The sequence below is a fragment of the Pelomonas candidula genome, assembly GCF_043555985.1.
In the GTDB taxonomy this organism is placed as follows: Bacteria; Pseudomonadota; Gammaproteobacteria; order Burkholderiales; family Burkholderiaceae_C; genus Pelomonas; species Pelomonas candidula.
In genome coordinates, this window is record NZ_JBIGIC010000006.1 from 225525 (window position 1) to 280063 (window position 54539).

At 66.9% G+C, this 54539-nt stretch carries 55 protein-coding genes and 1 tRNA gene (2 of these 56 cut by a window edge); 16 read left to right on the forward strand and 40 right to left on the reverse strand.

All coding sequences use genetic code 11. From position 1 onward, the window contains the following. Positions 1-512 carry the final stretch of an O-acetylhomoserine aminocarboxypropyltransferase gene (locus ACG04R_RS14210; RefSeq protein WP_394411488.1) on the forward strand. 793 nt of this gene lie to the left of the window's left edge, so 512 of the gene's 1305 nt are visible here — the last part of the coding sequence; the start codon falls outside the window, past its left edge; its stop codon occupies positions 510-512. Then, positions 509-1306 (forward strand): alpha/beta fold hydrolase, encoded by a 798-nt coding sequence (locus tag ACG04R_RS14215; RefSeq protein WP_394411491.1) that lies wholly within the window; start codon positions 509-511, stop codon positions 1304-1306. Before ACG04R_RS14210 ends, ACG04R_RS14215 begins: the two co-directional genes overlap by 4 nt. On the opposite strand, the gene ACG04R_RS14220 is transcribed toward ACG04R_RS14215, so the two are convergent. Then, positions 1291-2751 (reverse strand): flavin-containing monooxygenase, encoded by a 1461-nt coding sequence (locus ACG04R_RS14220; RefSeq protein ID WP_394411494.1) that lies wholly within the window; start codon positions 2749-2751, stop codon positions 1291-1293. The genes ACG04R_RS14215 and ACG04R_RS14220 overlap by 16 nt on opposite strands. A 63-nt stretch (positions 2752-2814) precedes the next feature. Between ACG04R_RS14220 and ACG04R_RS14225 the strand changes: the two genes are divergently transcribed. Next, a complete protein-coding gene (locus tag ACG04R_RS14225; RefSeq protein ID WP_394411497.1) occupies positions 2815-3123 on the forward strand; it encodes an Mpo1-like protein in 309 nt (102 codons plus the stop codon). On the opposite strand, the gene ACG04R_RS14230 is transcribed toward ACG04R_RS14225, so the two are convergent. Genes ACG04R_RS14230 through kbl form a run of 3 tightly spaced genes read right to left on the reverse strand, consistent with a single transcriptional unit; the run spans position 3120 to position 6116 of the window. Then, positions 3120-3938: a MipA/OmpV family protein gene (locus ACG04R_RS14230; protein ID WP_394411500.1), complete on the reverse strand. Its 819-nt coding sequence runs from the start codon at positions 3936-3938 to the stop codon at positions 3120-3122. The genes ACG04R_RS14225 and ACG04R_RS14230 overlap by 4 nt on opposite strands. 37 nt (positions 3939-3975) lie before the next feature. After that, entirely contained in the window at positions 3976-4923 is a 948-nt protein-coding gene (locus ACG04R_RS14235; protein ID WP_394411503.1) for an NAD-dependent epimerase/dehydratase family protein, read from the reverse strand. Further along, positions 4920-6116 carry a glycine C-acetyltransferase gene (gene kbl, locus ACG04R_RS14240; protein ID WP_394411506.1) on the reverse strand — a complete coding sequence of 399 codons (1197 nt, stop codon included), beginning with the start codon at positions 6114-6116 and terminating at the stop codon, positions 4920-4922. Before kbl ends, ACG04R_RS14235 begins: the two co-directional genes overlap by 4 nt. Before the next feature lie 93 nt (positions 6117-6209). Here kbl and ACG04R_RS14245 point away from each other — a divergent pair, with 93 nt between their 5' ends. Beyond that, on the forward strand, positions 6210-6776 hold the full coding sequence (locus ACG04R_RS14245) for a helix-turn-helix domain-containing protein (protein ID WP_394411509.1): 567 nt from the start codon (positions 6210-6212) through the stop codon (positions 6774-6776). A 28-nt stretch (positions 6777-6804) separates the two neighbouring features. Further along, a complete protein-coding gene (locus ACG04R_RS14250) occupies positions 6805-7761 on the forward strand; it encodes a Bug family tripartite tricarboxylate transporter substrate binding protein (RefSeq protein WP_394411512.1) in 957 nt (318 codons plus the stop codon). Here the strand turns inward: ACG04R_RS14250 and ACG04R_RS14255 are convergent. Further along, positions 7733-9019, reverse strand: a complete 1287-nt coding sequence (locus ACG04R_RS14255) for a YihY family inner membrane protein (protein ID WP_394411515.1) — start codon at positions 9017-9019, stop codon at positions 7733-7735. The genes ACG04R_RS14250 and ACG04R_RS14255 overlap by 29 nt on opposite strands. A 21-nt stretch (positions 9020-9040) precedes the next feature. On the opposite strand from ACG04R_RS14255, the gene ACG04R_RS14260 reads away from it, so the two are divergent. After that, a complete protein-coding gene (locus ACG04R_RS14260) occupies positions 9041-9433 on the forward strand; it encodes a DUF2069 domain-containing protein (protein ID WP_394411518.1) in 393 nt (130 codons plus the stop codon). Next, entirely contained in the window at positions 9430-10833 is a 1404-nt protein-coding gene (locus ACG04R_RS14265; protein WP_394411521.1) for an FAD-binding oxidoreductase, read from the forward strand. Before ACG04R_RS14260 ends, ACG04R_RS14265 begins: the two co-directional genes overlap by 4 nt. A 4-nt stretch (positions 10834-10837) precedes the next feature. Here the strand turns inward: ACG04R_RS14265 and ACG04R_RS14270 are convergent, their stop codons facing one another. The 24 genes from ACG04R_RS14270 to rpsO form a co-directional block, all read right to left on the reverse strand. Next, complete coding sequence (locus ACG04R_RS14270; RefSeq protein WP_394411524.1) at positions 10838-14062, reverse strand: efflux RND transporter permease subunit; 3225 nt, start codon at positions 14060-14062, stop codon at positions 10838-10840. 1 nt (position 14063) lies between these two features. Next, the gene (locus ACG04R_RS14275; protein ID WP_394411527.1) at positions 14064-15221 is read right to left on the reverse strand and encodes an efflux RND transporter periplasmic adaptor subunit; all 1158 of its coding nucleotides are present in this window, start codon (positions 15219-15221) and stop codon (positions 14064-14066) included. Between the two features lie 253 nt (positions 15222-15474). Beyond that, positions 15475-16056: an NUDIX domain-containing protein gene (locus tag ACG04R_RS14280; RefSeq protein WP_394411530.1), complete on the reverse strand. Its 582-nt coding sequence runs from the start codon at positions 16054-16056 to the stop codon at positions 15475-15477. Further along, positions 16043-16345 (reverse strand): DUF2818 family protein, encoded by a 303-nt coding sequence (locus ACG04R_RS14285; protein WP_394411533.1) that lies wholly within the window; start codon positions 16343-16345, stop codon positions 16043-16045. Before ACG04R_RS14285 ends, ACG04R_RS14280 begins: the two co-directional genes overlap by 14 nt. 13 nt (positions 16346-16358) lie before the next feature. Then, entirely contained in the window at positions 16359-17840 is a 1482-nt protein-coding gene (nuoN, locus tag ACG04R_RS14290; protein WP_394411536.1) for an NADH-quinone oxidoreductase subunit NuoN, read from the reverse strand. Positions 17841-17860: 20 nt separating this feature from the next. Continuing rightward, positions 17861-19336 (reverse strand): NADH-quinone oxidoreductase subunit M, encoded by a 1476-nt coding sequence (locus ACG04R_RS14295; protein WP_394411539.1) that lies wholly within the window; start codon positions 19334-19336, stop codon positions 17861-17863. Positions 19337-19355: 19 nt separating this feature from the next. Further along, positions 19356-21398: an NADH-quinone oxidoreductase subunit L gene (gene nuoL / locus ACG04R_RS14300; RefSeq protein ID WP_394411542.1), complete on the reverse strand. Its 2043-nt coding sequence runs from the start codon at positions 21396-21398 to the stop codon at positions 19356-19358. 24 nt (positions 21399-21422) lie between these two features. Then, positions 21423-21743, reverse strand: coding sequence for an NADH-quinone oxidoreductase subunit NuoK (gene nuoK / locus ACG04R_RS14305; protein ID WP_088481271.1), 321 nt, complete (start codon positions 21741-21743; stop codon positions 21423-21425). Continuing rightward, complete coding sequence (locus tag ACG04R_RS14310; RefSeq protein ID WP_394411546.1) at positions 21740-22381, reverse strand: NADH-quinone oxidoreductase subunit J; 642 nt, start codon at positions 22379-22381, stop codon at positions 21740-21742. Before ACG04R_RS14310 ends, nuoK begins: the two co-directional genes overlap by 4 nt. Positions 22382-22435: 54 nt before the next feature. Further along, complete coding sequence (gene nuoI, locus ACG04R_RS14315) at positions 22436-22924, reverse strand: NADH-quinone oxidoreductase subunit NuoI (protein ID WP_394411549.1); 489 nt, start codon at positions 22922-22924, stop codon at positions 22436-22438. A gap of 6 nt (positions 22925-22930) precedes the next feature. Continuing rightward, positions 22931-24028 (reverse strand): NADH-quinone oxidoreductase subunit NuoH, encoded by a 1098-nt coding sequence (gene nuoH, locus ACG04R_RS14320; RefSeq protein ID WP_394411552.1) that lies wholly within the window; start codon positions 24026-24028, stop codon positions 22931-22933. A gap of 14 nt (positions 24029-24042) precedes the next feature. Next, entirely contained in the window at positions 24043-26349 is a 2307-nt protein-coding gene (gene nuoG, locus ACG04R_RS14325; protein WP_394411555.1) for an NADH-quinone oxidoreductase subunit NuoG, read from the reverse strand. 20 nt (positions 26350-26369) lie between these two features. Next, a complete protein-coding gene (gene nuoF, locus ACG04R_RS14330) occupies positions 26370-27710 on the reverse strand; it encodes an NADH-quinone oxidoreductase subunit NuoF (protein ID WP_394411558.1) in 1341 nt (446 codons plus the stop codon). A gap of 8 nt (positions 27711-27718) precedes the next feature. Continuing rightward, positions 27719-28243 carry an NADH-quinone oxidoreductase subunit NuoE family protein gene (locus tag ACG04R_RS14335; protein ID WP_394411561.1) on the reverse strand — a complete coding sequence of 175 codons (525 nt, stop codon included), beginning with the start codon at positions 28241-28243 and terminating at the stop codon, positions 27719-27721. Between the two features lie 13 nt (positions 28244-28256). Then, the gene (locus tag ACG04R_RS14340) at positions 28257-29510 is read right to left on the reverse strand and encodes an NADH-quinone oxidoreductase subunit D (protein WP_394411565.1); all 1254 of its coding nucleotides are present in this window, start codon (positions 29508-29510) and stop codon (positions 28257-28259) included. A gap of 86 nt (positions 29511-29596) precedes the next feature. Continuing rightward, positions 29597-30193, reverse strand: coding sequence for an NADH-quinone oxidoreductase subunit C (locus tag ACG04R_RS14345; RefSeq protein WP_394411568.1), 597 nt, complete (start codon positions 30191-30193; stop codon positions 29597-29599). Positions 30194-30203: 10 nt separating this feature from the next. Next, positions 30204-30680 (reverse strand): NuoB/complex I 20 kDa subunit family protein, encoded by a 477-nt coding sequence (locus ACG04R_RS14350; protein ID WP_046113908.1) that lies wholly within the window; start codon positions 30678-30680, stop codon positions 30204-30206. A gap of 33 nt (positions 30681-30713) precedes the next feature. Further along, complete coding sequence (locus ACG04R_RS14355; RefSeq protein ID WP_394411571.1) at positions 30714-31073, reverse strand: NADH-quinone oxidoreductase subunit A; 360 nt, start codon at positions 31071-31073, stop codon at positions 30714-30716. A 232-nt stretch (positions 31074-31305) separates the two neighbouring features. Further along, positions 31306-31390: transfer RNA gene (locus tag ACG04R_RS14360), tRNA-Leu, on the reverse strand. A 112-nt stretch (positions 31391-31502) separates the two neighbouring features. After that, on the reverse strand, positions 31503-31892 hold the full coding sequence (gene secG / locus ACG04R_RS14365) for a preprotein translocase subunit SecG (protein ID WP_394411574.1): 390 nt from the start codon (positions 31890-31892) through the stop codon (positions 31503-31505). Positions 31893-31953: 61 nt separating this feature from the next. Further along, the gene (gene tpiA, locus ACG04R_RS14370) at positions 31954-32697 is read right to left on the reverse strand and encodes a triose-phosphate isomerase (RefSeq protein ID WP_394411577.1); all 744 of its coding nucleotides are present in this window, start codon (positions 32695-32697) and stop codon (positions 31954-31956) included. Between the two features lie 13 nt (positions 32698-32710). Then, positions 32711-33697, reverse strand: a complete 987-nt coding sequence (locus ACG04R_RS14375) for an NAD(P)H-quinone oxidoreductase (protein WP_394411580.1) — start codon at positions 33695-33697, stop codon at positions 32711-32713. An 11-nt stretch (positions 33698-33708) separates the two neighbouring features. Next, positions 33709-35856, reverse strand: a complete 2148-nt coding sequence (gene pnp / locus ACG04R_RS14380; protein WP_394411583.1) for a polyribonucleotide nucleotidyltransferase — start codon at positions 35854-35856, stop codon at positions 33709-33711. A gap of 208 nt (positions 35857-36064) precedes the next feature. Next, positions 36065-36331: a 30S ribosomal protein S15 gene (gene rpsO / locus ACG04R_RS14385; RefSeq protein ID WP_394411586.1), complete on the reverse strand. Its 267-nt coding sequence runs from the start codon at positions 36329-36331 to the stop codon at positions 36065-36067. 405 nt (positions 36332-36736) lie between these two features. Between rpsO and ACG04R_RS14390 the strand changes: the two genes are divergently transcribed. Beyond that, on the forward strand, positions 36737-37129 hold the full coding sequence (locus ACG04R_RS14390) for an Hsp20/alpha crystallin family protein (RefSeq protein ID WP_394411589.1): 393 nt from the start codon (positions 36737-36739) through the stop codon (positions 37127-37129). Here the strand turns inward: ACG04R_RS14390 and tsaD are convergent. The 9 genes from tsaD to uvrB form a co-directional block, all read right to left on the reverse strand. Further along, positions 37126-38169, reverse strand: a complete 1044-nt coding sequence (gene tsaD, locus ACG04R_RS14395; RefSeq protein ID WP_394411592.1) for a tRNA (adenosine(37)-N6)-threonylcarbamoyltransferase complex transferase subunit TsaD — start codon at positions 38167-38169, stop codon at positions 37126-37128. The two genes, ACG04R_RS14390 and tsaD, sit on opposite strands and share 4 nt — an antisense overlap. Next, positions 38166-38504: an ISC system 2Fe-2S type ferredoxin gene (gene fdx / locus ACG04R_RS14400; RefSeq protein ID WP_394411595.1), complete on the reverse strand. Its 339-nt coding sequence runs from the start codon at positions 38502-38504 to the stop codon at positions 38166-38168. Before fdx ends, tsaD begins: the two co-directional genes overlap by 4 nt. Positions 38505-38512: 8 nt before the next feature. Continuing rightward, positions 38513-40357: a Fe-S protein assembly chaperone HscA gene (hscA, locus tag ACG04R_RS14405; protein WP_394411599.1), complete on the reverse strand. Its 1845-nt coding sequence runs from the start codon at positions 40355-40357 to the stop codon at positions 38513-38515. 5 nt (positions 40358-40362) lie between these two features. Continuing rightward, a complete protein-coding gene (gene hscB / locus ACG04R_RS14410) occupies positions 40363-40881 on the reverse strand; it encodes a Fe-S protein assembly co-chaperone HscB (protein ID WP_394411602.1) in 519 nt (172 codons plus the stop codon). A 59-nt stretch (positions 40882-40940) separates the two neighbouring features. Beyond that, entirely contained in the window at positions 40941-41264 is a 324-nt protein-coding gene (iscA, locus tag ACG04R_RS14415) for an iron-sulfur cluster assembly protein IscA (RefSeq protein ID WP_394411605.1), read from the reverse strand. Position 41265: 1 nt separating this feature from the next. Continuing rightward, positions 41266-41655 (reverse strand): Fe-S cluster assembly scaffold IscU, encoded by a 390-nt coding sequence (iscU, locus tag ACG04R_RS14420; protein WP_394411607.1) that lies wholly within the window; start codon positions 41653-41655, stop codon positions 41266-41268. 19 nt (positions 41656-41674) lie between these two features. Then, complete coding sequence (locus ACG04R_RS14425; RefSeq protein ID WP_394411610.1) at positions 41675-42895, reverse strand: IscS subfamily cysteine desulfurase; 1221 nt, start codon at positions 42893-42895, stop codon at positions 41675-41677. Positions 42896-42931: 36 nt separating this feature from the next. Beyond that, positions 42932-43465, reverse strand: a complete 534-nt coding sequence (gene iscR, locus ACG04R_RS14430; RefSeq protein WP_394411613.1) for a Fe-S cluster assembly transcriptional regulator IscR — start codon at positions 43463-43465, stop codon at positions 42932-42934. A gap of 187 nt (positions 43466-43652) precedes the next feature. Next, positions 43653-45779, reverse strand: coding sequence for an excinuclease ABC subunit UvrB (gene uvrB, locus ACG04R_RS14435; RefSeq protein WP_394411616.1), 2127 nt, complete (start codon positions 45777-45779; stop codon positions 43653-43655). A 104-nt stretch (positions 45780-45883) separates the two neighbouring features. Between uvrB and ACG04R_RS14440 the strand changes: the two genes are divergently transcribed. From ACG04R_RS14440 to ACG04R_RS14465, 6 genes are all read left to right on the forward strand, one after another. Further along, the gene (locus ACG04R_RS14440; protein WP_394411619.1) at positions 45884-47071 is read left to right on the forward strand and encodes an amino acid aminotransferase; all 1188 of its coding nucleotides are present in this window, start codon (positions 45884-45886) and stop codon (positions 47069-47071) included. A gap of 117 nt (positions 47072-47188) precedes the next feature. Beyond that, a complete protein-coding gene (locus ACG04R_RS14445) occupies positions 47189-48520 on the forward strand; it encodes a polyhydroxyalkanoate depolymerase (protein WP_394411622.1) in 1332 nt (443 codons plus the stop codon). Next, positions 48517-49161 carry an electron transport complex subunit RsxB gene (gene rsxB / locus ACG04R_RS14450; protein WP_394411625.1) on the forward strand — a complete coding sequence of 215 codons (645 nt, stop codon included), beginning with the start codon at positions 48517-48519 and terminating at the stop codon, positions 49159-49161. Before ACG04R_RS14445 ends, rsxB begins: the two co-directional genes overlap by 4 nt. 21 nt (positions 49162-49182) lie before the next feature. Then, complete coding sequence (gene nth, locus ACG04R_RS14455; protein ID WP_394411628.1) at positions 49183-49827, forward strand: endonuclease III; 645 nt, start codon at positions 49183-49185, stop codon at positions 49825-49827. 13 nt (positions 49828-49840) lie between these two features. Next, entirely contained in the window at positions 49841-50053 is a 213-nt protein-coding gene (locus ACG04R_RS14460) for a DUF904 domain-containing protein (protein ID WP_394411631.1), read from the forward strand. Then, positions 50050-50352: a cell division protein ZapA gene (locus tag ACG04R_RS14465; RefSeq protein ID WP_394411634.1), complete on the forward strand. Its 303-nt coding sequence runs from the start codon at positions 50050-50052 to the stop codon at positions 50350-50352. The genes ACG04R_RS14460 and ACG04R_RS14465 overlap by 4 nt, the downstream gene beginning before the upstream one ends. Here the strand turns inward: ACG04R_RS14465 and ACG04R_RS14470 are convergent. After that, positions 50349-52211, reverse strand: coding sequence for a M48 family metalloprotease (locus ACG04R_RS14470; RefSeq protein WP_394411637.1), 1863 nt, complete (start codon positions 52209-52211; stop codon positions 50349-50351). The two genes, ACG04R_RS14465 and ACG04R_RS14470, sit on opposite strands and share 4 nt — an antisense overlap. Before the next feature lie 312 nt (positions 52212-52523). On the opposite strand from ACG04R_RS14470, the gene ACG04R_RS14475 reads away from it, so the two are divergent. Further along, entirely contained in the window at positions 52524-52982 is a 459-nt protein-coding gene (locus ACG04R_RS14475) for an EVE domain-containing protein (RefSeq protein ID WP_394411640.1), read from the forward strand. A gap of 1 nt (position 52983) precedes the next feature. Here the strand turns inward: ACG04R_RS14475 and ACG04R_RS14480 are convergent, their stop codons facing one another. Continuing rightward, positions 52984-53991, reverse strand: coding sequence for a GGDEF domain-containing protein (locus ACG04R_RS14480; protein ID WP_394411643.1), 1008 nt, complete (start codon positions 53989-53991; stop codon positions 52984-52986). Between the two features lie 213 nt (positions 53992-54204). Between ACG04R_RS14480 and ACG04R_RS14485 the strand changes: the two genes are divergently transcribed. Continuing rightward, positions 54205-54539, forward strand: the 5' portion of a protein-coding gene (locus tag ACG04R_RS14485; RefSeq protein ID WP_394411646.1) for a BaiN/RdsA family NAD(P)/FAD-dependent oxidoreductase. It continues 886 nt past the right edge of the window; only the first 335 of its 1221 coding nucleotides appear in the window; its start codon is at positions 54205-54207; its stop codon lies off the right edge, out of view.

Sequence of the window (54539 nt, forward strand, 5' to 3'; positions counted from 1 at the left end):
GCCGGGAAGGCTTGCGCGACTTCGGCGCCTGCATGAGCCCGCACACCGCCTGGCTGATGCTGCAGGGGCTGGAGACGCTACCGCTGCGCATGGCGCGGCACGTGGCCAACGCGCAGGCCGTGGCCGAGTTCCTCGCGGCTCAGCCGCTGGTCGAGAAGGTCGGCTACCCCGGCCTCGCCTCACACCCGGACCACGCGCTCGCGCAACGGTTGCTGCCGCGCGGCGCCGGCGCCGTGTTCTCGTTCGACCTCAAGGGAACGCGGGAACAAGGCCGCGCCTTCATCGAGGCGCTGAAGGTCTTCTCGCACCTGGCCAACGTCGGCGACGCGAAGTCGCTGGTCATCCACCCGGCCAGCACGACGCACTTCCGCATGGACGATGCTGCACTGCGCAATGCCGGCATCGGTCCCGGCACGATCCGCCTGTCCGTTGGCCTGGAAGACCCGGCCGACCTCATCGACGACCTGAAGCGGGCGCTCAAAGTGGCGGGGAAGTTGGGAGGCGGGGCATGACGTTCACCGTCGATGGCCATGAGGCCTACGTCTACACCGGCGGCAAGCCGTTCGACGCCGCCCTGCCCTGCGTCGTCTTCATTCACGGCGCGCTCAACGACCACAGCGTCTGGACGCTGCTCGCGCGCTGGTGCGCCCACCACGGCTTTGGCGTGCTGGCCGTCGACCTGCCCGGCCACGGCCGCAGCGGCGGCGAACCCTTGCAGAGCGTCGAGGACATCGCCGCGTGGCTGCACCGGCTGCTGGATGCCGCCGGCGTGGCCAAGGCCGCGCTCGTGGGCCACAGCATGGGCTCGCTGATCGCACTGGAGGCCGCCGGACGCGCGTTCACCCTCGTCATGGTCGGCACGGCCTACCCGATGAAGGTGTCGGATGCGCTGCTGACGACGGCCCGCGACCAGCCCGAGGCGGCGATGGCCATGGTCAACGCCTTCTCGCATTCGCTGGCCAGCGCCAAGCCCGGCTACCCCGGTCCGGGCGCCTGGCTGCGCGGCGGCTCGATGGCGTTGATGCGCCGGCTGCAGTCACGCCAGACGGCGGTGAACCTGTTCGAGAACGACTTCCAGGTCTGCGACCGCTACGCCGGTGGCGAAGCCGCCGCGGCGCGCGTGGCCTGCCCGGTGCACTTCATCCTCGGCGCGCTGGACCAGATGACGTCACCCCGGCAGAACGCCGTGCTGGGTGCGCTGCTGAAGCCGCGCATCCACACCGTGCCCGCGGGCCATGCGCTGATGGCCGAGGCGCCGGACGCCGTGCTGGCCGCGCTGCGCGTGGCGCTTCAGCCCAGCGCGTAGGCGGCCGGGTCGGGCCGGCGCACGGCCTTCACGTACTCGGGCGTGAAGCCCGGCCAGATGGCGACGATGCGGCCGTTGTCCGCGCGGTACCAGGAGCGGCACTGGCTCCACACCGACGTGGCCAGCCGCCGCTGCTGCGCCGTGTCATGCGCGGCGGCCACCTCTGGCTTCACCGTGATCCAGCGCCGCCCTTCGCGCCGCACGCGCTGCATGCAGGCGATGGCGTGCTGCACCTGCGGCTCGATGTACAGCAGCGTGGACGTGTGGCCGGTGGCGGTGTTCGGCCCCAGCATCAGGAAGAAGTTCGGCAAGCCGGCAACCGACACGCCCAGGTAGGCCTGCGCGCCGTCGCGCCAGGCGTCGGCCAGCAGCCGGCCGCCCAGCCCCTCGATGCGTACGCCGGCCAGCGGGCGGATGGTGTCGAAGCCCGTGGCGCACACCAGCGCGTCCAGCACATGCTCGCGGCCGTCGTCGGTCAGCACGCCGCGTGGCGTGACACGCGTGATGGCGGCCGTCACCAGCTCGGTCTGCGGCCGGGCCAGCGCCGGGTAGTAATCGTTGGAATAGATGATGCGTTTGCAGCCCAGCGGGTAGTGGGGCGTCAACCGCTCGCGCAGCGCCGCGTCGGGCACGCCGCGGCGAAGGTGCGATGCGGCGGCGGCCATGATCAGCCGGCGCGCCAGCGTGCCTTCGTCGAAACCACGCCGGCCCCACTCCAGCACCTGCACCCACGCGCGGCGCGTCAGCGGCGCATAGCCCGGCACGCGGTGCAGCCAGCGGTCCAGCCGACCGTAGCGCCGGTCCACGCGCGGCATGACCCAGTTGGCCGTGCGCTGGAACACCGTCAGCTTCGCGACCTCGGGCGCCAGCGCCGGCACGAGCTGCGCCGCGGTCGAGCCGGTGCCGATGACACCCACGCGCTGCTCGCACAGGTCAGCGCCGTGCGGCCAGCGCGCGCTGTGCAGCAGCCGGCCACGGAAGTCCGCCAGGCCGGGAATGTCGGGCCAGCGGCCAACGCTCAGCGCACCGGTGCTGCAGGCGAAGAAGCGCGCGCTGATCCGCTCGCCGTTGTCCAGCAGTAACTGCCAGCGGCCGGCCTCGGCGTCGAACTTCGCCTCGGTGATGGCCACGCCCAGCCGCATGCGTGCCGGCAGGCCATGCTGCTCGGCCAGGCGCTGCTGGTAGTGCTGGATCTCGGCCGCGTCGGCGAAGCGATGCGTCCAGTCGGGGTTGGGCGCGAAGCTGAAGCTGTAGGCCGGCGCAGGCACATCCACCTGGGCGCCGGGGTAGCGGTTGTCCCACCAGGTGCCGCCCAGGCCAGCGGACTTCTCCAGCATGACGAAGTCGGTGATGCCTGCTCGCTGGAGCTGAATGGCCATGCACAGGCCCGACATGCCGGCGCCAAGGATGGCGACTTCGAAATCTGTCACGGATGCGACGGTCATCGATCAATTATTGCCAGGGCAAGCCCGATTGCAGCTCCGGCTCGACCCGCGTTGAATCGCGTCATGGCCACCGACCGTTTCGACCGTTTCGCCGACTTCTACCCCTTCTACCTGCGCGAGCACGCCGACCGCCGCAACCGCCGGCTGCACTTCATCGGCTCGACGCTGGTGCTGGCCTGCGTGTGGCAGATCTTCGCGACGGGCCAGTTCGTGTGGGTGCTGAACGGCCTGCTGTGCGGCTACGGCTTCGCGTGGGTGGGGCACTTCTTCTTCGAGAAGAACCGACCCGCCACCTTCAAGCACCCCATCTACAGCTTCATCGGCGACTGGGCCATGTACGCCGACATCTGGCGTGGGCGCATCAAGCTCTAGTTCCGCCAGGCCACGCCGACCGAGGCACCGTAGCCGCCGCGCTTCTCCACCAGCGGGCTGTCCGCCGCCGGGCCCTGCAGCTGGCTTGCGCCGGCGCTGCCGAACACGAACCAGTGCTGGTCGAGCGCGTGCTTGACGCCGACGCCGATGTGCACATCGCGCAGGCCGGCGCCAGGCTCGTAGGCCGGCTTGCCGCTGGCGGCCGCGGCAGAGGCCGGCACGCCGAAGTAGCTGCGCATGTTCTGCGCATTGGCGGCGGACAGGCCGATGCCTGACGTCCACTCTGTCGACTCGCTGCGGTAGAAGCGCCAGCCCAGGTCCAGCCCCGCCGTCAGGCCGCCGCCGCGACCCAGCATGTCTTGAGACAGCGAGCCGCTGATGTTCCAGTCCGGCGTGAGGGTGTAGGTCGCCGAAAACTTCGCGCGCAGCGTGCGCTTCACGTCGGGCAGGCCCTGCGTCGTGCGGGCATCGCCGCTGTTGCGGCCGCTGTCGAAGCGCAACGACACGCCGACGCGCCATTTGGCGCTCTCGACGAGCTGGGTGCTGGCGCCGGCGCCGACGTTCTCGCGGCCGAACCCCAGCAGCGCGCTGCCGCCCGACGTGGCGATGCGGATGCGACCGAAGCGGACGGCCCACAGCGGCCGGACCTTGAACTTCAGCCGGCTCGCGCCGTCGTACTCCGGCGCGGCGGACAGCGACGCGCCTAGCAAGTAGCGGATGTCTTCGTCCTTGTCCTTGGCGGCGTCGGGCCCCGCCTGAGCGGGCACGGCAGTCATCAAGGCGGTGGCGGTCAGGAGGAGCGAGGCGGTGCGCATGCGCGCCAGCCTAACAGCGCCACGCTGCTGCGGTCGGTCAGCCGAGCTTCAACTCGCGTGTCAGATTCGACAGCATGTCGTCCACCATGGCGTCCAGGTCGTACTTCAGCGCCCAGCCCCAGTCGGACTGCGCCTCGCGGTCGTCGATGCGCTGCGGCCAGCTGGCGGCGATGGCCTGGCGGAAGTCGGGCTGGCAGTCCATCGTGAAGTTCGGCAGCTGGCGGCGGATGCTGGCGGCGATGCCCTCGGGCGTGAAGCTGACACCGGCGAGGTTGTAGCTGCCGCGCTGCTTCACCGCGTCGGCCGGCGCGTTCATCAGCTCGATGGTCGCGCGCAGCGCATCGGGCATGTACATCATCGGCAAGGCTTGGCGCGCCTCGAGGAAGCAGGTGTAGCGGCCGTCCTTCAGCGCCGAATGGAAGATCTCGACGGCGTAGTCCGTCGTGCCGCCGCCGGGCGGCGTCTTCCAGCTGATGAGGCCGGGGTAGCGCAGGCTGCGCACGTCCACGCCATGCTTGGCGTGGTACCAGGCACACCAGCGCTCGCCGGCCAGCTTGGAGATGCCATAGACGGTCATCGGGTCCATGACCGTCGTCTGCGGCGTGTCGACGGCCGGCGTGCTGGGGCCGAACGCGGCGATGGAGCTGGGCCAGAAGATGCGGTCCAGCTTCTCGTGCCGGGCCAGTTCCAGCACGTTGAGCAGGCCCTTCATGTTCAGGTCCCAGGCCCACATCGGGTGCTTCTCGCCGTTGGCAGACAGCGCGGCGGCGAGGTGGTAGATCTGCGTGATCTTGTGGCGCTTGACGATGGTGGTCAGCGCGCCGGCATCGGTCACGTCCAGCATCTCGTGCTTGAGCGTGGGCACGCGGCCTTGCGGACTGAGGTCGCTGGTGACGACGGCGTCATTGCCGTGCAGCGTGGCCAGCTCGGTGGCCAGCTCGGTGCCGATCTGGCCGTTGGCGCCGATGATGAGGATGCGCGTCATTTCACGATCCCCAGCTCACGGCCCGCCTGCTTGAACGCGGCGACGGCCTTCTCCAGATGCTCGCGCTCATGCACGGCCGACACCTGCACGCGGATGCGTGCCTGGCCCTTGGGCACGACGGGGAAGAAGAAGCCCACCGCGTAGATGCCCAGCTCCAGGATGCGCTGGCTCAAGCGCTGCGCCTTCACCGCGTCATAGACCATGATGGGCACGATGGGATGGGTGCCGGGCTTGATCTCGAAGCCGGCCGCCTGGATGGCCTCGCGGAAATACGCGGTGTTGGCTTCGAGCTTGTCGCGCAGTGCGGTCGAGCCTTCCAGCAGGTCCAGCACGGCCAGCGAGGCGCCGGCGATGCTGGGGGCCAGCGTGTTGCTGAACAGATAGGGCCGCGAGCGTTGGCGCAGCAGCTCGACGACTTCCTTGCGCGCGGCCGTGAAGCCGCCCGACGCACCACCCAGCGCCTTGCCGAAGGTGCCCGTGATGATGTCGATCTTGCCGAACACGCCGCGGTGCTCGGCCGTGCCGCGGCCGGTCTTGCCCATGAAACCGCTGGCGTGGCATTCGTCGATGCCCAGCAGCGCGTCGTACCGGTCGCACAGCGCGCGGATCTTGTCGAGCTGGGCGATGGTGCCGTCCATCGAGAACACACCGTCGGTGAACACCAGCGTGAAGCGGGCGCCCTTCTCCCTGGCTTCCTTCAGGCAGCGCTCGAGGTCGTCGAGGTTGTTGTGCTCGTAGCGCCAGCGCTGCGCCTTGCACAGGCGGATGCCGTCGATGATGGACGCGTGGTTCAGCGCATCGCTGATGATGGCGTCCTGCTCGCCCAGCAGCGGCTCGAACAGGCCGCCGTTGGCGTCGAAGGCGGCGGCGTAGAGGATGGCGTCCTCACAGCCGACGAAGCGGGCGATGCGCGCTTCGAGTTGCTTGTGCAAGTCCTGCGTACCGCAGATGAAGCGCACCGACGACAACCCGAAACCGTGCGTGCGCAGCGCCTCGTGGGCGGCCTCGATGACGGCCGGGTGCGACGACAGCCCCAGGTAGTTGTTGGCGCACAGGTTGATGACCTCGCGGCCGTCCGTCGTCTGCACGACGGCCCCCTGCGGCGTCGTGATGATGCGCTCGGCCTTGTAGAGGCCGGCGGCGCGGATGCCGTCCAGCTCGGACTGCAGGTGTTGGAAGAAGGCTTGGCTCATGGCCGCTCTCCTGATGCACAATTCGGTAAATTGAACTCGTTCGATATATCGAACGAATGTGCAGTATCTGAAAAACACTCGTCTTCGTCAAGCATGAGCCTGGACACCGAACCGCCACGCGTCGGCGCGGCGCTGCAAGCCCTCCGCAGCAGCCGGGGGCTGTCGCTGGATGATCTCTCCAAGCGCGCCGGCGTCAGCAAGTCGATGCTGTCGCAGATCGAGCGCAACCAGGCCAACCCGACGGTGGCCGTGGTCTGGCGGCTGGCCAATGCGCTGGGCGTGGAGATGGGCGAGCTGCTGGGCACGGAGCGCGCCGCGGCGCCTGCCATCGAGACGGTGCCGGCCCACGCGACACCCGGGCTGACCAGCCCCGACGGCCTGTGCAAGCTGCGCATCCTGGGCCCCATCGAGCTGGCCGGGCAGTTCGAGTGGTACGAGCTGAGCGTGCAGCCTGGCGGCGTGCTGGACTCCCAGGCGCACGAGCCCGGCTCGCGGGAACACCTGAGCGTGCTGACCGGCAGCCTGGAAGTGACGGCCCAGGGTGTGACGAGCAGGCTCAAGGCCGGCGAGACAGCACGTTATGCCGTGGACGGGCCTCACGCGATCCGCAACGCGGGCAAGTCCGCGGCGACCGCGTTGCTGGTGGTGCTGCATCCGTAGACTGCAGCCTCCGAAAAAGGAGGCCTGCATGCACTTCACCCGTCGCTCGACCCTGGCCGCGCTGGCCACCCTGCCCTTTGCGGCGCAGGCGCAGGACAAGCCGATCAAGCTGCTGGTAGGCTTCCCGCCCGGTGGCGGCACCGATGCCATCGCGCGGCTGCTGGCCGAGGCCCTGCAGGCGTCCCTGGGCACGCCGGTCATCGTCGACAACCGGCCCGGTGCCGGCGGCCAGATCGCCGCGCAGGCGCTGAAGATGTCGCCCGCCGACGGCACGACCTTTTTCGTCAGCCACGACCACACCATCTCCATCCTGCCGCTGGTGCTGAAGAACCCCGGCTTCGACCCGGTGAAGGACTTCGTGCCCGTGGCAGGTTTCGCGACGTTCGCGAACGCATTTGCCGTGTCCGGCGGCACACCGGCGAACAGCCTGCCCGAGTACCTGGCCTGGGTGAAGAAGCACGGCGGCCAGGGCAACGTGGGTGTGCCGGCGCCAGCCTCGGTGCCCGAGTTCCTCGTCAAGCTGCTGGGCGAGCGGCACGGCCTGGACCTCGTCAGCGTGCCCTACCGCGGCAGCGCGCCGATGATCAGCGACATGCTGGGCGACCAGATCGGCGCCGGCGTCGGCTCCGTGCCCGACCTCATCGTCAACCACCAGCAGAAGAAGCTGCGCATCGTCGCCGTCATGGGCCAGCAGCGCCAGGCCGTGCTGCCCGGGGTGCCCACCTTCGCTGAACTGGGAATCGCCGGCTTCGAGGACCTGCCCTACTACGGCGTCTTCGCAGCGGCCGGTACGCCGCGTGCGGCGCTGGAACGCTTCTCGAACGCGCTGGCCGGCGTGATCGGCCAGCCGGTCGTGAAGGCGCGGCTGACCGAGCTGGGGCTGTCGGTCGGCATGATGACGGCGGCCCAGCTCGCGACGCGCGAGCGTGCCTACTCGGCGGCCTGGGCCCGCATCATCAAGTCTGGCGGCTTCCAGCCTCAGTGACGAGCAGGCGGTCCAGCGTCGTCGTGGACCACGCTCCCTGCACCCACAGGTTGGCCAGCAGTCCCTGGCGCTCTGCCAGGAAGGCCGTGATCAGCGGCTCGGCCGACACCCGCTCGGGCGAGCACAGCAGCACCAGCCGCTGGGCGCCCTGCTCCTCCAGCCGGCCCAGCCAGTCCATGGCCAGCAGCTTGTCGACGACGGGGCTCAGCTGCAGCGGGTCCACGCGCAGCGCGCCGGCCAGCCCGAGGTCGGACAGGCCTTTCTGCCCGGCCTCGCGCACGCGCCACAGCTCGCGCAGCACCTCCAGCGCCAGCGCCATCGGCTGGCCCGGCGTGTCGGGCCGCAGGTGCAGCCGGCCGGTCAGGCTGGGCGTGTTGGCCGCCAGGATGGCACCCAGCAGCACGATGACCCAGCCGAGGTAGACCCAGATCAGGAACACCGGCACGGTCGCGAACGCGCCGTACAGCGTCGAGTACGTCGGCACCTGCTTGACGTACCAGGCCAGCAGCGACTTCGCGAACGAGAAGCCGATGGACACGAACGCGCCGCCCAGCAGCGCGTGGCGCCAGCGCACGTGGGTGTTGGGCACGTAGTGGAACAGGCCGCCCATGGCCAGGCCCAGCAGCACGATGTCGATGCTGCCCAGCGCGGTCGACACGCTCGACGGCAGCGCCGTCAGGTAGCCCTGGCCGACGCTGATCGCGTAACTCGTCAACGTGAGGCTGCCGCCCAGCAGCAGCGGGCCCAGCGTCAGCCCGGCCCAGTAGACAAGCACACGCTGAGCCATGGGCCGCGGGCGCTTCACGCGCCAGATGGCATTCAGCGTGCGGTCGATGGTCAGCATCAGCGCCAGCGCGGTCACGCCGAGCGCGACCAGACCCACCGCACCCAGCTTGCTGGCCTTGGAGGCGAACTGCGTCAGCGACGCCAGCACCGGCTTGGCGATGTTGGCCGGGATCAGGCTCTTCAGAAAGTACTGCTCCAGCGCCGACTGGAAGTTGGAGAACATCGGGAAGGCCGTGAACACGGCCAGCATGACCGTCAGCAACGGCACCAGCGAGATCAGCGTCGTGAAGGTGAGGCTACCGGCCGTGAGGCCCAGCTTCTCCTCGCGGAAACGCTGGCGGAAGGTATGCAGCGTCTGCAGCCAGGGCCAGGCCAGCAGCTCGGTGAGGAAGTCGCTGACGAAGGCGATGGGGTTGCGCGGCAGCGGCGCGTCGGGGTCGTTGGGCGTGGGGGAATCAGGCGGGAGGGACATGGCTTCTATGATGCCGCAGCTATGCCCACCGCCCTTGAAACGCCTCATCAAAGAACGGAGCCCACGGCCGTCGAGCGCGCCTCGCGCAACCTCGCGCTGGGCGCCACCCTCGCGCTGCTGCTGCTATGCGTGGCCTGGGAGCTGTGGCTGGCGCCGACCGGCCGCGGCACGCTGGCCGTGAAGGCGCTGCCGCTCGCCGTCGCGCTGCCAGGGCTGTGGCGCTATCGCATGTACACCTACCGCTGGCTGGCGCTGGCGATCTGGCTCTATGTGATGGAGGGCCTGGTGCGATCGACCAGCGAAGGTGCCCCCGGCCGCTGGCTGGCACTGGCGGAGGTGGTGCTGAGCGTCGTGGTGTTCACGACCTGCACGGCGCAGATCCGCCAGCGGCTGGCGGCAGCGAAGGCGGCATGAGCGCCTTCCTCGACGCCCTGCGCGAGCGGCTCGGCGAGGCAGGGCTGCTGGTGGATGGCGACCTGGCGGCGTTTGAAGCCGACTGGCGCAAGCGCTACGTCGGCCGTGCGCTGGCCGTCGCAAGGCCGGCGTCGACGGAGGACGTCGCCGCGGTGATGAAGCTCTGTCACGAGCACCGCGTCGCCGTCGTGCCGCAAGGCGGCAACACCGGTCTGGTGGGTGCGTCGACGCCCGACGACAGCGGGCAGCAGCTCGTGCTGAGCCTGTCGCGCATGAAGCGCGTGCGCGAGGTCGACGTGTCCAACGCCAGCCTCACGGCCGAGGCTGGCTGCGTGCTGGCCGACGTGCAGGCGGCGGCGGCCGGCGCGGGCCTGCTGTTCCCGCTCAGCCTCGCGGCCGAGGGGTCGTGCACGCTGGGCGGCAACCTGGCGACGAACGCCGGCGGCACGCAGGTGCTGCGGTATGGCAATGCGCGCGAGCTGTGCCTGGGACTGGAGGTCGTCACGGCGACGGGCGACGTCTGGCACGGCCTGTCGGGCCTGCGCAAGGACAACACCGGCTACGACCTGCGCGACCTGTTCATCGGCAGCGAGGGAACGCTGGGCGTCATCACCGCCGCGACGATGAAGCTCTACCCGCAACCCAAGGACCGGTTGACGGCGCTGGCCGCCTGCTCGTCGCTGGACGACGCTGTCGCCCTGCTGAGCCTGGCGCGCGCACGCGCGGGCGATGCGCTGACGGGCTTCGAGGTGATGAACCACTCGTCGCTGGCCCTCGTCGCTCGCGAGCTGCCACAGCTGGCCCAGCCACCGGGCCCGGCTGCATGGACCGTGCTGCTGGAGCTGTCCGACGCGGAGAGCGCAGAGCATGCGCACGGCGTGTTCGAGGGCTTACTGGAAACCGCCGTCGAGCGCGGCGCCGTGCAGGACGCCGTCATCGCGCAGAACCTCGCGCAGGCCCGCTCGTTCTGGCATCTGCGCGAATCCATCCCGCTGGCCCAGGCGCAGGCGGGGCTGAACATCAAGCATGACATCTCGCTGCCGGTCTCGGGCATTCCCGGCTTCGTGGCGGAGATGGACGCGGCACTGGCGGCCTACCTGCCTGGTGTCGAGGTCATCGACTTCGGTCACCTGGGCGACGGCAACCTGCACTACAACGTGCAGGCGCCGGCGGGCATCGATCCGAAGGCGTTCCTGAGCGCCCACGAGGGGGCGATCAATACGCTCGTCTACGACGCCGTGCAGCGCCGCGGTGGCTCGATCTCGGCCGAGCACGGCATTGGCCGGCTCAAGCGCGAGGAACTCGCGGCGCGCAAGGACCCGGTCGCGCTGCAGCTGATGCGGCAAATCAAGAAGGCCCTGGATTCCCAGGGCCTCATGAATCCGAACCGCCTGCTCTGACGCGTCAGTCGGCCTGCGGCTGCGCCAGCGGCACGCGCGCGGCCTTGCGGCCGGTGGCCAGACGCACCAGCGCGCGCAGCATGCGGAAGACGAAGCGCAGGAACGTCAGGAACGCGAGCACTTCCAGGAAGCATAGCGCGCCGGACACCGCGGCCCCCCAGCGCTCGGCGCGGCGGTTGAACTTCTGGCCGAGGTGGTCGCGCATGATCTCGATGCTGTCGTAGAAGCTCGGCACCATCAGCAGCGTCAGGAAGGTCGACGTGATCGTGCCGCCGATGATGGCCACGGCCATCGGGCGGTAGAACTCGCCGCCCTCGCCGATGCCGATGGCCACCGGCAGCATGCCGGCGATCAGCGCGAAGGTGGTCATCAGGATGGGCCGGAAGCGCTTGCGGCCCGCGTGCATCAGCGCCTCTTCACGCGAAACGCCGTTGGCTTCTTCCTGGCGCGCAGCGTCCAGCAGCAGGATGGCGTTCTTCGCCACCAGGCCGGCCAGCATGATGATGCCGATGAAGCTCATCAGGTTCAGCGTGCCGTGCGTGATCAGCAGCGCGATCACCACGCCAATCAGCGACAGCGGCTGCGACAGCATGACGCCGATGGGTGCAGTGAACGAGTTGAACTGGATGACCAGGATCAGGTACATCAGGCCGATGCCCGACACCAGCGCGATGCCCATGGCGCTGAAGACCTCGGCCTGGTCCTTGGACGCGCCGGCCAGCTTGATGCCATAGCCGGGCGGGAAGTTCATGCTCTGCGCCAGCTTCTGCGCATCGGCCGACACCTCGCCGGACGAGCGCCCCTGCGCGTTGGCCGACACCGTCACGACGCGCTTGCCGTCCACGTGCGAGATGGTGGCCGGCCCCTTGCCCGTGGTGACGGTGGCGATCTGCTCCAGCGGCACCATCGTGCCGGTGCCGCTGACGGCGATGGGCAGGCGTTCGATGTTGGTCGCGTCCACGCGATCCGCCGGGTGCAGGCGCACCGACACGTCGCGGGTCTGGCCCGTCGGGTCGATCCAGTCGCCGACCTGGATGCCGGCGAACGCGACACGCAAGGCGTTGGCGGCGTCGCCGACGGAGATGCCCATCGCGTTCGCGAGCCCGCGGTGAAGTTCGATCTGCAGTTCGTCCTGCGTGTCCTGCTGCGACAGGCCGACGTCCACGGCACCCGGCACCTTGCGCAGCCGCGTCATGAAGTCTTCCGTCATCGCCATCAGCTGGCGTGTGTCGGTGCCGTAGAAGCGGATCTGCACCGGCTTCTGGCCGCCGTTGTTCAGGTCGTCCAGTACCACGTACTCGGCGCCGGTCAGCACTTGCAGGCGCTCACGCAGGTCCGCGCCGATCTGCTGTGCACTGCGCTTGCGGGTGAAGCTCTTGCCGAGGTCGATGTAGAGCTTGCCGCCGGTGGTCTGCACGAAGCTGTCGGTGGCCTTGGTCTCGGGCAGTTGCTTGGCGATCTCGGCAGCCGCCGCGAGTTTGCGGCGCGCGTACTCCAGGCTGGCACTCGGCGGCGTGCGGATGTCCACGGCGATGGTGCCGAAGTCGGAACTGGGCAGGAAGCTGCTGCCACCGAAGGTGATCTGCAAGCCGATGGCGGCAACGAAGCTCAGGAACGCGATGCTGGCCATCCAGCGGCGGTGATGCAGCGCCCAGGCGATGACGCGGCCGTAGCGGTCGGCCTGGTGGTCGAACCAGACGTTGAACTTGTGCAGGATCGCGGAAATGCCGGTCTTGGGCGCCTCGTGGTGGCCCGGAGGGTCGCCCCAGAAGGCCGACAGCATCGGGTCGAGCGTGAACGAGATCAAAAGGCTGACCAGCACCGACGCCACGACGGTCAGAGCGAACGGCCGGAACCACTCCCCGGCCACGCCGGAGATGAAAGCTACCGGCACGAACACCGCGACGATGGAGAACGTCGTGGCGGCCACGGCGAGGCCGATCTCGGCCGTGCCGCGGAATGCGGCGGTGCGCCGGTCGGCCCCACGCTCCATGTGCCGCACGATGTTCTCCCGCACGACGATGGCGTCGTCGATCAGCACGCCGATCGCGAGCGACAGCCCCAGCAGGCTCATGAAGTTGAGCGTGAAGCCGAACAGCCACACGGCGATGAAGGCGGCGATGACCGACGTGGGCAGCGACGTGGCCGTGATCAGCGTCGAGCGCCAGGAGTTCAGGAAGGCGTAGACCACGAAGATGGTCAGGCCGGCGCCGAACACCAGTGCATCGATGACGTTCTTCAGGCTGTTCTGCGCATCCTTGCCGCTGTCCTGCGTGATCTCCAGCCGGGTGCCTTCCGGCAGCGTCTTGTTGCTTTCCTCGACGACCTTGCGGACTTCCTTGGCCACACTGACCGTGGAGGCCTCGCGGGAGCGCGTGATGGACAGGCCGACATTGTTGTGGCCGTTGCGCGTGCTCAGCGTGGTGCGCTCGGCGAAGCCGTCCTCGATGGTGGCCACCTGGCCCAGGCGCACCAGTTCGCCGGCGGTCCGCTTGACGACGATGCGGTCGAAATCGGCCGGCGACGCGATGCGACCGATCAGGCGGATGCTCTGGTCCTCGTACTCGCCGCGCACCTTGCCGACGGGCGCCGACATGTTCTGGTTGCGCAGCGCGTTGACGACGTCGGTGACCGACACGTTGAACTCGCGCAGCTTCTGGCCGTGCAGCAGCACCGACAGTTCGCGGTTCAGCGAGCCGAACACGTCGACCTTGCCGACACCGGGGATCGCGCGGAACCGGTCGGCCAACTGGTCTTCGGCGATGCGCGAAATCTCGGCATGCGTCAGCGTGCTGGATTCCATCGAGACCTGCATGACCGGCTGCGCGGAGGGATCGACGCGCTGCAGGATGGGCTCGCGCATCTCCTGCGGCAGGTTGTAGCGTACCGACGCGATGGCGTTGCGGACGTCGTCGGCGGCCTCGATCAGGTTCTTCTTGAAGTCGAACTGCAGCACGAACGTGGCCTGGCCTTCACCGGCGGTGGAGCGCACCTCGGTGACGCCCGGCACGGCCAGCAGCGGCCGCTCCACGCGGTTGACGATCTCGCGCTCGCTCGTCTCGGGCGAAGCGCCCGGGTACGGGATGCTGACGACGAGGATGGGGATCTCCACGTCGGGGTTCTGGTTGACCTTGAGCTTGGTCAGGGCCAGCAGGCCCATGGCCATGATGCCGATGATGCAGACGATCGTGGCGATCGGCTTCTTGATGGCGAAGTCGGAGATCAGCACCTCAGCCCCCCGTGCTGGCTGCTGACGCAGCCGGTTTGGCGACGGCGGCGGACTGCTGCACGGCCGTGCCCTCGACCAGCGTGCGGCTCGGGTTGCGGATGACCATGTCGCCCGAAGCCAGGCCGCTCTTGACGACGAACTCGCCGCTGCGCTCGTCACGCTCACCCAGCACGATGGGCTGGCGATGCAGCTTGGCGTCCTTGACGACCCAGGCGAAGGCGCGGTCGCCATCGCGCTGCATGTCGGCTTCGCCGAGCATCAACGCGGCCACCGTGGTGGTACGGACATGCCCCTCGCCGTAAAGGCCGGCCACCGCCGCCTGCTTCGCATCGACGAAGTCGACCAGCAATGCGACCTGGCGCGTGACAGGATCGGCCGCCACGTCGATGCGACGGATGCGGCCTTCCAGCTTGGGATTGACCGCACCGTTGATGCGCAGGTCGACAGGTTGCCCCACCTTCAGCTCACCGCGGCGGTCAGCCGAAACATAACCCTCGAAGCGCATGCTGCTCGGGTCGATGACCTTCAGCAGTGCCTTGCCAACCTGGGCCGTGTCGCCGGACGACACCTGACGCTCGCTGACGACGCCGTCGAACGGCGCGCGCACCTCGGTCCGCGCCACCTGCTGGCGCGCCGCGACGAGACGGGCGTCCGACGCGACACGCTCGCTCATCGCGGCGGTGCGACGGTTCTGCGCGTCCTCGAGCGCCTGCAGCGACACCATGCCCTGCGCCTGAAGCTGCTTCTGACGCTGGTACTGCCGGTCGGCCTGCTCGAACGCCTCCTGCGCGGCGCGTGCCGCCTCCTGCGCTGACGTCAGGCTGTCGCGGATCGACGTCGCATCCAGCCGCACGAGCAGGTCGCCCTTGTGGACGATCTCGCCGTTCTCCTTGAACACCTGCTGCACGATGGCCGACACCTCTGCACGCAGGTCAGCACGGCGCTCGGGCTGGACCGCCCCGGTGATCAGCGGGCCGCTGCTGTGGTCGCTCTGTCCCATGATCAGACGGTCCTCGACACGGAGCTGCAGCGGCGGCAAGGGCTTGGTCTGATCGGCGTCGGGCTTATTGCAGGCAGACAGGGCCAGCAGCACCGCAAGCGCGGTGAAGGTCAGCAGACCGCGAGCAGTCGGACGCGGCAGGTTGGGACGGTGTGTCATCCTGGATGGGAGTCGTTGTTGTGGGCCGGGAATCGGAGGCCGCTCAGCGGGGCTGACCGGCCGGCAGGCAGCGTGACAGCCGCCCATCTCCTTCGTGGTCGTACACAGTACGACACAAACCCGCGCAGCATAGCGAGGATGCCTACCCGTGCCGGAAGTCGTGCGACGGATTGCAGATGGCGCCGCCGAAGCACCGAATCAGGGCGACGGTCCGTTCAACCACGCCGCTCGGACCGCCTCCCGGCGGCCCCGTTCAGGCGGCCGGCTGCCAGTCCAGCGCCCAGGCGCCCTGCTGCCAGCGCTGCAGCCAGAGCAGGCCGATCAGTGTCTTGGCGTCGGTCAGCTCGCCACGGGCGGCCATGCGGTCTAGATCGTCGACCGTGTGGGTGACGAGCTCGAGAAACTCGCCGTCGTCCAGCTTTTGCTCGCCGCGCGTGAGACCACGGGCGAAGTAGATGTGTATGCCTTCGTCGGAGTAGGCGATGGCGTTGTGCAGCACGCCGGCATGGGCCCACTCGGCGGCGCTGTAGCCGGTTTCTTCCAGCAGTTCGCGCTGTCCACAGACGAGCGGCGCCTCGCCGGCGTCCAGCTTGCCGGCCGGGAACTCCAGCATCACGCGCGCCATCGGGTAGCGGTACTGCCGCTCCATCAACAGCCGGCCATCGTCCAGTAGCGGCACGACCATGACGGCGCCGGGGTGGCGGATGAACTCGCGGTGCGAGGTGTTGCCGTCGGGCAGCGCAACCTTGTCGCACCGCACATCCAGGAAGTGCCCGCGGAAGACCTGGGTGGACTCGAGCGGGCGCTCGATCAGGTGGTCATCAGCCTCGGCCACGGCGCAGATATCTCCAGACGAAGCCGGGAAAGCCCAGCGTGATGAAGAGGCACACGCCAGCGGCGTAGAACTCCCAGCCCTGCGGCTGCCGCTGCCCGATGCGGGCTTCCAGCGCCGAACCCAGTGCGAACACCAGCACGGCCATCAGCAGCAACTCCAGCAGCCGCCACCACACGGCCTTGGGCACGCGGCGCGGGCCGACGAGTAGCACTCGCTCGTTGAAGTAAGGCAGGTTGGCGGCCACGACGGCCATGGCCAGCACCAGCCAGACGGCGACCGACTGGTCCATCAGCCCGGAGCGCTCAGGTCGCCAGAGCCTGGCGGATAGCGACCTTGCACAGCTCCAGCAGGCCGCCAGGCAGCAGACCGAAGACCAGCACGGCCGCACCGTTCAGCGTCATGACGAAGCGCACGTCGCCGGGCGCAGTCAGCGGCGCGGTGTCGGTCGGCGCGTCGAACCACATCACCTTGATGACGCGCAGGTAGTAGAAAGCGCCGATCAGCGACACGACGACGGCGAACACCGCCAAGCCGATGTAGAACGGCAGGCCGGTGACGACCAGCGCCTGCAGCACCGCCAGCTTGGCGTAGAAGCCTACCGTGGGCGGCACGCCGGCCAGCGAGATCATGAACATCGTCATGACCAGCGCGAACCAGGGGCTGCGCTTGGCGAGACCCGCCAGGTCTTTGATTTCCTCGGCTTCATGGCCTTGGCGCGACAGCAGGATGACCATGCCGAAGGTGCCCAGGGTCGTCAGCACGTAGGTGACGGCGTAGAACATGGCCGAGCTGTAGGCATTGGCCCCCCATTGCGTGCTGCCGTTGACCACGCCCGAGGTCATGCCCAGCAGCATGAAACCCATGTTGGCGATGGTCGAGTAGGCCAGCATGCGCTTGAGGTTGGTCTGCGCGATGGCCGCCAGGTTGCCGATGAGCAGCGACATGATGGACAGCACGACGAGCATCTGCTGCCAGTCCGCCGCCAGGCCGATCATGCCTTCGACCAGCAGGCGCACCGTGATCGCAAACGCGGCCAGCTTGGGCGCGCCGCCGATCAGCAGTGTGACGGCCGTCGGCGAGCCCTGGTAGACGTCCGGCACCCACATGTGGAAGGGTGCGGCGCCGAGCTTGAAAGCCAGGCCGGCGACGACGAAAACGACACCGAAGACCAGCACCGACTTGCTCGGGATACCCTTGGAGATGACGTTGAAGACGTCCGGGATCATCAGCGAGCCGGTGGCACCGTACATCATCGACAGGCCGTACAGCAGGAAGCCGCTGGCCAGCGCGCCGAGGACGAAGTACTTCATCGCCGCTTCGGTGGACACCGCGTGATCGCGGCGCAGTGCGACAAGTGCGTACAGCGACAGGCTCATCAACTCCAGGCCGAGGTAGACGACCAGGAAGTTGTTGGCCGACAGCATGACGCTGATGCCCAGCAGTGCGAACAGGCTGAGGATGAAGAGCTCGCCCTTCAGCATCTCGCGCGACGCGGCGTAGGGACGCGCATAGACCAGCGTGATCAACGTGGCGACGCAGGCGAAGCCGGCCAGCAGATGGCCCATCGGGTCGGCCACTACCATGTTCTGCATGGCGTAGGTCGTCAGGCCGGCGTTGTAGTACGCGAAGTGCATGCCGCCGACGACGACCAGCGTCAGCTGGGTCAGCCAGTAGGTCGGGCGACGCTGCTCGTCGGTGACCCACAGGTCCACGAGCGCGACGACGCAGCCCATCGCGAGCAGCAGGATTTCAGGGTAGATCGCGAGCCAGTTCATGTCGTTCATTGTTTTGCCTCAGCTCGCCGTCAGACCGGGATCTTGCTCTGCGCAACGTGCTTGAGCAGCTCGACGACCGAGTTGTGCATCACGTCGGTAAAGGGCTTTGGATAGAGGCCCATGTAGAGCGTGGCGATGGCGAGCACGGCCAGCATGATGAATTCGCGCTTGTTGATGTCGGTCAGCGCACGGACATCGTCGTTCGCAACGTCGCCGAAGTAGACGCGCTTGACCATCCACAGCGTGTAGGCCGCACCGAACACCAGTGCCGTTGCGGCGATGCCGCCCAGCCAGAAGTTGTAGTTGACGGTGCCGAGGATGACCATCCACTCGCCGACGAAACCGGCCGTGGCGGGCAGGCCGCAGTTGGCCATGCCGAAGAAGACGGCGAAGGCTGCGAACTTCGGCATGGTGTTGACCACACCACCGTAGGACGCGATTTCACGCGAGTGGACGCGGTCGTACAGCACGCCGATGCACAGGAACATGGCGCCCGACACGAAGCCGTGCGAGATCATCTGCACGAGACCGCCGGAGACGCCCAGCTCGTTGAAGATGAAGAAGCCCAGCGTCACGAAGCCCATGTGCGCGATGGACGAGTAGGCCACCAGCTTCTTCATGTCCTTCTGCACCAGCGCGACGAGGCCGATATAGACGACGGCGATCAGCGACATCGCGATGATGAGCCACGACCATTCACGCACGGCATCCGGCGCGATCGGCAGCGAGAAGCGCAGGAAGCCGTAGCAGCCCAGCTTCAGCATGATGGCGGCCAGCACGACGGAGCCACCGGTAGGCGCCTCGACGTGGGCGTCGGGCAGCCAGGTGTGCACCGGCCACATCGGCACCTTGACCGAGAACGCGGCCAGGAAGGCGAAGAACAGATAGGTCTGCGCGCCTGCCGCCAGCGGCAGCTTGTGCCAGGTCTGGATGTCGAAGCTGCCGCCGGACTTCGCGTACAGGTACAGCAGCGCGACCAGCATCAGCAGCGAACCGGCCAGCGTGTAGAGGAAGAACTTGAAGGCCGCGTAGACGCGGTTCGGGCCGCCCCAGACGCCGATGATGATGTACATCGGGATCAGCGTGGCCTCGAAGAACACGTAGAACAGCATGCCGTCCAGCGCGCTGAACACGCCCACCATCAGGCCCGACAGGATCAGGAACGCACCCATGTACTGATTGACGCGGTTCTCGATGACCTCCCAGGCGGCGATGACGACGATGATGGTGATGAAGGCCGTCAGCGGCACGAACCACATCGAGATGCCGTCCACGCCCAGGTGGTAGTGGATGTTGAAACGCTCGATCCAGGGCTGGTTCTCGACGAACTGCATCGCAGCCGTCGTCGTGTCGAAGCCGGTGATCACCGGGATGGTGACGAGGAAGCTCGCCACGGCCGAGATGAGCGCCATCCAGCGCACGGCATTGGCCTGTTCGTCGCGCCCGATCGCCAGCAGCAGCGCGCCGCAGACGATGGGCAGAAAAATCGCAAGACTCAGCAACATTCTTGTTCTCCGCCTTCGTTCAGCCGCCGATCAGGGACTTGAACTGGGGCTCGATGTAGGGCCACAGCTGCCAGGTCATCAGGCCCATGACGCCGAGGATCATGACGAGGGCGTACCAGTACAGAAAACCGGTCTGCACGCGGCGCACCAGGCCCGCGATGCCACCGACCGTGCGGGCCGAGCCGTTGATGATCAGGCCGTCGATCAGGCCTGCATCGCCGCCCTTCCACAGGCCGGTGCCGATGAGGCGCGCGGCGCGGGCCAGGATGTTCTCGTTGATCCAGTCCATGAAGTACTTGTTCTCCAGGACGATGACCAGCGGACGCAGCACCTTGGCCAGCGTGGCCGGGATGCTCGGTGCAACCATGTAGAACACGTAGGCCGTGACCACACCCGCCGTCGCAAGCCAGAACGGCAGCGAAGTCAGGCCGTGCAGCGCCATCGCGGCGGCACCGTGGAACTCCTCGGCCAGTTCCTCCATCGCCGGGTGGGCGTGCAGGTTGACGAAGATCGCGTCCTTGAAGAAGTCGCCGTACAGCATCGGCTGGATCGTCAGGAAGCCGATGACGACCGAGGGAATAGCCAGCAGCACCAGCGGCACCCAGACGACGGCGGGCGACTCATGCGGCGTGTGCGCATGGCCGTGACCATGGTCGTCGTCATGATGGTCGTGCTCGCCGGGGAACGGCTTGTGATGGAAGTGCTCCTTGCCATGGAAGACGAGGAAGTACATCCGGAACGAGTAGAAGGCCGTCACGAACACGCCGGCGATGACGGCGAAGTAGGCGAACTGCGCTCCCGGCAGATGGCTGGCGTGCACGGCCTCGATGATCGAGTCCTTCGAGTAGAAGCCCGAGAACAGCGGCGTGCCGATCAGCGCCAGCGAACCCAGCAGCGACGTGATCCACGTGATGGGCATGTACTTGCGCAGGCCGCCCATGTTGCGGATGTCCTGGTCGTGGTGCATGCCGATGATGACGGAGCCCGCGCCGAGGAACAGCAGCGCCTTGAAGAACGCGTGCGTCATCAGGTGGAAGACCGCGACCGAGTAGGCCGAGGCGCCGAGAGCGACCGTCATGTAACCCAACTGGGACAGCGTCGAGTACGCGACCACGCGCTTGATGTCGTTCTGGATGATGCCCAGGAAGCCCATGAACAACGCCGTGATCGAGCCGATCACCATGACGAAGTTCAGCGCCGTGTCGCTCAGCTCGAACAGCGGCGACATGCGCGCCACCATGAAGATGCCGGCCGTCACCATCGTCGCGGCGTGGATCAGCGCGGAGATGGGGGTCGGGCCTTCCATCGAATCCGGCAGCCACACGTGCAGCGGGAACTGCGCCGACTTGCCCATCGCACCGATGAACAGGCAGATGCAGGCCACGCTCAGCAGCGCCCAGTCGGTGCCGGGAAAGACCATCTTGGACAGCAGGTCGGCCTTGGCGAAGGTCTCGGCGTAGTTCAGCGAACCGCCGAAGGCCACCAGCAGGCCGATGCCCAGGATGAAGCCGAAGTCACCGACCCGGTTCACCAGGAACGCCTTCATGTTGGCGAAGATGGCGCTCTGCTTCTTGTACCAGAAGCCGATCAGCAGGTAGGACACCAGGCCCACCGCTTCCCAGCCAAAGAACAGCTGGAGCATGTTGTTGCTCATGACCAGCATCAGCATGCTGAACGTGAACAGCGAGATGTACGAGAAGAAGCGCTGGTAGCCGTCGTCCTCTTCCATGTAGCCGATGGTGTAGATGTGCACCATCAGCGACACGAAGGTCACGACGCACATCATCATCGCGGTGAGGCCGTCGATGAGAAAGCCGACTTCCATCTTCAGCGGGCCGAGCACCATCCATTCGTAGACAGTGGCGTTGAAGCGCGCGCCATCGACTGCCACGCTGTACAGCGTCATCGCTGACAGCACGAAGGCAATCAGCACGCCGAGGATGGTGACGATGTGCGAGCCGCGGCGGCCCACCGTCTTGCCGAAGAAGCCGGCGACGATGGCGCCCGCCAGCGGTGCCAGCGGCACCGTCAGCAGCAGGTTCTGGGAGAGTTGTGCAGACATCTTTTTCGCCTGTGTCCTTTTCGATCAGCCCTTCAGCGCGTCGAGTTCCTCGACGTTGATGCTGGCTCGGTTGCGGAACAGCACGACCAGGATGGCCAGGCCGATGGCCGATTCGGCCGCCGCGACGGTCAGGATGAAGAACACGAAGACCTGGCCACCCATGTCGCCCAGGTAGTGCGAGAAGGCGACGAAGTTCAGGTTGACCGCCAGCAGCATCAGCTCGATGGCCATCAACAGCACGATCAGGTTCTTGCGGTTCAGGAAGATGCCGATCACCGACAGCGCGAACAGCATCGCGCCCAGCGTCAGGAAGTGGCCCAGGGTCAATCCAGCGGCGCCGATCATGCCTGGCCTCCTTCGGTGGGTGCGGCAGGTTGTGCCGGGGCGGCGACGGACGGTGCCATCTTGACGATCTTCAGGCGCTGGGCCTTGGTCACCTTGACCTGCTCGGACGGGTCCATGGCGCGCGAATCCTTGCGGCGACGCAGCGTCAGCGCGATGGCGGCGACGATGGCGACCAGCAGCAGCACAGCAGCGATCTGCAGCGGGTAGAGGTAGCTCGTGTAGATCTCGATGCCCAGCAGCTTGGTGTTGCCGAGCTTCAGCTGTTCGGCGGTGGCCACCGGTGCATCGGACAGTTGGAAGCCGCCCATCAGCACGATGCCCATCTCGAACGCGATCAACGCGCCGATGACGGCAGCGACAGGGAGGTGCTTCCAGAAACCCTCACGCATGCTGTCGGTGTTCAGGTCGAGCATCATCACGACGAACAGGAACAGCACCATGACGGCGCCGATGTAGACGAGCACCAGCGCGATCGCGAGGAACTCGGCCTTCAGCAGCATCCAGATGCAGGATGCCGTGAAGAACGACAGGATCAGGAACAGCGCGGCATGCACCGTGCTGCGTGCCGTGATGACACGGAACGAACTCACCAGCAGGATGAGCGAGAAGACGTAGAAGAGGATGGTCGTGGTGTCCATGCGTATCCAGGCCAGGTGTGCCGGACCGCTGAGCGCCTCGCGGCGCCACAGCGATCAGCGGTACTTGGCGTCGGCCTCCTTCTGGGCTGCGATCTGGGGCTCGTACTTGTCACCGACAGCCAGCAGCATGTCCTTGGTGAAGTACAGGTCGCCGCGCTTCTCGCCGTGGTACTCGAAGATGCTCGTCTCGACGATGGAGTCGACCGGGCAGCTCTCTTCGCAGAAGCCGCAGAAGATGCACTTGGTCAGGTCGATGTCGTAGCGCGTCGTGCGGCGGCTGCCGTCGGCGCGTACATCGCTCTCGATGGTGATGGCCATCGCGGGGCAGACGGCCTCGCAGAGCTTGCAGGCGATGCAGCGCTCTTCACCGTTCTCGTAGCGGCGCAGCGCATGCAGGCCACGGAAGCGCGGGCTCAACGGCGTCTTTTCCTCGGGGAATTGCACCGTGATGTTGCGCGACAGGAAATGCCGGCCGGTCAGGGCCATGCCCTTGAACAGCTCGGTGAGCATGAAGCTCTTCGCGAATTGCAGGAAAGAAGACATCTGTGCTTACTTCCAGATGTTGAAGGGCGTCTGCATCCACAGGCCGACGACGACCAGCCAGATCAGCGTGATGGGGATGAAGATCTTCCAGCCCAGACGCATGATCTGGTCGTAGCGGAAGCGCGGGAACGTAGCGCGCACCCACAGGAACATCGTGACGACGAAGAAGGTCTTGGCGAACAGCCAGAACCAGTTCCAGAACGCCATCGTGCTCTGGAAGAAGTGCGGCGTGTCCATGCCCAGCAGGCTCCAGGAGATCGGTGCACTCCAGCCACCCAGGAACATGACAACGGCCAAGGCCGACACCAGGATCATGTTGGCGTACTCGGCCAGGAAGAACATCGCGAACGACATGCCCGAGTACTCGATCATGTGGCCGGCGACGATTTCCGATTCGCCTTCCACCACGTCGAACGGATGGCGGTTGGTTTCGGCCAGGCCCGAGATGAAGTAGACGATGAAGATCGGGAACAGCGGCAACCAGTTCCAAGACAGGATGTTGATGCCGTGGCTGGCGAACCAGCCGCGTTCCTGCACCTGCACGACTTCGGTCATGTTCAGGCTGCCGGTCACCATCAGCACGACGACCAGCGCGAAGCCCATCGCGATCTCGTACGAGACCATCTGGGCCGACGCACGCAGCGCGCCGAGGAAGGCGTATTTCGAGTTCGAAGCCCAGCCGGCGATGATGACGCCGTAGACCTCCAGCGAGGTGATGGCCATCAGGAACAGCAGGCCGGCGTTGACGTTGGCCACGGCGGCGTCCGGGCCGAAGGGCACGACGGCCCAGGCGGCCAGCGCCGGCATGATGGTCATGACGGGGCCGAGGAAGAACAGGCCCTTGTTGGCGGCCGCCGGCTTGATGATCTCCTTGAAGATCAGCTTCACCGCGTCGGCGATGGGCGTCAGCAGGCCATAGGGGCCCACGCGGTTCGGACCCGGGCGGATCTGCGACCAGCCGATGGCCTTGCGCTCCCACAGCGTCAGGTAAGCAACGCAACCCAGCAGCGGCAGCAGCACCGCGACGATCTTCAGCAGGCTCCACACCAGGGGCCACAGGGCCCCCAGCAGCGAGGCGCCGTTTTGGTAGAGGGTGTCGATCATTCTTGTCAGCTTCCTCAGACCTTGCTGATGCTCAGCGTGCCGAAGGCGGCGCCGAGGGCTGCGGTTTGCGCCAGGCCGGCGGGCACGCGGGCGACACCGTCCGGCAGACCAGCTTCATGGCGGGCGGGCAACTGGGCCGCGCCACCGTCCTGCACGACGCGAACCTGGTCGCCTTCCGTCAGGCCAAGCTGTTGCCACAGGCTGCTCGGCAGGCCCACGGTGGCGGCTTCGCGGCCGTCGGTCGTCAGCTGCAGCGACGTGGCATTGCGCACCAGCGCGTCGGTCGCGTAGATCGGCAGGTTGGCAAAGCGTTCGACGCCCTCGCCCTTCACGCCGGCTTGCACCGAGGCGGACGTGGCGTTGCTGAGGCGGCCGGCGATGTCGCCACCCAGCGCCTGCTCGCGGACCTGCTCGGAGCTGTCCTGGTCGAAGCCCGGCAGGCCCAGCAGGTTGCCCAGCACGCGCAGCACCTTCCAGCCCGGTCGCGTCTCGGCCTGAGGCTTAACGACGCCGACAAAGCTTTGCAGGCGACCTTCAGCGTTGACGAAGCTGCCCGATGTCTCGGTGAACGGGGCGATCGGCAGCAGCACGTCGGCGTATTCGAGGCCGGTCTTGAACGGGCTCAACACGACGACCATCTCGGCCGCGTCCAGTGCCTTCGCGGCTGCGGCGGCGTTGGCGGAGTCGAGCACCGGATCGGTGTTCAACAGCAGTGCGGCCTTCAGCGGCGTGCCGGTCAGCATCTGCGCAGCGTTCAGGCCGTCGATCTGCGGCTGCGCCTTCACCAGTTGCGCGCCGACCGTGTTGGCGGCAGCGGTCAGGTAGCCGACACTCGCACCGGTCTGCTGGCCGATCCACTGGGCCAGCGCCAGCAGGCTGGAAGCCTGCGGATGCTCGGCGGCGGCATTGCCCAGCAGGATGGCCTTCGCATTGCCCGACTGCAGGCTGGCGGCGATGGCCTTGGCGGCATCCGTGGCCGTACCGGCCAGCGGCGCACCAGCGCCGATGGCCGCAGCCACGTCAGCCAGGGCTTGCACCCAGCCCGACGGCGCGACGGATTGCGAAGCGGCCAAGGGCAGCAACCAATCGTCGTTGCTGATGCCGATACGGCTCACCGCGGCACCACGGCGCGCGGCGTGGCGCAGGCGGGCGGCGAACAGCGGGTGGTCCTTGCGCAGGTTGGAGCCGACGACCAGCGCGCGGTCCAGTTCGGACAGCTTGGCGATAGACGTGCCCAGCCAGCGCGCCTGGCCAGCGGGCGCGGCGTTACCGAAGTCGCTGTGGCGCAGACGGTGGTCGATGTTGTCGCTGCCGAGGCCGCGCACGATCTGCGTGAGCAGGTGCAGTTCTTCCACGGTGCTGTGGGCCGAGCCCAGCGCGCCGATGGACTTGGCACCGTGGTCGGCCTTGATGGACTTCAGGCCGTTGGCGACGTATTCCAGCGCCGTCGTCCAGTCGACCTGCTTCCAGGCACCACCCTGCTTGATCATCGGCGCGGTCAGGCGGGCATCACTGTTCAGCGCTTCGTAGCTGAAGCGATCGCGGTCGGCGATCCAGCACTCGTTGACGTCTTCGTTCTCCAGCGGAACGACACGCAGCACCTGGTGGTTCTTGACCTGGACGACCAGGTTGGCACCGGTCGAATCGTGCGGGCTGACGCTCTTGCGACGCGACAGCTCCCACGTGCGGGCGCTGTAGCGGAAGGGCTTGCTGGTCAGCGCGCCAACCGGGCAGATGTCGATCATGTTGCCCGACAGCTCGGAGTCCACGGTGCGGCCGACAAAGGTCTGGATCTCGCTGTGCTCGCCGCGGTGAGCCATGCCCAGCTCCATCTGGCCGGCGATTTCCTGGCCGAAGCGCACGCAGCGGGTGCAATGGATACAGCGGCTCATCTCCTCCATGGAGATCAGCGGGCCCACGTTCTTGTGGAAGACGACGCGCTTCTCTTCGGTGTAGCGGCTCTTGCCGGCACCGTAGCCCACCGCCAGGTCCTGCAGCTGGCACTCGCCGCCCTGGTCGCAGATGGGGCAGTCCAGCGGGTGGTTGATCAGCAGGAATTCCATGACGCCCTGCTGGGCCTTGACCGCCTTGTCGCTCTTGGTGCGGACGATCATGCCCTGCGTGACCGGTGTCGCGCAGGCGGGCATGGGCTTGGGCGCCTTCTCCACGTCCACCAGGCACATGCGGCAGTTGGCCGCAATGCTCAGCTTCTTGTGATAGCAGAAGTGCGGGATGTAGGTGCCGGCCTTTTCGGCGGCATGCATGACCATGCTGCCTTCCTGGACCGAGACCTTCTGACCGTCGAGTTCGATTTCAACCATGATGGGTGTTCCCTAGGCGCTCAGGTCGGAGCCACCAGGGGCTTCTTGTGTTCAATCAGGTGCACGAACTCGTGCTTGAAGTTCTTGATCATGGCGCGCACGGGCATCGCGGCAGCGTCGCCCAGCGCACAGATCGTGCGGCCCTGGATGTTGTCGGCCACGGAGTTCAGCAGATCGAGGTCCTCTGCCCTGCCCTCGCCGTGGTAGATGCGTTCCAGCACGCGGTGCATCCAGCCCGTGCCTTCGCGGCAAGGCGTGCACTGGCCGCAGGACTCGTGAGCGTAGAAGTACGACAGGCGCAGCAGGCTCTGCACGGCGCAGCGCGTGTCGTCCATGACGATGACGGCGCCGGAGCCCAGCATGGAGCCGGCCTTGGCGATGGAGTCATAGTCCATCGTGCACTGCATCATCACCTCGGCCGTCAGCACCGGGGCGGACGAACCGCCGGGGATCACGGCCTTGAGCTTGCGGCCCTTGCGGACGCCACCAGCGAGTTCGAGCAGCACCGAGAACGGCGTGCCCAGCGGGATCTCGTAGTTGCCGGGACGCTCGACGTCGCCGGACACCGAGAACAGCTTGGTGCCGCCGTTGTTGGGCTTGCCGATCTCGAGGTAGGCCTGGCCGCCGTTGCGGATGATCCAGGGCACCGCGGCAAACGTCTCGGTGTTGTTGATGGTGGTCGGCTTGCCGTACAGGCCGAAGCTGGCCGGGAACGGCGGCTTGAAGCGCGGCTGGCCCTTCTTGCCTTCCAGCGATTCCAGCAGCGCGGTTTCCTCGCCGCAGATGTAGGCACCAAAGCCATGGTGGCCATGCAGCTGGAAGCTGTAGCTGCTGCCCATGATGTTGTCGCCGAGATAGCCGGCTGCACGGGCTTCTTCCAGAGCGGCTTCGAAGCGCTCGTAGACCTCGAAGATCTCGCCGTGGATGTAGTTGTAGCCGACCGTAATGCCCATCGCGTAGGCCGCGATGGCCATACCTTCGATGACCTGATGCGGGTTGAACATCAGCAGGTCGCGGTCCTTGCACGTACCCGGCTCACCCTCGTCGCTGTTGCAGACGAGGTACTTCTGGCCCGGGAACTGGCGGGGCATGAAGCTCCACTTCAGACCGGTCGGGAAGCCGGCGCCGCCGCGGCCGCGCAGAGCCGAGGTCTTCACTTCGGCGATGACCTGGTCAGGCGTCAGGCCTTCGCCGCCGTCCTTGCCGAGGATCTTGCGCAGGGCTGCATAGCCACCGCGGGCTTCGTAGTCCTTGATCGACCAGTTCTTGCCGTTCAGGTCCGCGTAGATCTGCGGGCTGATGTGACGGCCATGGAAGCAGGTCTCGTTGCCGGTGCTTTGGAATTTGGAGAGGTCCAGCATCGTCATCCTCAGGCCTTGGCGGCTTCCGCGCGCAGCACGTCGACGAGTTCGTCGAGGCGGTCGTGGGTCATGAAGCTGCACATCTGGCGGTCGTTGACCAGCATCACCGGCGAGTCGGCGCAGGCGCCCAGGCACTCGCTCTTCTGCACGGTGAACAGGCCATCGGCCGTCGTACCGCCCTGCTCGATGCCGAGCTTGCTGCACAGGTGATCCAGCGCCTTCTGGCCATCACGCAGCTGGCAGGGCAGGTTCGCGCAGACGTTCAGCTTGAACTTGCCGACCGGCTTCTGGTTGTACATGTTGTAGAAGGTCGTCACCTCGTACACGGCGATGGGCGCCATGCCGAGGTGGGCCGCGATCGCGTCTTCCGCGGCGCGGGGCACGAAGCCCTCTTCCTGCTGCACGATGGCCAGGCAGGCCATCACGGCGGACTGGCGCAGCTCGTACGGGTACTTGGCGACCTCGCGGTCGAAGCGCGCACGAGTGGCGTCGCTGAGCGTGTAGCTCGTAGCGGTGGTGTTGGAAGTCGTCATCGTTGTCACAGCTTCAACGGTCGATCTCGCCGAACACGATGTCCATCGTGCCGATGATGGCCACGGCGTCGGCAATCATGTGGCCCTTGCCCATTTCGTCGAGCGCCGCGAGGTGGGCGAAGCCCGGTGCGCGGATCTTCAGGCGGTACGGCTTGTTGGCGCCGTCGCTGACCATGTAGATGCCGAACTCGCCCTTCGGGTGTTCGACAGCCGCGTAGGCCTCGCCTTCCGGCACATGGAAGCCTTCGGTGAAGAGCTTGAAGTGATGGATCAGCTCTTCCATGTTGGACTTCATGTCCACGCGAGCCGGCGGCGCCACCTTGTGGTTGTCCGTGATGACCGGGCCCGGGTTGGCCTTGAGCCACTGCACGCACTGCTGCACGATGCGGTTGGACTGGCGCATCTCTTCCACGCGCACGACGTAGCGGTCGTAGGTGTCGCCGTTGGTGCCGACCGGGATATCGAAATCCATCTTGTCGTACACGTCGTACGGCTGCTTCTTGCGCAGGTCCCAGGCGATGCCCGAGCCGCGCAGCATCGCGCCGGTGAAGCCCATGTTGAGCGCACGCTCGGGCGAAACGACGCCGATGCCGACCGTGCGCTGCTTCCAGATGCGGTTATCCGTCAGCAGCGTTTCGTAGTCGTCGATGTTCTTCGGCAGGCGCTTGCTGAAGTCCTCGATGAAGTCCAGCAGCGAGCCGCTGCGGTTCTCGTTCATCTGAGCAATCGCCTTGGCGTTGCGGATCTTGCTGACCTGGTACTGCGGCATGCTGTCCGGCAGGTCACGGTAGACGCCGCCCGGACGGAAGTAGGCCGCGTGCATGCGCGCACCCGACACCGCCTCGTACATGTCGAAGATGTCCTCACGCTCGCGGAAGCAGTAGATGAGGATGTTCATCGCACCGCAGTCCAGGCCATGGCAACCCAGCCACAGCAGGTGATTCAGGATGCGGGTCAGCTCGCCGAACATCACGCGGATGTACTGGGCGCGGATGGGCACCTCGATGCCCAGCATCTTCTCGATGGCCAGGCAGTAGGCATGCTCGTTGGACATCATCGACACGTAGTCGAGACGGTCCATGTAGGGCAGCGACTGGATGTAGGTCTTCTGCTCCGCAAGCTTCTCGGTCGCCCGGTGCAGCAGACCGATGTGCGGGTCGGCGCGCTGGATGACTTCGCCGTCCAGCTCGAGCACCAGGCGCAACACGCCGTGTGCCGCCGGGTGCTGCGGACCGAAGTTGAGGGTGTAGTTCTTGATTTCTGCCATGGTTCAGGCCTCGCGCCGGGCCGCCCCAAGGGAGGCCTGCGCCCCCTCGGGGGGCAGCGAACGAATGTGAGCGTGGAGGCTGTTCATTACAGCCCGCCGTACTTGTCTTCGCGAATGATGCGCGGCGTGATCTCACGCGGCTCGATGGTCACCGGCTGGTAGACCACGCGCTTCTGCTCGGCGTCGTAGCGCATCTCGACATGGCCCGACACCGGGAAGTCCTTGCGCATCGGGTGGCCGATGAAACCGTAGTCCGTCAGCAGGCGGCGCAGGTCGTTGTGGCCGTCGAAGATGACGCCGTACATGTCGAAGGCCTCGCGCTCGAACCAGTTGGCCGAGTTCCACACCGGCGTGACGGACGCCACACAGGGGAAATCGTCATCGGTCGCGAAGACCTTCAGGCGCAAACGCCAGTTCTTGCTGACCGACAGCAGGTGGCTGACAACGGCGTAGCGCTGACCTTCGTAGCCACCGTTGCCGAACTCGCTGTAGTCGACGCCGCAGAGGTCGATCAACTGTTCCAGCTTCAGTTCGGGGTGGTCACGCAGCGTGGTCGCGACGTCGAAGTAATCGGCTGCGCGGACGGTCAGCGTCAGTTCGCCGAGGGCGTTCTTCAGCTCGACGACGCGCTCGCCGAGGATGGCGCCAATCTGCTGGGCCAGGGTTTCGAGATTCAGGCTCATACCGTGGCGCTCAGCGTGCAATGGTGTTTTCGCGGCGGATCTTGGCCTGCAGTTGCAGGATGCCGTACAGCAGCGCCTCAGCCGTCGGCGGGCAGCCGGGCACGTAGACGTCGACCGGCACGATGCGGTCGCAACCGCGCACGACGGAGTAGCTGTAGTGGTAGTAGCCGCCACCGTTGGCACAGGAACCCATCGAGAGCACCCAGCGCGGTTCGGCCATCTGGTCGTAGACCTTGCGCAGCGCCGGCGCCATCTTGTTGCACAGCGTGCCGGCCACGATCATCAGGTCGGACTGACGCGGGCTCGGACGAAACAGCATGCCGAAGCGGTCGATGTCGTAGCGCGCGGCACCCGCGTGCATCATCTCGACGGCACAACAGGCCAGGCCGAACGTCATCGGCCACAGCGAGCCGGTCTTGGACCAGTTGATGAGCTTGTCGACCGAGGTCGTGACAAAGCCCTCTTTCAGGACGCCTTCAATACCCATTTCGAATTCCCAGCGTGTTTGGCGTAGCGCTTCTTATTCCCAGTCCAGGGCGCCTTTTTTCCATTCGTAGGCGAAGCCGACGACCAGAATGCCGAGGAAGATCATCATCGCCCAGAAGCCGGTCGCACCGATGTCCTTGAGCGCCACAGCCCACGGAAACAGGAAGGCGATTTCCAGGTCGAAAAGAATGAACAGGATGGCGACGAGGTAGTAGCGCACGTCGAACTTCATCCGCGCGTCTTCGAAGGCTTCGAAGCCGCATTCGTAGGGGGAATTCTTGGCCTCGTCAGGCCGGTTGGGGCCCAACAGGGCGCCGAGCACCTGGGGCGCGATCCCGACCACTGCGCCGACCAAGATGAAGAGGATGACGGGCAGATATTGTTCGAGATTCATCGTTGAGTTCCCGGGCCGGTAAAACTTCTGTCAACGTGACCGCTGCACAAGCCGACCACAAAAGCAAACAGGCGCGCCACCAGCGAGATCGAAGGATGTCGCTCGCGGATCGCGCCCGCCTGGAACCTTGCATCGACCGCCCGACTCCAACAAGCCGGACAAGCGCTGCGACAGGCCGCTTTGCTCTGGTTGGATTCCCGCCCAAGAGCGGCAGGAATCCTAGCCAATATTCTGGTGCCGTCGGCGAGACTCGAACTCGCACAGCTTTCGCCACTACCCCCTCAAGATAGCGTGTCTACCAATTTCACCACGACGGCAGGTACTCAATTTGTCTGGCAACTAAGGAGGGTTTTGCCTGCCAGACAGCCTCGCATTCTATACCGGAAACTGGGGACTCCCCGGCAAAGAGGCGAGGTTTTTAGTCAGGCATCAGTGCGATGCCGCTGAAGCCGCAACAGGGGCCGTGACGGCGGGCGCAATGACCGCGCCAGGGATGGCGGCAGCACCCGAAGCGGCCGGCGCGGGCGCCGTGATGGGCGCGCGATCCAACGCGGTATCGGCACCCGTCGTGGCCGACGAGCGACCGTTGGACAGAAAGGCTAGCCCCAGTGTGCAACCGAAGAACAGCGTGGCCGCCACGGCCGTGCTGCGCGACAGGAAGTTCGCGCTGCCGGTCGCACCGAACAGGCTGCCCGACGCACCGCTGCCGAAGGACGCCCCCATGTCGGCCCCCTTGCCGTGCTGCACCAGCACCAGACCGATGATCGCCAAGGCCGACAGCAACTGAACGATCAACACCAGATTTGCAAAGAACTGCATTCCAAACACTCCATCAAAACGCTTGTGGCGCCCCGCCCTCGCGGCCGGGCGCCGGAAAAACTCAGTGGGCCGCAGCCAGGCAGACAGCGGCGAAATCCGCCACCTTCAGCGACGCGCCGCCGATCAGGCCACCATCGATGTCGGGCTGACCAAACAGCTGGGCCGCGTTGTCGGCCTTGACGCTGCCACCGTAAAGGATGCGCATCGAGGATGCGCGGTCGGTCGCCGCCTGCAGCTGGGCGCGCAGCACGGCGTGCACGGCCTGCGCCTGCTCCGGCGTGGCGGTCAGGCCGGTGCCAATTGCCCAGACGGGCTCGTAAGCCACGACCATCTCGCCACAGCAATGGCCCAGCGTGTGGATCACGGAGGCCAGTTGGCGCTTGACGACGGCTTCGGTCTGGCCCGCTTCGCGCTCGGCGCGGGTTTCGCCGACACAGACGATGGGCGTCACGCCATGAGCCAGCGCCGCCTTGGCCTTGTCGGCGACGAGTTGGTCGCTCTCGGCGTGGTACGCGCGACGCTCCGAGTGGCCGACGATGGCATAGCGGCAACCGACGTCCTGCAGCATGGCCGACGACACCTCGCCCGTGTAGGCCCCCTGCTCGTGCGAAGAGCAGTCCTGCGCGCCGTAGGCGATGCTCGTACCGGTCAACGCGAGGGCCGCCTCGGCGATGTAGACGAAAGGCACACAGACGGCCACGTCGGCATTCCAGGGACCGGCCTCCTTCAGGCCGGCGAGCAGCTGGGCGTTGGCGGCGCGGTTGCCATGCATCTTCCAGTTGCCGACGACGAGCTTCTTTCTCATCTCTTCTTCTCCGTCACCAGGTCAGCACGATCTTGCCGATGTGCTGGTTGGACTCCATCAACGCATGCGCCTCGGCCGCCTGAACAGCCGGCAGCTCACGGTAGACCACGGGCTTGATCCGGCCAGCTTCGATCAGCGGCCAGACCTTGTCACGCAGCGAGCGCGCCAGAGCAGCCTTGAAGGCGGCCGAACGCGGGCGCAACGTCGAGCCGGTGATCGTCAGACGCTTGCGCAACACGAGGCCGGCATCGATCTCCGACTTCACGCCGCCCTGCACAGCGATCAACGCCAGGCGACCGTCTTCGGCCAGCGCTTGAACGCCTCGACCGATGTAGTCGCCAGCCACCATGTCCAGGATCACATCGACACCTCGGCCACCCGTGGCAGCCCTGGCCTCGGCGACGAAATCCTGTTCGCGGTAGTTGATCGCGACGTCGGCACCCAGTGCCAAGCACGCCTCGGCCTTGTCAGCCGACCCGACCGTCACCAGCACGCGGGCACCCATCGCCTTGGCGATCTGGATGGCCGTCACGCCGATGCCGCTGGAACCACCATGAATCAGCAGCGACTCGCCAGCCATCAAGCCCACGCGATCAAACACGTTGGCCCAGACCGTGAAGCAGGTTTCGGGCAGCGTCGCCGCCTGAGCCAGCGCCCAGCCCTGAGGCACAGGCAGGCACTGCCCCACCGGCACCGCACACAGCTCGGCATAGCCGCCGCCGTTGACCAACGCACAAACCTTGTCGCCCAGCTTGAAGCCATGCGCGGCCAGGGCCCGATCATCGCCGGCGACGATCTCGCCCGCGACTTCCAGACCCGGCAACTCGCTTGCGCCCGGCGGCGGCGGGTAGGCGCCCTTGCGTTGCAGCACGTCCGGGCGGTTGATACCCGAAGCGGCCACACGGATCAGGCACTCACCCGGACCCGCGACCGGGTCCGGCCGCTCGGCCAGCTCCAGCACCTCGGGCCCGCCGGGGCGGGTGATCGCGATGACTTTCATCGCTGCTCGAATTACTCCGCAGCGGGCGTCGGCTCGGCAGCCGGGGCCGGGGCGGCTTCGCGCTCGGGACGATCGATCAGCGCCTTCATGGACAGCTTGATGCGGCCCTTCTCGTCGGTCTCCAGCACCTTGACCTTGACCACTTGGCCTTCCTGCAGGAAGTCGGTGACCTTCTCGACGCGCTGGTGGGCGATCTGGCTGATGTGCAGCAGACCATCCTTGCCGGGCAGCAGATTCACGAGAGCGCCGAAGTCCAGAATCTTGACGATCGGGCCTTCGTAGACCTTGCCCACTTCGACTTCAGCGGTGATTTCGGCGATGCGCTTCTTGGCCAGTTCGGCCTTCTCGGCGTCCGTCGAGGCGATGGTGATCGTGCCGTCTTCGCCGATGTCGATGGTCGTGCCGGTCTCTTCGGTCAGTGCGCGGATGGTGGCGCCGCCCTTGCCGATGACGTCGCGGATCTTCTCCGGGTTGATCTTCATCGTGTACAGGCGCGGGGCGAACTGCGACACCTCGGTGTTGGCGCTGCTCATGGCCTCGACCATCTTGCCCAGGATGTGCAGGCGGGCTTCCTTGGCTTGCGCCAGGGCGACCTGCATGATTTCCTTGGTGATGCCCTGGATCTTGATGTCCATCTGCAGGGCGGTGATGCCGGTCGTCGTGCCCGCCACCTTGAAGTCCATGTCCCCGAGGTGGTCCTCGTCACCCAGGATGTCGGTCAGCACGGCGAAGCGGTTGCCGTCCTTGATCAGGCCCATGGCGATGCCGGCGACGTGCGCCTTCATCGGCACGCCGGCGTCCATCAGCGCCAGGCAGCCGCCGCAGACGGAGGCCATCGACGACGAGCCGTTGGACTCGGTGATTTCGGAGACGACGCGCAGCGAGTACGGGAAGTCTTCCTTGCTCGGCAGCGCGGCGATCAGCGCGCGCTTGGCCAGGCGGCCGTGGCCGATTTCGCGACGCTTGGGCGAGCCCACACGACCCGTCTCGCCGGTGGCGAAGGGGGGCATGTTGTAGTGCATCATGAAGCGGTCTTCGAACTCGCCGTCCAGCGCGTCGATGCGCTGCGCGTCGCGGTCCGTGCCCAGCGTGGCGACGACCAGGGCCTGCGTCTCGCCGCGCGTGAACAGCGCCGAGCCGTGGGTGCGCGGCAGGATGCCGTTGCTGATCTCGATGGGGCGCACGGTGCGGGTGTCGCGGCCGTCGATGCGCGGCTCGCCGGCCAGGATCTGGCTGCGGACGATGCGGGCTTCGATCTCGAACAGCAGGCCTTCCACTTCGACCTTGTCGAAGGACACGCCTTCGGCCGTCAGGGCGGCGAAGACATTGGCCGAAGCGGCGCGGCAGGCTTGCGTGCGAGCCTGCTTGGAACGGATCTGGTAGGCCTCGCGCAGGGGGCCTTCGGCCAGGGCGTTGACCTTGGCGATGAAGGCCTCGTCCTTGGCGGGAGCGGTCCAGTTCCAGGCCGGCTTGCCGGCTTCCTTGACCAGCTCGTTGATCGCGGCGATGGCGACATTGCCTTGGTCATGGCCATAGACCACGGCGCCCAGCATGACTTCTTCCGACAGGCCCGAGGCCTCGGACTCGACCATCAGCACGGCAGCTTGCGTGCCGGCGACGACCAGATCCATCTGGCTGTTGGCCAGCTCGGACTTGCTGGGGTTCAGCAGGTACTCGCCGTTGACGTAGCCCACGCGGGCGGCGCCGATCGGGCCGTTGAACGGGATGCCGGACACGGCCAGCGCGGCGGATGTGCCGATCATGGCGGCGATGTCGGCCTGCACTTCAGGGTTCAGGCTCACCACGTGAATGACGACCTGGACTTCGTTGAAGAAGCCTTCGGGGAACAGCGGGCGGATCGGGCGGTCGATCAGGCGGCTGGTCAGCGTCTCGTGCTCGCTCGGGCGGCCTTCACGCTTGAAGAAGCTGCCGGGGATCTTGCCGGCGGCGTAGGTCTTCTCGAGGTAGTCGACGGTCAGCGGGAAGAAGTCCTGGCCGGCCTTGGCCTCGGTCTTGGCGACCACGGTGGCCAGCACGACGGTGCCTTCGATGTTGACGAGGACGGCGCCGGTGGACTGGCGGGCGATCTCACCCGTTTCCAGCACGACTTGGTGGCGGCCCCATTGGAAGGACTTGGTGACTTTGTTGAACATGGACATGCTCATCTCCTGGTTGTGGTGGACACCGTCATCGGCGCCCGATGGAACCGGAAACGAGGCTGGGTTTGGTCCAGATGCCATTCCAGGGCGGCTCGCTGAAAAGCCGTCTTGGAATGATCCGTGACCACGTCAGCTTGGTTCCGGCAGATGGACAAAGAGCCTGTACTGGGCGAATGGACCAGACAGGCTCCTCGTGGATTTCAGCGAATTACTTGCGCAGGCCCAGCTTGGCGATCAGCGCGACGTAACGAGCGGAGTCGACACGCTTCAGGTAGGCCAGCAGGCTCTTGCGCGTGTTGACCATCTTCAGCAGACCGCGACGGCCGTGGTGGTCCTTAGCGTGGGTCTTGAAGTGGGGGGTCAGGTCGTTGATGCGGGCGGTCAGCAGGGCGACCTGGACTTCCGGCGAGCCGGTGTCATTGGCGCTGCGTGCGTTGGCCTTGACGATCTCGGCCTTCTTTTCGGCGATGGACATTTTGTTTTCCAAAAGGTTTCGGAAGTCCGGCCGGGCGAGACGCACTACAGAAGCGCTGCCGCAGACGGTTTCCGGGGTTGACTTGCGGACACGGGGGAAACCACCCCGAGCCGTGCTGGCTCGCTCGGATTGCGCCGAGCTTGTTGTTCTGCACCGTGAAGCGCAAAACCCGCGGAGTATAGCCCAGAAGGCCCGAACGCCCTGGCCGAGGCTGCCCGACGGTCGCGCAATTGCGGTGCGCCGGGCGTATTTCAAGGGCCGGACGCGCCCCACCCTGCGAATGCGTGACTTCTCTGCCGAAGAGCAGCCGCGGGGCTTGAAGCCCCTGTCGGCCGCCTTATCTCCCGGTCATCGGGTGCTGCTCCCGACCCGCGAAGCAGCGTTCACAGCCACAGGAGTCTCGCCATGTTCTATCTGACCCATCCCCGCCATGTCGCCCGCGTCCTGCGCCAGTTCGACCTCGATGCCGACACCACCCGCAGCCCGGCACTGGATGTCTCCGAGGACGACAAGGCTTACCACGTCACCGTCGACATGCCGGGCGTTGCCAAGGAAGCCGTCAAGGTCCGGATCGAAGGACGTCGCGTACACATCGAGACGGCCGCAGAAGAAGCCGCTCCGAGCGACGGCTCCCGCCTGCTCTACCGCGAGCGCCGCGCCGCCCGTTATGCGCGCAGCTTCTCGCTGCCGGTGGAGATCGACCAGACCAGTTCCGAAGCACGCTTCGAGAACGGCGTGCTGACGCTGAACCTGGTCAAGCGCGTCGCCGAGAACGGCGGCCAGCTGACCATCAACTAAGCCGCCGAGAGATCCCAGCGCGGGCGGACTCCGAAACCGCCGTCCCGGCTGGGCTTGGCCATGCCGCGCTGCAGGCGCAGCGCGGCGGCCATCGCGATCATGGCGCCGTTGTCGGTGCACAGCGACAGCTCGGGGTAATGCACGCGAACGCCCCGCTTGGCACACACCGCGTTCAGTTGCTCGCGCAGCTTCGCATTCGCGCCGACACCACCAGCGACGACGAGGCGCTTCAACCCCGTTTCCTTGAGCGCCAGCAGCGACTTCTTCACCAGCACCTCGACAATGGCGGCCTGCGTCGATGCCGCCAGGTCGGCCTTGGTCTGCTCGCAGGGTGAGTCGCCAACTTTCTTCACCTGCGTCAGCACCGCCGTCTTCAGGCCGGCAAAGCTGAAGTCCGGCTTGCCGCTGTGCAGCAGTGGGCGGGGCAGTTCGTAGGCGTCCGGGTTGCCGAACTCGGCCATGCGCGCGAGATGCGGGCCGCCCGGGTACGGCAGGCCCAGCAGCTTGGCGCTCTTGTCGAAGGCCTCGCCAGCCGCATCGTCGATGGTCTCGCCGAGGATCGCGTAAGAACCCACATCGTCCACCCGCATCAGCTGCGTGTGACCGCCGCTGACCAGCAGCGCGACGAAGGGGAACTCCGGCGGGTCAGCCGACAGGAAAGGCGACAGCAGATGCCCCTCCAGGTGATGGATGGGCAAGGCGGGCAAGTCCAGCGCCGCAGCCAGCGACACAGCCACACCGGCGCCGACCAGCAGCGCGCCGGCAAGGCCCGGGCCCTGCGTGTAGGAGATGAGGTCGACATCGTGCAGCGCGAGCCCCGACTGCGACAGCACCTCGCGCGCCAGCGGCAGCACGCGACGCACATGGTCGCGCGATGCCAGCTCGGGCACGACACCGCCATAGGCCTGATGCATGGAGATCTGGCTGTACAGCGCCTGCGCGATCAGCCTGGGCGGCGCATCGCCGTCAACTTCGACAAGCGCAACCCCGGTCTCGTCGCAGGACGACTCGAAACCCAGAACGCGCTGGACCGCGCTCACTTGCCTTCCTTGGCGTGGTTGATCGAGTACTTGGGGATCTCGACCGTGATGTCCTGCTGGCGCAGCAGCGCCTGGCAGGACAGACGCGAGTCAGGCTCCAAGCCCCAGGCGCGGTCGAGCATGTCTTCCTCATCCTCTTCCATCTCGCTCAGCGAACGACCACCCTCGCGGACGATGACGTGGCAGGTCGTGCAGGCGCAGACCTGGTCGCAGGCATGCTCGATGTGGATGTCGTTGTCCAGCAGCGCCTCGCAGATCGAGGTGCCGGGCGCCGCGGTGATGCTGGCGCCGTCGGGGCAGTACTCGGCGTGCGGAAGGATCTTGATGACGGGCATTTCAGTTCTCAGAGCTGGCTGACATCGCGGCCCGTCAGGGCGCGTGCGATGGAGCGGTTCATGCGTTCGGCGGCAAAGCCTTCGGTGGCTTCGGCCAGGGCCTTCACGGCGGCATCGATGGCGTCGGCGTCGGCGTTCATCGCCGCGAGCGCCTGCAGGCGGAGCTCCAGCGCCTCGCGCTCGGCCTCGGGCAGCAGATCGCCGTCGGCAGCCAGCGCGCTGCGCGTGGCAAGCACCATGCGCTCGGCCTCTACCTTGGCCTCGCGCAGCTTGCGCGCGGCCATGTCGGCGTCGGCGCTGGCGAAGCCGTCCTTCAGCATGCCGGCGATCTGGTCGTCGGACAGGCCGTAGCTGGGCTTGACCGTGATGGCTGCCTGCACGCCGGAGGTCAGCTCCTGGGCCGACACGCTCAACAGGCCGTCGGCATCGACCTGGAAACTGACACGGATGCGCGCCGCGCCGGCCGCCATCGGCGGGATGCCACGCAGCTCAAAGCGCGCGAGCGAACGGCACTCGCTGACCAGCTCGCGCTCGCCCTGCACGACGTGGACCGCCAGCGCCGTCTGGCCGTCCTTGAAGGTCGTGAAGTCCTGGGCCTTGGCGACGGGAATGGTCGAGTTGCGCTCGATGACGCGCTCGACCAGACCGCCCATGGTCTCCAGCCCCAGCGACAACGGGATCACGTCCAGCAGCAGGATCTCGCCGTCAGCAGCGTTGCCGGCGAGCTGGTTGGCCTGGATGGCCGCACCGAGTGCGACGACTTCGTCGGGATTCAGGTTGGTCAGCACCTCGCGGCCGAACAGCTCGCTGACCGCACGGCGCACGACCGGCATGCGCGTGGAGCCACCGACCATGACTGCGCCCTGCACGTCGGCGGCCAAGACCTTGGCGTCGCGCAGCACGCGCTTCACCGACGACAAGGTCTTGGCAATCAGCGGCTGGGCCAGTTCCTCGAACTGGGCGCGCGTGACGATCACGCGCAGCTCGCCTGCGTCCAGTGCGGCGACCAGCTCGGTCGACTCGGCATCGGAAAGCGCCTCCTTGGCTGCACGCGCGGCCACCAGAACGGCGCGCTTGTCGTGAGCGGATTCAAGAACACGGCCAGCGAGCGCCCAATCGGCCAGCGTGCGGTCAAAATCGTCACCACCCAGCGCGGCGTCGCCGCCCGTCGCGACGACCTCGAACACACCGCGCGTCAGGCGCAGCAGCGAGATGTCGAAGGTGCCGCCACCCAGGTCGTAGACGGCGTAGAGACCTTCGCTGGCGTTGTCCAGGCCGTAGGCGATGGCCGCGGCAGTCGGCTCGTTGATGAGGCGCAGCACCTTCAGGCCAGCCAGTTCGGCAGCGTCCTTGGTGGCCTGGCGCTGGGCGTCGTCGAAGTAGGCCGGCACCGTGATGACGGCGCCGAACAGGTCGTCCAGGAAGCTGTCCTCGGCACGGAAGCGCAGCATGGCCAGGATCTCGGCAGACACCTCGACCGGGCTCTTCACGCCGTCGCGCGTGGCGATGGCCAGCATGCCGGGGCGGTCTTCGAACCGGTACGGCAGATGCTCGCGGTTGGCGACGTCGGTGACGGCGCGGCCCATGAAGCGCTTGACCGAGACGATGGTGTTCTCGGGGTCTTCGGCCTGGGCGGCAAGCGCGTCCGCGCCGATCTGACGGCGACCTTCGGGCAGATAGCGAACGGCGGACGGCAGGATCACGCGCCCCTGCTCATCGGGCAGGCATTCGGCCACGCCGTGGCGCACGGCGGCGACGAGGGAGTGCGTCGTCCCCAGGTCGATGCCGACGGCGATGCGACGCTGGTGCGGGTCCGGCGAGGCGCCGGGTTCGGAAATCTGGAGGAGAGCCATGGGATTCAGGCGTCGAGCGCCGCGAGGCGCTGGTCGATGTCGGCACGAAAACGCTGGATGAACATCAGCGCGCGGACCTGGGATGCAGCAGCCGGCGCGTCGCCGACCTCGTCGAGCAAGCGCTGAACAGTGGCGAGCGCCGTGGTTTCGGCCTGGGCCGCATCGTCGTCGAGGGTGGTCAGCGCGGCCTCGTCGGTCGCGTCATCCAGCGCCTCGCGCCACTCCATCTGCTGCATCAGGAAGGCAGCGGGCATGGCCGTGTTGTTCTCGGCTTGCACCGGCGCGCCACGCAGCTCACACAGGTAGGCGGCGCGCTTGAGCGGATCTCGCAGACGCTGGTAGCCCTCGTTGACACGCATGGCCCACTGCATCGCCACCCGCTGCGCGGCAGCGCCTTCCGCGGCGAAGCGGTCGGGGTGGACTTCGGCCTGCAGCGCCTTCCAGCGCGCGTCGATGGCGGCGCGTTCCTGGGCCTGAGTTTCAGGCAGGCCGAAGAGCTGGAAGTCGTTGTCGGTCAGGCGCATGGCGAGTGGAAAAGCAAAAGGCGCGGTTCTCACCGCGCCTGTCGTCGGGTCAGCGAATCTCAGACACGGAAGGACTCGCCGCAGCCGCACTTGTCTTTCTCGCGCGGGTTGCGGAACTTGAAGCCTTCGTTGAGGCCTTCGCGGACGAAGTCCAGCTCGGTGCCATCGAGATACGGGAGGCTCTTGGGGTCGATGAGGATCTTGACCTCGTGCCCCTCGAACACCACATCCTCGGGCGCCACGTAATCCGCGTATTCGAGCTTGTAGGCCAAGCCCGAGCAGCCGGTCGTCTTGACGCCCAGCCGCACGCCCACGCCCTTGCCGCGCTTGGCGATGTAGCGCTTGACGTGGCGAGCCGCGGCTTCGGTCAGCGTGACGGACATGTCAGTTGGCGGCGTGCTTGGCGCGGTAGTCGTCCACCGCGGCCTTGATGGCGTCTTCGGCCAGGATGGAGCAGTGGATCTTGACCGGCGGCAGCGCCAGCTCTTCGGCGATCTGCGTGTTCTTGATCGTCAGCGCCTCGTCCAGGCTCTTGCCCTTGACCCACTCGGTCACGAGCGAACTGGAGGCGATGGCCGAGCCGCAACCGTAAGTCTTGAACTTGGCGTCCTCGATGAGGCCGGTGGCCGGGTTCACCTTGATCTGCAACTTCATCACGTCGCCGCAGGCCGGGGCGCCGACCATGCCGGTGCCGACGTCCTCGTCGCCCTTGTCGAAGTTGCCGACGTTGCGGGGGTTCTCGTAGTGGTCTACGACCTTGTCGCTGTATGCCATGTTGTTCTCCTTGCAGGCCTCAGTGGGCCGCCCACTGGATGGTCGACAGGTCGACGCCATCCTTGTACATGTCCCACAGCGGAGACAGCTCGCGCAGCTTGGCCACGCGGTCCGTCAGCACGCTGATGGCGTAGTCGATCTCTTCCTCGGTCGTGAAACGGCCGATGGTCATGCGCAGCGAGCTGTGCGCCAACTCGTCGCTGCGGCCCAGCGCGCGCAGCACGTAGCTGGGCTCCAGGCTGGCCGACGTGCAGGCCGAGCCGGACGACACCGCCAGGCCCTTGACACCCATGATCAGGGACTCGCCCTCGACGTAGTTGAACGAGATGTTCAGGTTGTGCGGCACGCGGCGCTCGAGGTCACCGTTGATGAAGGTCTGCTCGATGCCGGACAGTCCCCGGATCAACTTGTTGTGCAGCGCACGGATGCGCTCGTTCTCGGCGCCCATCTCCTCACGGGCGATGCGGAAGGCTTCGCCCATGCCGACGATCTGGTGCACAGGGAGCGTGCCCGAACGCATGCCACGCTCGTGGCCGCCGCCGTGCATCTGCGCCTCCAGGCGCACGCGCGGCTTGCGGCGCACGTACAGCGCACCGATACCCTTGGGGCCGTAACTCTTGTGCGAGGCCAGGCTCATCAGGTCGATGGGTAGCTTGGCGAGATCGATCTCCACCTTGCCGGTGGCCTGGGCCGCGTCGACATGGAAGATGACGCCGCGCTCGCGGCACAGGTTGCCCAGCGCGACGACGTCCTGGATGACGCCGATCTCGTTGTTCACATACATGACCGAGGCCAGGATGGTGTCCGGGCGCAGCGCGGCCTTGAAGGCTTCCAGGTCGACGAGGCCGTTCTCCAGCACGTCGAGATAGGTCACGTCGAAGCCCTGGCGTTCCAGCTCGCGCATCGTGTCGAGCACAGCCTTGTGCTCGGTCTTCACGGTGATCAGATGCTTGCCGCGGGTTTTGTAGAACTGCGCGGCACCCTTCAGCGCCAGGTTGTTGGACTCGGTCGCGCCGGAGGTCCAGACGATCTCGCGCGGGTCGGCGCCGATCAACTCGGCGACCTGGGTGCGCGCCTTCTCGACCGCCTCTTCCGCCTCCCAGCCCCAGGCGTGGCTGCGCGACGCCGGGTTGCCGAAGTGCTCGCGCAGCCAGGGGATCATCGCGTCCACCACGCGGGGGTCGCACGGCGTCGTCGCGCCGTAGTCGAGGTAGATCGGGAAGTGCGGGGTCATGTCCATGGAACGACTTCTTCTGAGTTCTTCTGACTGATTGACTTACTTGCTGAACGCGCCACCGAGGGCGAACACCGAGTTCGGCGCCGTCACCCGGATGGGCTTGAGCACCGGCTGCGACGAAATCGCACGCTTGACCGGCGCCGCCTCGACCTCGAAACCCTTGGCGAGCTGCTCGTCGGCCAGCTTGCGCAGCGACACGGAGTCGAGGTACTCGATCATCTTGGCGTTCAGATTGGTCCAGAGTTCATGGGTGATGCAGCGGCCCGTGTCCTCACCCATGCAGTTTTCCTTGCCGCCGCAGCCGGTGGCGTCCAGCGCCTCGTCCACGGCGACGATGATGTCGGCGACGGTGATGTCCTCGGCCTTGCGGCCCAGCGAATAGCCGCCGCCGGGGCCACGGGTGCTTTCCACCAGTTCGTGGCGGCGCAGCTTGCCGAACAGCTGCTCCAGGTAGGAGAGCGAAATCTGCTGCCGCTGACTGATCGCCGCCAGGGCGACCGGGCCGGTATTCTCGCGCAGCGCCAAGTCCAGCATCGCGGTGACTGCAAACCGGCCTTTGGTGGTGAGACGCATGAAAAACTCCTTCGCGAGATGCCCGGAGCGGGTTTGTCCAGGACGATTGATTCGGGGTTAACCCGAGAGAGCCGGGACAATAGCCGAGCGAATCATTTCCGATGATTTTACTCGACTACTGACCCTCATCCCAGCATGGGGGCGGTAGCCCCAGGTTTCAACAGGTTTTTTGTTGCGCCGCAGCAGTTCAGCGGGCGCCCCCTTTGCGCGCGGCATCCAGCGGCACGATGTTGTCGTGCACGCGCGCACCGAACGCTTGTTCGCGCAACTGCGCCAGTTGGTCGCGCAACCGGGCGGCCTGCTCGAACTCCAGGTTGCGGGCGTGCTCCAGCATCTGCTTCTCGAGCTGGGCGATACGTTTGGCCAGATCCTTCTCCGACAAGTCCTCGACCTTGGCGGCGGCCAGCAGCTTGGCCTCGTCGCGACCCGCCTCTTCCGAATAGACGCCGTCGATGAGATCCTTGATGCGCTTCTGCACGCTGCGCGGCGTGATGCCGTTGGCTTCGTTGAAGGCGATCTGCTTGGCGCGGCGGCGCTCGGTCTCGCCGATGGCCTTGCGCATGGACTCGGTGATGCGGTCCGCGTAGAGGATGGCCTTGCCGTTCAGGTTGCGCGCCGCGCGGCCGATGGTCTGGATCAGGCTGCGCTCGGCACGCAGGAAGCCTTCCTTGTCGGCATCCAGGATCGCGACCAGCGACACCTCGGGGATGTCCAGCCCCTCGCGCAGCAGGTTGATGCCCACCAGCACGTCGAACGCGCCCAGCCGCAAGTCGCGCAGGATCTCCACGCGCTCCACGGTGTCGACGTCCGAGTGAAGGTAGCGCACCTTGACGCCGTTGTCACTGAGGTAGTCGGTCAGCTGCTCGGCCATGCGCTTGGTCAGCGTCGTGATCAGCACGCGTTCGTTGGCTTCGACGCGCAGTCGGATCTCCTGCAGCACGTCGTCCACCTGGTGCGTCGCCGGGCGAACCTCGACGATCGGGTCTACCAGACCCGTCGGCCGCACGACCTGCTCGACGACCTGGCCGGCATTGTCTTGCTCGTACTGCGCCGGCGTGGCCGACACGAAGACGGCCTGACGCATCTTGCGCTCGAACTCGGCGAACTTCAACGGCCGGTTGTCCAGCGCGGACGGCAGGCGGAAACCGTACTCGACCAGCGTCGTCTTGCGCGCCCGGTCGCCGTTGTACATGCCGCCGAACTGACCGATCAGCACATGGCTCTCGTCCAGGAACATGACGGCGTCCTTGGGCAGGTAGTCCACCAGCGTCGGCGGCGGGTCGCCGGGCTGGGCTCCCGAAAGATGGCGCGTGTAGTTCTCGATGCCCTTGCAGTGGCCCACCTCCTGCAACATCTCCAGGTCGAACCGCGTGCGCTGCTCGAGGCGCTGCGCCTCGACGAGCTTGCCCTCCTTGACGAAGAAGCCCACGCGCTCGCGCAACTCCTCCTTGATGGCTTCGGCCGCGGCCAGCACGCGCTCGCGTGGCGTGACGTAGTGGCTGCTGGGGTAGACCGTGAAGCGCGGGATCTTCTGGCGGATCTGGCCGGTTAGCGGGTCGAACAGTGAAAGGCCGTCGATCTCGTCGTCGAACAGCTCGATGCGGATGGCCAGCTCCGAGTGCTCGGCCGGAAACACGTCGATGGTGTCGCCGCGCACGCGGAAGTGGCCGCGGCTGAACTCCATCTCGTTGCGCGTGTACTGCATGCGGATCAGGTGGGCGATGACGTCGCGCTGGCCCAGCTTGTCGCCCACGCGCAGCGTCATGACCATCTGGTGGTAGTCCGCCGGCGAGCCGATGCCGTAAATGGCCGACACGGAGGCCACGATGACCACGTCACGCCGCTCCAGCAGGCTCTTGGTGCACGACAGCCGCATCTGCTCGATGTGCTCGTTGATGGCGCTGTCCTTCTCGATGAACAGGTCGCGCTGCGGCACGTAGGCCTCGGGCTGGTAGTAGTCGTAATAGCTGACGAAATACTCGACCGCGTTCTTCGGGAAGAAGTCCTTGAACTCGCTGTAGAGCTGCGCCGCCAGCGTCTTGTTCGGCGCGAAGACGATGGCCGGCCGGCCCAGCCGGGCGATGACGTTGGCCATCGTGAAGGTCTTGCCGGAGCCGGTCACGCCCAGCAGCGTCTGGTAGCTGAGGCCGTCGTTGATGCCTTCCACGAGCTGGGCGATAGCCGTCGGCTGATCCCCCGCCGGAGGGAAAGGCTGGAACAGCTGGAACGGCGAGCCTTCGAAGCTGACGAATTCGCCCTTGCGTTCCTCGGTGTCCCCGTCCGGGGCGGTCTTGGCGTTCAGGGCGTCTTGCATGGGGGAATCCTGGGAAAATCTCTGCTTGCGCAATCCGCCAGCCTATCGCAAGGCCCGGCAGACCGCCCTTCCCCTGCTGCCAACGTCCTTTCAGGAACCTCGCCATGTCTCTCTTCGCCGATGTCGCCCTTGCCCCCCGTGATCCCATCCTCGGCCTGAACGAGCAGTTCAACGCCGACACCCGCGCCGGCAAGGTCAACCTCGGCGTCGGCGTCTACTACGACGAAGCCGGCAAGCTGCCGCTGCTGAAGTGCGTGCGTGAAGCCGAGGCCGCCATGGCCGCCGCTCCCAAGCCGCGCGGCTACCTGCCCATCGACGGCATCGCCGTTTACGACAAGGCCGTGCAGAAGCTGGTCTTCGGCTCGGAGCTGAAGAACGTCGCCACCGTGCAGGCCCTGGGCGGCACCGGCGCCCTGAAGGTCGGCGCCGACTTCCTGAAGCAGCTCAACCCCGGCGCCAAGGTGCTGATCTCCGACCCGAGCTGGGAGAACCACCGCGCGCTGTTCACGCAGGCCGGCTTCACCGTCGAGACCTACCCCTACTACGACGCCGCCAACAAGGGCGTCAACTTCGACGGCATGCTGGCTGCGCTGAATGCTGCTCCGGCGGGCACCGTCGTCGTGCTGCACGCCTGCTGCCACAACCCGACCGGTTACGACATCACCGCCGCCCAGTGGGCCCAGGTCGTCGCCGCCGTCAAGGCCAAGGGCCTGACGCCATTCCTGGACATGGCCTACCAGGGCTTCGGCTTCGGCCTGAAGGAAGACGGCGAAGCCGTGCGCCAGTTCCAGGCCGCCGGCATCGGCTTCTTCGTGTCGACCAGCTTCTCCAAGAGCTTCTCGCTGTACGGCGAGCGCGTCGGCGCGCTGAGCGTGGTCTGCAGCAGCGACGAGGAGGCCGTGCGCGTGCTGTCGCAGCTGAAGATCATGATCCGCACCAACTACTCCAACCCGCCGACGCATGGCGCCCAGGTCGTGGCCGCCGTGCTGTCCGACGACAAGCTGCGCGCGCTGTGGGAAGAGGAGCTGGCCGGCATGCGCGTGCGCATCAAGGCCATGCGCTCGGCACTGGTCGCCGCCTTGAAGGCCGCCGGCGTCACGCAGGACCTGAGCTTCGTCACCGAACAGCTGGGCATGTTCAGCTACTCCGGCCTGACCGCTGCCCAGATGCAGCGCCTGCGCAATGAGTTCGGCGTCTATGGCGTGGACTCGGGCCGCATCTGCGTCGCCGCACTGAACGAGGGCAATCTGCCCACCGTCGCCGCGGGCATGGCTGCCGTCATCAAGGGCTGAATGCCCCAATGAAGTGCGAAGGATTGGCGGTTTGACCGCCAATCCATGTTGCAGCGCACAAAGCTGCAAGCGTTTTCTGGCACTATTGGACCTCCCTGTCCAAGCCCAAGGCCGGCCATGCTGTATCAGATCTTCGAAACCCAGCGCGCCCTGCTGAGCCCGTTCTCCGAGTTCGCCGCCGCATCGGCCAAGCTCTACAGCCACCCGCTGTCGCCGTTCGCGCACACGCCGATGGCACAGCGCCTGTCGGCCGGGCTGGACCTGATGCACCGCCTGGCCAAGGACTACGAGAAGCCCGAGTTCGACATCAAGACCGTCGAGGTCGATGGCGTCGATGTCGCCGTCCAGGAACTGGTGGCGCTGGAAAAGCCCTTCTGTCGCCTGCTCCGCTTCAAGCGCTACACCGACGACTCGGCGGTGCTGGCCAAGATGAAGGATCAGCCGACGGTCTTGGTCGTGGCGCCACTCTCCGGCCACCACGCCACGCTGCTGCGCGACACCGTCAAGCAGTTGCTGAAGGACCACAAGGTCTACATCACCGACTGGACCGACGCGCGCATGGTGCCGCTGGACGCCGGCCCCTTCCACCTGGACGACTACATCCGCTATGTCCAGGAGTTCATCCGCCAGGTCGGCGGCGCGGACTGCCACGTCATCTCCGTCTGCCAGCCCACGGTGCCCGTGCTGGCCGCCATCTCGCTGATGGCCAGCGCCGGCGAGGACACGCCGCGCAGCATGACGATGATGGGCGGCCCCATCGACGCCCGCAAGAGCCCGACGGCCGTCAACAACCTGGCCATGAACCGCAGCTTCAGCTGGTTCGAGACCAACGTCATCTACCGCGTGCCGACCAACTTCCCTGGCGCCGGCCGCGAGGTCTATCCGGGCTTCCTGCAGCACACCGGCTTCGTCGCGATGAACCCGGACCGTCACCTGTCGTCGCACTACGATTACTTCCTGGACCTGGTGCGCGGCGATGACGACAGCGCCGAGGCGCACCGCCGCTTCTACGACGAATACAACGCCGTGCTGGACATGCCGGCCGAGTACTACCTCGACACGATCAAGACCGTGTTCCAGGATTTCGCGCTGGTCAACGGCACCTGGCAGGTCGATGGCGCCTTCGTGCGCCCACAGGACATCAAGACGACGGCGCTGCTGACCGTCGAGGGCGAGCTGGACGACATTTCCGGTGCCGGCCAGACCCGCGCCGCGCACGATCTCTGCTCGGGCGTCGCCAAGGACCACCAGTACCACTACGACGCGATCGGCGCCGGCCACTACGGCATCTTCTCGGGCCGCCGCTGGCGCGACAAGGTCTACCCCGAGGTGCGCGACTTCATCGCGAAGTACGAAGCCGCGCCCCTGAAGAAGACCGCCAAGGCCGCACCGGCCAAGGCCACGGCGAAACCGGCAGCCAAGCGCGCCACGCGCAGCCGCAAAGCGTGAGCCTGGCCGAGCTGATCGACGCCGCGCTGCCACAGACCCAATGCACCCGCTGCGGCTACCCGGACTGCCGCCGCTACGCCGACGCCATCGCCGCGGGTGAGGCCGAGATCAACCAGTGCCCGCCCGGTGGCGCCGAAGGCGTGGCCCGGCTGGCAACGATCACCGGACGCCCCGTCCTGCCGCTGAACCCCGTCAACGGCATCGAAGCCACGCGTGGCGTCGCCGTCATCGACGAAGCCTGGTGCATCGGCTGCACGCTGTGCATCAAGGCCTGCCCGGCGGACTGCATCGTCGGCGCTCCGAAGGCCATGCACGTCGTCGTCACCGCCCAGTGCACCGGCTGCGAGCTGTGCGTGCCGGCCTGCCCGGTCGACTGCATCTCCATGCCCGAAGTCACGACCGCCACCGGCTGGGCCGCCTGGAGCCAGCCGCAGGCCGACGAGGCTCGCGAGCGCTACACGTTCAAGCAGTTCCGCCGCCACCGCGAGGCCGAGGAGAACGACGTGCGCCTGGCTGCCAAGGCCGAGGCCAAGCTGGCCGACTTGGCCGGCGCGTCACACATCACCGACCCGGCCCAGCTCGACCGCAAGCGCGCCGTCATCGAGGCCGCGCTCGCCCGGGCCCGTGCAAGGCGGAGTTGAAGGCGGCTGACAATGCACGCCATGAACGCCGCCCAAGTCGAACGCTTTTTCGCTACCTTGAAGGCCGCCAACCCGGCGCCACAGACCGAGCTGGAGTTCTCCAGCGTGTTCGAGCTGCTGACGGCCGTTCTGCTCTCCGCCCAGGCCACCGATGTCGGCGTCAACAAGGCCACGAAGCGGCTGTTCGCCGTCGCCAACACGCCGGCACAGATCCTCGCGCTGGGCACCGAGGGGCTGGAGTCGTACATCAAGACCATCGGCCTGTACCGCAGCAAGGCCAAGCACCTGCTGCAGACCTGCCAGATCCTCATCGACCGGCACGGCGGCGAGGTACCGCGCAGCCGCGCCGACCTGGAGGCGCTGCCCGGTGTCGGCCGCAAGACCGCCAACGTCGTGCTGAACGTTGCCTTCGGCGAGCCAACGATGGCCGTCGACACGCACATCTTCCGCGTCAGCAACCGCACGGGCCTGGCGCCGGGCAAGACGCCGCTGGCCGTCGAGCTGGGCCTGCTGGAGCGCGTGCCCGAGGCGTATCTCGTCGACGCCCACCACTGGCTGATCCTGCACGGTCGCTACGTCTGCCAGGCGCGCAAGCCGCTTTGCACCGTCTGTACCGTCGTCAACGAATGCGACCACGGCCGCCAACTAAAATCGGCGACCGCCTGATCCAAATTCCCCCATGGCCAGCCTGACCGACCTGACCGACCGCGTTGAGCGCCTGCTCGTGCGTCACGACGAAATCCTGCGCACCAACCTGCTGCTGCAGGTGCAGCTCAACGCCATCACGCAGGAGCGCGACAGCCTGCGCTCCCGGCTGAGCGCCGCCCGCGCCCGCGTGGAAGCACTGCTCGAACGCCTGCCCGCCGAAACGCCCAAGGAGGAGCAGCCGTGAAGCAGATGGAAGTCACGATCATGGGCCAGAGCTACCTGCTCGGCTGCCCGCCCGGCGGCGAAGCCGCGCTGACCGCCGCCGTTGCGCAGGTGGACCGCGAGATGAGTGCCATCCGCGACGCCGGCAAGGTCAAGGCACGCGAGCGCATCGCCGTGCTGGCCGCCCTGAACCTGGCCTATCAACTGGCCGAAGCGCCACGCGAAGCGCCTGCTGCCGCACCCGCCGCGCCGTCCCCCGAGCTCGATACCCTCATCAAGCGCCTGGACGAGGCACTCGGGCACGACGGCCAGTTGCTCTAAGCGCCGATGGCCGAGTAGATCGGCTCGAAGGCGCCGCGGCGGATCTCTTCGAGCGTGGGCGACTCGCCCGCCCAGAGCACCAGCACCGGCCCCGGCAGGCTCAGGTGCCCCTCCAGCCAGCGGCACAGCTCGAAGCGGTCCTCGTCCGCCATGCCGGGCAGCTCCACGAAGGCCAGATAGGCCCGACGCCGCGGGAACTCGCGCAGCGTCTTGCAGACCAGCCAGGCCCGGGCCACGGGCTTGCAACGCCCCAGCTCCGCCTGCACCTCGCCCAGCTCGAAGGCAGACAGGTCGTGCCGCGTGATCTGGCTGAAGTACGGCGTGTCCCGCAGCTCCTCCCAGGCCCGCTCCTCGCCCTCCTTCGCGCGCTTGCGGCGCTCACGCCAGAGCTTGAGCGCCGCGGCGTCGTGCAGCCGATCCGGGCGCGGCGTTTCCAGCTCGTCGACGGCGCTGCGCGCCGCCCACCAGCGGTAGTCCGCGCCGGCGTCCCACAGGCGTTGCAGCACCTGCAGGTAGGTCGTACGGTCGCCGCCCGCCAGCGTCCGCGCCAGCCCCTGCAGCGCGGCCGGATGCTCGGCACTGCGCTGCAGTGCCAGCTCGTACAACGGCCGCAGGTCGGCCTGCGGATCGAGCTGGCGGCGCAGCGATGCCTCCTCGACCAGCTCGCTGGCATTGCTCTGGACGCGCGCCGCCGCGAGCACCTTCAACCGCTCCTGCACCCGCCCCAGCCACGCGTGATGCAGCTTCCAGCCGCTGGCGTTGTCCTTGCACCATTGCTTGTCGAAGTGCGTGATCCAGCGGTCGGCCTGCTCACCCAGCAGTGCCAGCGCGCTGCGTCCCGACCACTCCGGCAGCACCGCCTCGCCGCCCAGCGACGACACGCGGTCGCGCAGGCTGGGGTGGGTGTCGGACAGGTTGCTGACGCGTGCGAGCGCCTGGCGCAGCGCCTCGCTCGCGAAGCCGGCGGCGGGCGCCTGGTTCAGGTGGGCACGCATGGCCTGGAAGGGCCCGGTCGGCATGGCGCTCATGGCGGCCGTGCGCCAGTGGTCGCCCCAGAACTTCTGCTGCAGCCAGGCACCCTTGACCTCGATCTCCACCAGCGCTGCCGTCGCCACGTCGGCTCCCAGCAGGCGGCCGGCGATGCGGTCGGCCTCGTACTCGTCCTGACGCGCCAGCGCGAACGTCTTGGCCGCGAAGCGCGGGAAGTACCAGTTCAGGAAGGCCCGCGTCGCCGCCGACGCGATGTTCTCGTCGTCGCGAACGCTGTCGTGCAGGCGCAGCCATGACAGCCGGGTGCGGTAGATCCACGCCGCGAAGCGCCCATGGTCGCCGCGCAGGTGGCCGTACTCGTGCGTCAGCACCGCCAGCAACCGCTGCCGGTCCAGCGCCATCAGCAGCGGCAGCCCGAGCGTCAGCGTGTTCACCGCACCGCCGAGCAGTCCCCAGCGGGGCGTCTGCCGGATGCAGGCATTGAACTCATCGTCCAGGTAGACCGCATGGATGGGCGGCCCGTGGATCTTCTTGCGGATGCGCTCCAGCGCCTCGAACAGCGCGGGCGCCTCCTGCGCCGTGACCAGCACGCCCTCCGGCGCGTCGAAGCGCACCCATAGCGCGCGCAGGCTGGCCCACAGCAGCCCCAGAGCCGCGATCAGCCCCCAGAGCAGTCCGAAGCGGAAACGCCCGTGCAGCAGTTGCGGCACCAGCCAGGCCACCAGGCAAGTGGCGAGCACGAGGCAGCCGACCACCCACGCGTAACCCAGCGCCGCGAATGCGGCCACGCTGCGCCGGTAGGCCTTGCTGTCATGCGCACTGGCCTGCTCGCTGACGCGCACCATGTGCACGAAATCGGCCTGCTCCATCCGAACCCCTCCCTATGTTTCTGCTGTGTTGCGCGCGCATCCTAGCCACCCTTTCGCGCGCCAATCCTCATTCGCGCAGGGACATGCCGCAGGTTTTAGAATCCTCCCCGTCCATCGCTTTCCCCGGGGCTTTTATTTCCTTCATCCGATGCTCTATGAGCAAGGGCTTGGAAAATGCCGGACGGGCGTGATCGTCTCGCGTCAGATGAACCCGAAGTCCGGCTGACCTCGCCCACCTGATTACCCCTGGGTGTTCAGGATCTCGGCCCCCAGGATTGCGGTGGACACCCTTCTTCGCTTTAGCATCAGCCGATGAACTACTGGCTGATGAAGTCCGAGCCCGACGAGGCTTCCATCCTCGACCTGCAGCGCGCCGGCACCTTGCCGTGGACGGGCGTGCGCAACTACCAGGCGCGCAACTTCATGCGGGACGACATGCAGTTAGGCGACGGTGTGCTTTTCTATCACTCGTCCTGCCCCGAGCCCGGCATCGCCGGACTCGCCGAAGTCAGCAGCGCGGCTTACACGGACGCCACGCAGTTCGACCCGGCCAGCCCCTACTTCGACGCCAAGTCCAAGCCCGACACGCCGCGCTGGGTGCATGTGGACGTGCGCTGGCGCGAGACGACGCGGCTGCTGAGCCTCAAGGAGATGCGGGAGGCGCCGGAACTGGCCTCCATGCGTGTGCTGGAGCGAGGCAGCCGGCTGTCGATCACGCCCGTCACGCCGGCGGAGTGGCAGGCCGTGCTGAAGCGGCTGCACGCCGCCTGATTCAGCCGAAGGCGATGGACGCCAGCACCACCTGATTGCCGCCGCGGCGCTGGGCCTCGTGCACGGCGTTCTCGCTGGCGGTCATCAGCTCGTCCTGGCGCGACGCGGTGTGCGGGAAGCTGGACACGCCCATCGAGATCGACAGGCCCAGGTCCTGGCCGTTCAGCACGACGATCTGTGCCGCGCACTGCCGGCGCAGCTGCTCCATGCGCGCATGGGCCGTCGCCAGGCCCACGCCGGACAACAGCACCGCAAAGCGCAGCGCGCCGATGCGGCAGGCCGAGTCCATCGCCCGTGTGTTGGCGCGCAGCATGCGGCCGATGCCTTCGAGCAGCCGCTGCTGGGCTTCGTCGCCCAGGGCCGCAACGGCCGGCGAGGCATCCAGCGCGATGACGACAAGGGCGAACTCGCGATGCTCGCGCGAGGACAGGTCGATCTCGCGCAGCAACTGGTCGTCGAACTGCGGGCGCAGGTAGAGACCGGACACGTCGTCCCGCCCGGACCCCTGCTGCAACTCGCGGCGGATCTGCTCGATGGCGCTCTGCTGCTGCTCGATCTGCGCCAACGCGCGCTGGAGATGAGACTCGCGATGACGTTCCTCGGTGCGCTCGTGCCAGACCGACAGCAGGAACTCCTGCCCCAACGCGAGCCGCGTGACGCTGAACTCGCGGCGGCGTCCGTTTATCTCCAGCTTGTGTTCGGACGCGACCGGCAGGCGCTGGGCCATGACGGTCTGTTCGACGCGGCGCAGCGCCGTGGTCTCGTCGGGCTTGAGCAGCTCGGCATCGGTGTGGCCGACAACGACCTCGCGTTCGAACAGCTGCGCCAACCCCGGGCTGGCAAACACGTAGCGACCATTGGCCACCGCCTTGATCGCGGCCAGACTGCCCAGCGGCTCGATCAACGCCACCAGCCCCGCCAGCGCCTCACCGCCCAGTTCGGCGTGTCCGGCGAGCCAATCGGTCAGGCTGCCAGGCTGCGTCGCGGAAGGGTCGGCGGTCGTGTTCATGGAATCGTTTGGATGCGATCGCTTGCCATCGGTGGGGAACCGGGCCGGTCCAGTGTCAAGGGACTGTAGTGGGGCGTCTGCGCGGCCATCAAGACCGGGTCACCCCACGAATCGGGCCTCCCCCCTAGAAGCCCCGCTGCATCACTTGGAGAGCATCCTACCGAGTTTCAACACCGCGACCCGCGAGAATGCTGCCCCATTCAAGGGAGGTTTATGCAGGGTTTCGATGCGGTGGTGGTGGGCGCGGGTGCCGCTGGCCTTTTCTGTGCGGGCCTTGCGGGGCAACGCGGCCTGCGCGTGCTGCTGATCGACCACTCGCCGAAGCTGGCTGAAAAAATCCGTATCTCCGGCGGCGGGCGTTGCAATTTCACGAATCGCGAGGCCGGGCCGGCCAACTTCCTGTCCGAAAACCCCGCCTTCTGTCGCTCGGCGCTGGCGCGCTACACGCCGCAGGACTTCATCAAACTGGTGCAGCGCCATGGCATTGCCTTCCACGAGAAGCACAAGGGCCAGCTGTTCTGCGACGACTCCAGCGAGCAGATCATCCA

What these genes read in the sequence shown, in the direction of transcription:
- ACG04R_RS14245 (WP_394411509.1), top strand. Translation starts at nt 6,210, where the DNA reads ATGAGCCTGGACACCGAACCGCCACGCGTCGGCGCGGCGCTGCAAGCC.
- ACG04R_RS14475 (WP_394411640.1), top strand. Translation starts at nt 52,524, where the DNA reads ATGAACTACTGGCTGATGAAGTCCGAGCCCGACGAGGCTTCCATCCTC.
- ACG04R_RS14215 (WP_394411491.1), top strand. Translation starts at nt 509, where the DNA reads ATGACGTTCACCGTCGATGGCCATGAGGCCTACGTCTACACCGGCGGC.
- nuoF (WP_394411558.1), bottom strand. Translation starts at nt 27,710, where the DNA reads ATGCTGGACCTCTCCAAATTCCAAAGCACCGGCAACGAGACCTGCTTC.
- ACG04R_RS14220 (WP_394411494.1), bottom strand. Translation starts at nt 2,751, where the DNA reads ATGACCGTCGCATCCGTGACAGATTTCGAAGTCGCCATCCTTGGCGCC.
- pnp (WP_394411583.1), bottom strand. Translation starts at nt 35,856, where the DNA reads ATGTCCATGTTCAACAAAGTCACCAAGTCCTTCCAATGGGGCCGCCAC.
- ACG04R_RS14235 (WP_394411503.1), bottom strand. Translation starts at nt 4,923, where the DNA reads ATGACGCGCATCCTCATCATCGGCGCCAACGGCCAGATCGGCACCGAG.
- nth (WP_394411628.1), top strand. Translation starts at nt 49,183, where the DNA reads ATGAACGCCGCCCAAGTCGAACGCTTTTTCGCTACCTTGAAGGCCGCC.
- nuoK (WP_088481271.1), bottom strand. Translation starts at nt 21,743, where the DNA reads ATGATCGGCGCCGCTGGATTGACCCTGGGCCACTTCCTGACGCTGGGC.
- ACG04R_RS14375 (WP_394411580.1), bottom strand. Translation starts at nt 33,697, where the DNA reads ATGAAAGTCATCGCGATCACCCGCCCCGGCGGGCCCGAGGTGCTGGAG.
- ACG04R_RS14460 (WP_394411631.1), top strand. Translation starts at nt 49,841, where the DNA reads ATGGCCAGCCTGACCGACCTGACCGACCGCGTTGAGCGCCTGCTCGTG.
- iscR (WP_394411613.1), bottom strand. Translation starts at nt 43,465, where the DNA reads ATGCGTCTCACCACCAAAGGCCGGTTTGCAGTCACCGCGATGCTGGAC.
- secG (WP_394411574.1), bottom strand. Translation starts at nt 31,892, where the DNA reads ATGCAGTTCTTTGCAAATCTGGTGTTGATCGTTCAGTTGCTGTCGGCC.
- ACG04R_RS14425 (WP_394411610.1), bottom strand. Translation starts at nt 42,895, where the DNA reads ATGGACATGACCCCGCACTTCCCGATCTACCTCGACTACGGCGCGACG.
- ACG04R_RS14355 (WP_394411571.1), bottom strand. Translation starts at nt 31,073, where the DNA reads ATGAATCTCGAACAATATCTGCCCGTCATCCTCTTCATCTTGGTCGGC.
- ACG04R_RS14390 (WP_394411589.1), top strand. Translation starts at nt 36,737, where the DNA reads ATGTTCTATCTGACCCATCCCCGCCATGTCGCCCGCGTCCTGCGCCAG.
- ACG04R_RS14255 (WP_394411515.1), bottom strand. Translation starts at nt 9,019, where the DNA reads ATGTCCCTCCCGCCTGATTCCCCCACGCCCAACGACCCCGACGCGCCG.
- iscU (WP_394411607.1), bottom strand. Translation starts at nt 41,655, where the DNA reads ATGGCATACAGCGACAAGGTCGTAGACCACTACGAGAACCCCCGCAAC.
- ACG04R_RS14275 (WP_394411527.1), bottom strand. Translation starts at nt 15,221, where the DNA reads ATGACACACCGTCCCAACCTGCCGCGTCCGACTGCTCGCGGTCTGCTG.
- ACG04R_RS14440 (WP_394411619.1), top strand. Translation starts at nt 45,884, where the DNA reads ATGTCTCTCTTCGCCGATGTCGCCCTTGCCCCCCGTGATCCCATCCTC.
- ACG04R_RS14335 (WP_394411561.1), bottom strand. Translation starts at nt 28,243, where the DNA reads ATGACGACTTCCAACACCACCGCTACGAGCTACACGCTCAGCGACGCC.
- ACG04R_RS14285 (WP_394411533.1), bottom strand. Translation starts at nt 16,345, where the DNA reads ATGGACCAGTCGGTCGCCGTCTGGCTGGTGCTGGCCATGGCCGTCGTG.
- nuoH (WP_394411552.1), bottom strand. Translation starts at nt 24,028, where the DNA reads ATGATCGACACCCTCTACCAAAACGGCGCCTCGCTGCTGGGGGCCCTG.
- ACG04R_RS14340 (WP_394411565.1), bottom strand. Translation starts at nt 29,510, where the DNA reads ATGGCAGAAATCAAGAACTACACCCTCAACTTCGGTCCGCAGCACCCG.
- ACG04R_RS14260 (WP_394411518.1), top strand. Translation starts at nt 9,041, where the DNA reads ATGCCCACCGCCCTTGAAACGCCTCATCAAAGAACGGAGCCCACGGCC.
- hscB (WP_394411602.1), bottom strand. Translation starts at nt 40,881, where the DNA reads ATGCGCCTGACCGACAACGACTTCCAGCTCTTCGGCCTGCCTGAAACT.
- tpiA (WP_394411577.1), bottom strand. Translation starts at nt 32,697, where the DNA reads ATGAGAAAGAAGCTCGTCGTCGGCAACTGGAAGATGCATGGCAACCGC.
- kbl (WP_394411506.1), bottom strand. Translation starts at nt 6,116, where the DNA reads ATGAGCCAAGCCTTCTTCCAACACCTGCAGTCCGAGCTGGACGGCATC.
- ACG04R_RS14250 (WP_394411512.1), top strand. Translation starts at nt 6,805, where the DNA reads ATGCACTTCACCCGTCGCTCGACCCTGGCCGCGCTGGCCACCCTGCCC.
- nuoI (WP_394411549.1), bottom strand. Translation starts at nt 22,924, where the DNA reads ATGTCTTCTTTCCTGCAATTCGCGAAGAGCTTCATGCTCACCGAGCTG.
- ACG04R_RS14295 (WP_394411539.1), bottom strand. Translation starts at nt 19,336, where the DNA reads ATGTTGCTGAGTCTTGCGATTTTTCTGCCCATCGTCTGCGGCGCGCTG.
- rpsO (WP_394411586.1), bottom strand. Translation starts at nt 36,331, where the DNA reads ATGTCCATCGCCGAAAAGAAGGCCGAGATCGTCAAGGCCAACGCACGC.
- ACG04R_RS14225 (WP_394411497.1), top strand. Translation starts at nt 2,815, where the DNA reads ATGGCCACCGACCGTTTCGACCGTTTCGCCGACTTCTACCCCTTCTAC.
- ACG04R_RS14445 (WP_394411622.1), top strand. Translation starts at nt 47,189, where the DNA reads ATGCTGTATCAGATCTTCGAAACCCAGCGCGCCCTGCTGAGCCCGTTC.
- nuoG (WP_394411555.1), bottom strand. Translation starts at nt 26,349, where the DNA reads ATGGTTGAAATCGAACTCGACGGTCAGAAGGTCTCGGTCCAGGAAGGC.
- iscA (WP_394411605.1), bottom strand. Translation starts at nt 41,264, where the DNA reads ATGTCCGTCACGCTGACCGAAGCCGCGGCTCGCCACGTCAAGCGCTAC.
- ACG04R_RS14470 (WP_394411637.1), bottom strand. Translation starts at nt 52,211, where the DNA reads ATGGAGCAGGCCGATTTCGTGCACATGGTGCGCGTCAGCGAGCAGGCC.
- nuoN (WP_394411536.1), bottom strand. Translation starts at nt 17,840, where the DNA reads ATGAACGACATGAACTGGCTCGCGATCTACCCTGAAATCCTGCTGCTC.
- hscA (WP_394411599.1), bottom strand. Translation starts at nt 40,357, where the DNA reads ATGGCTCTCCTCCAGATTTCCGAACCCGGCGCCTCGCCGGACCCGCAC.
- ACG04R_RS14310 (WP_394411546.1), bottom strand. Translation starts at nt 22,381, where the DNA reads ATGGACACCACGACCATCCTCTTCTACGTCTTCTCGCTCATCCTGCTG.
- ACG04R_RS14230 (WP_394411500.1), bottom strand. Translation starts at nt 3,938, where the DNA reads ATGCGCACCGCCTCGCTCCTCCTGACCGCCACCGCCTTGATGACTGCC.
- uvrB (WP_394411616.1), bottom strand. Translation starts at nt 45,779, where the DNA reads ATGCAAGACGCCCTGAACGCCAAGACCGCCCCGGACGGGGACACCGAG.
- ACG04R_RS14350 (WP_046113908.1), bottom strand. Translation starts at nt 30,680, where the DNA reads ATGGGTATTGAAGGCGTCCTGAAAGAGGGCTTTGTCACGACCTCGGTC.
- nuoL (WP_394411542.1), bottom strand. Translation starts at nt 21,398, where the DNA reads ATGTCTGCACAACTCTCCCAGAACCTGCTGCTGACGGTGCCGCTGGCA.
- ACG04R_RS14480 (WP_394411643.1), bottom strand. Translation starts at nt 53,991, where the DNA reads ATGAACACGACCGCCGACCCTTCCGCGACGCAGCCTGGCAGCCTGACC.
- ACG04R_RS14345 (WP_394411568.1), bottom strand. Translation starts at nt 30,193, where the DNA reads ATGAGCCTGAATCTCGAAACCCTGGCCCAGCAGATTGGCGCCATCCTC.
- fdx (WP_394411595.1), bottom strand. Translation starts at nt 38,504, where the DNA reads ATGCCCGTCATCAAGATCCTTCCGCACGCCGAGTACTGCCCCGACGGC.
- ACG04R_RS14265 (WP_394411521.1), top strand. Translation starts at nt 9,430, where the DNA reads ATGAGCGCCTTCCTCGACGCCCTGCGCGAGCGGCTCGGCGAGGCAGGG.